General features: G+C 35.1%; 49 protein-coding genes (1 of these 49 cut by a window edge). 32 read left to right on the top strand and 17 right to left on the bottom strand.

Annotated features, from left to right (window positions below; all coding sequences use genetic code 11):
- Both EG344_RS18280 and EG344_RS18275 read left to right on the top strand, forming a co-directional pair.
- On the top strand, positions 1–1,257 hold the 3' portion of the coding sequence (locus EG344_RS18280; protein ID WP_123910802.1) for a type I restriction-modification system subunit M. It extends 312 nt beyond the left edge of the window; only the last 1,257 of its 1,569 coding nucleotides appear in the window; the start codon falls outside the window, past its left edge; it ends in the stop codon at positions 1,255–1,257.
- Positions 1,258–1,311: 54 nt separating this feature from the next.
- Positions 1,312–2,601, top strand: a complete 1,290-nt coding sequence (locus tag EG344_RS18275) for a restriction endonuclease subunit S (protein ID WP_228412759.1) — start codon at positions 1,312–1,314, stop codon at positions 2,599–2,601.
- 59 nt (positions 2,602–2,660) lie between these two features.
- Here the strand turns inward: EG344_RS18275 and EG344_RS18270 are convergent, their stop codons facing one another.
- Positions 2,661–3,299 carry a restriction endonuclease subunit S gene (locus EG344_RS18270; RefSeq protein WP_123910800.1) on the bottom strand — a complete coding sequence of 213 codons (639 nt, stop codon included), beginning with the start codon at positions 3,297–3,299 and terminating at the stop codon, positions 2,661–2,663.
- Positions 3,300–3,963: 664 nt separating this feature from the next.
- Here EG344_RS18270 and EG344_RS18265 point away from each other — a divergent pair.
- From EG344_RS18265 to EG344_RS18250, 4 genes are all read left to right on the top strand, one after another.
- A complete protein-coding gene (locus EG344_RS18265; RefSeq protein WP_123910799.1) occupies positions 3,964–4,890 on the top strand; it encodes a tyrosine-type recombinase/integrase in 927 nt (308 codons plus the stop codon).
- A gap of 102 nt (positions 4,891–4,992) precedes the next feature.
- On the top strand, positions 4,993–7,857 hold the full coding sequence (locus EG344_RS18260) for a type I restriction endonuclease subunit R (protein WP_123910798.1): 2,865 nt from the start codon (positions 4,993–4,995) through the stop codon (positions 7,855–7,857).
- A 193-nt stretch (positions 7,858–8,050) separates the two neighbouring features.
- Positions 8,051–10,543 (top strand): McrB family protein, encoded by a 2,493-nt coding sequence (locus tag EG344_RS18255; RefSeq protein ID WP_123910797.1) that lies wholly within the window; start codon positions 8,051–8,053, stop codon positions 10,541–10,543.
- A 75-nt stretch (positions 10,544–10,618) separates the two neighbouring features.
- Positions 10,619–11,791 (top strand): McrC family protein, encoded by a 1,173-nt coding sequence (locus tag EG344_RS18250; RefSeq protein WP_164464465.1) that lies wholly within the window; start codon positions 10,619–10,621, stop codon positions 11,789–11,791.
- Between the two features lie 73 nt (positions 11,792–11,864).
- Here the strand turns inward: EG344_RS18250 and EG344_RS18245 are convergent, their stop codons facing one another.
- The gene (locus EG344_RS18245; protein WP_164464464.1) at positions 11,865–14,336 is read right to left on the bottom strand and encodes a TonB-dependent receptor; all 2,472 of its coding nucleotides are present in this window, start codon (positions 14,334–14,336) and stop codon (positions 11,865–11,867) included.
- Positions 14,337–14,748: 412 nt separating this feature from the next.
- Between EG344_RS18245 and EG344_RS18240 the strand changes: the two genes are divergently transcribed.
- The 10 genes from EG344_RS18240 (at position 14,749) to EG344_RS18195 (ending at position 30,129) form a co-directional block, all read left to right on the top strand.
- On the top strand, positions 14,749–15,882 hold the full coding sequence (locus EG344_RS18240; RefSeq protein WP_123856921.1) for a 1-acyl-sn-glycerol-3-phosphate acyltransferase: 1,134 nt from the start codon (positions 14,749–14,751) through the stop codon (positions 15,880–15,882).
- Positions 15,883–16,624: 742 nt separating this feature from the next.
- The gene (locus tag EG344_RS18235; RefSeq protein WP_123910794.1) at positions 16,625–19,003 is read left to right on the top strand and encodes an outer membrane beta-barrel family protein; all 2,379 of its coding nucleotides are present in this window, start codon (positions 16,625–16,627) and stop codon (positions 19,001–19,003) included.
- A gap of 83 nt (positions 19,004–19,086) precedes the next feature.
- Positions 19,087–19,275, top strand: coding sequence for a class I lanthipeptide (locus EG344_RS18230; RefSeq protein ID WP_123910793.1), 189 nt, complete (start codon positions 19,087–19,089; stop codon positions 19,273–19,275).
- 140 nt (positions 19,276–19,415) lie between these two features.
- A complete protein-coding gene (locus EG344_RS18225; RefSeq protein WP_123910792.1) occupies positions 19,416–22,511 on the top strand; it encodes a lantibiotic dehydratase in 3,096 nt (1,031 codons plus the stop codon).
- Positions 22,498–23,724: a lanthionine synthetase LanC family protein gene (locus EG344_RS18220; RefSeq protein WP_123910791.1), complete on the top strand. Its 1,227-nt coding sequence runs from the start codon at positions 22,498–22,500 to the stop codon at positions 23,722–23,724. Before EG344_RS18225 ends, EG344_RS18220 begins: the two co-directional genes overlap by 14 nt.
- A 4-nt stretch (positions 23,725–23,728) precedes the next feature.
- Positions 23,729–25,936, top strand: a complete 2,208-nt coding sequence (locus EG344_RS18215; protein WP_123910790.1) for a peptidase domain-containing ABC transporter — start codon at positions 23,729–23,731, stop codon at positions 25,934–25,936.
- 271 nt (positions 25,937–26,207) lie between these two features.
- On the top strand, positions 26,208–27,236 hold the full coding sequence (locus EG344_RS18210) for a hypothetical protein (protein WP_123910789.1): 1,029 nt from the start codon (positions 26,208–26,210) through the stop codon (positions 27,234–27,236).
- A gap of 3 nt (positions 27,237–27,239) precedes the next feature.
- Positions 27,240–28,166: a hypothetical protein gene (locus EG344_RS18205; protein WP_123910788.1), complete on the top strand. Its 927-nt coding sequence runs from the start codon at positions 27,240–27,242 to the stop codon at positions 28,164–28,166.
- Complete coding sequence (locus EG344_RS18200; RefSeq protein WP_123910787.1) at positions 28,166–29,401, top strand: hypothetical protein; 1,236 nt, start codon at positions 28,166–28,168, stop codon at positions 29,399–29,401. Before EG344_RS18205 ends, EG344_RS18200 begins: the two co-directional genes overlap by 1 nt.
- 182 nt (positions 29,402–29,583) lie before the next feature.
- Positions 29,584–30,129: a hypothetical protein gene (locus EG344_RS18195; RefSeq protein ID WP_123910786.1), complete on the top strand. Its 546-nt coding sequence runs from the start codon at positions 29,584–29,586 to the stop codon at positions 30,127–30,129.
- A gap of 92 nt (positions 30,130–30,221) precedes the next feature.
- Here EG344_RS18195 and EG344_RS18190 read toward each other — a convergent pair whose 3' ends face one another.
- The 4 genes from EG344_RS18190 to EG344_RS18175 form a co-directional block, all read right to left on the bottom strand.
- Positions 30,222–31,709 (bottom strand): serine hydrolase, encoded by a 1,488-nt coding sequence (locus tag EG344_RS18190; protein WP_123910785.1) that lies wholly within the window; start codon positions 31,707–31,709, stop codon positions 30,222–30,224.
- A gap of 87 nt (positions 31,710–31,796) precedes the next feature.
- Positions 31,797–32,381: a helix-turn-helix domain-containing protein gene (locus EG344_RS18185; protein ID WP_123910784.1), complete on the bottom strand. Its 585-nt coding sequence runs from the start codon at positions 32,379–32,381 to the stop codon at positions 31,797–31,799.
- A 162-nt stretch (positions 32,382–32,543) separates the two neighbouring features.
- Entirely contained in the window at positions 32,544–34,283 is a 1,740-nt protein-coding gene (locus tag EG344_RS18180; protein WP_228412758.1) for an amidohydrolase, read from the bottom strand.
- Positions 34,284–34,518: 235 nt separating this feature from the next.
- Entirely contained in the window at positions 34,519–36,027 is a 1,509-nt protein-coding gene (locus EG344_RS18175; protein ID WP_123910783.1) for a hypothetical protein, read from the bottom strand.
- A 411-nt stretch (positions 36,028–36,438) separates the two neighbouring features.
- On the opposite strand from EG344_RS18175, the gene EG344_RS18170 reads away from it, so the two are divergent.
- The 11 genes from EG344_RS18170 (at position 36,439) to EG344_RS18120 (ending at position 41,408) form a co-directional block, all read left to right on the top strand.
- On the top strand, positions 36,439–36,654 hold the full coding sequence (locus EG344_RS18170; protein WP_047400697.1) for a RebB family R body protein: 216 nt from the start codon (positions 36,439–36,441) through the stop codon (positions 36,652–36,654).
- A gap of 17 nt (positions 36,655–36,671) precedes the next feature.
- Positions 36,672–37,190 (top strand): hypothetical protein, encoded by a 519-nt coding sequence (locus tag EG344_RS18165; RefSeq protein WP_123910782.1) that lies wholly within the window; start codon positions 36,672–36,674, stop codon positions 37,188–37,190.
- A 211-nt stretch (positions 37,191–37,401) separates the two neighbouring features.
- On the top strand, positions 37,402–38,226 hold the full coding sequence (locus tag EG344_RS18160) for a hypothetical protein (protein ID WP_123910781.1): 825 nt from the start codon (positions 37,402–37,404) through the stop codon (positions 38,224–38,226).
- A 28-nt stretch (positions 38,227–38,254) separates the two neighbouring features.
- The gene (locus EG344_RS18155; protein ID WP_123910780.1) at positions 38,255–38,635 is read left to right on the top strand and encodes a hypothetical protein; all 381 of its coding nucleotides are present in this window, start codon (positions 38,255–38,257) and stop codon (positions 38,633–38,635) included.
- 23 nt (positions 38,636–38,658) lie between these two features.
- Positions 38,659–38,886, top strand: coding sequence for a RebB family R body protein (locus EG344_RS18150; protein ID WP_123910779.1), 228 nt, complete (start codon positions 38,659–38,661; stop codon positions 38,884–38,886).
- Between the two features lie 479 nt (positions 38,887–39,365).
- Complete coding sequence (locus EG344_RS18145; RefSeq protein ID WP_123910778.1) at positions 39,366–39,626, top strand: RebB family R body protein; 261 nt, start codon at positions 39,366–39,368, stop codon at positions 39,624–39,626.
- A 72-nt stretch (positions 39,627–39,698) separates the two neighbouring features.
- Positions 39,699–39,956: a RebB family R body protein gene (locus EG344_RS18140; protein ID WP_164464463.1), complete on the top strand. Its 258-nt coding sequence runs from the start codon at positions 39,699–39,701 to the stop codon at positions 39,954–39,956.
- An 82-nt stretch (positions 39,957–40,038) separates the two neighbouring features.
- Positions 40,039–40,317 (top strand): RebB family R body protein, encoded by a 279-nt coding sequence (locus tag EG344_RS18135; protein WP_123910776.1) that lies wholly within the window; start codon positions 40,039–40,041, stop codon positions 40,315–40,317.
- 85 nt (positions 40,318–40,402) lie between these two features.
- Positions 40,403–40,681 carry a RebB family R body protein gene (locus tag EG344_RS18130; protein ID WP_123856959.1) on the top strand — a complete coding sequence of 93 codons (279 nt, stop codon included), beginning with the start codon at positions 40,403–40,405 and terminating at the stop codon, positions 40,679–40,681.
- A gap of 85 nt (positions 40,682–40,766) precedes the next feature.
- Complete coding sequence (locus tag EG344_RS18125) at positions 40,767–41,045, top strand: RebB family R body protein (protein WP_123910775.1); 279 nt, start codon at positions 40,767–40,769, stop codon at positions 41,043–41,045.
- 84 nt (positions 41,046–41,129) lie between these two features.
- Positions 41,130–41,408, top strand: a complete 279-nt coding sequence (locus EG344_RS18120; protein WP_123910774.1) for a RebB family R body protein — start codon at positions 41,130–41,132, stop codon at positions 41,406–41,408.
- Positions 41,409–41,475: 67 nt separating this feature from the next.
- Here the strand turns inward: EG344_RS18120 and EG344_RS18115 are convergent, their stop codons facing one another.
- Genes EG344_RS18115 through EG344_RS18100 form a run of 4 tightly spaced genes read right to left on the bottom strand, consistent with a single transcriptional unit; the run spans position 41,476 to position 44,224 of the window.
- Positions 41,476–42,153 (bottom strand): response regulator, encoded by a 678-nt coding sequence (locus EG344_RS18115; protein ID WP_123910773.1) that lies wholly within the window; start codon positions 42,151–42,153, stop codon positions 41,476–41,478.
- A 7-nt stretch (positions 42,154–42,160) separates the two neighbouring features.
- A complete protein-coding gene (locus tag EG344_RS18110) occupies positions 42,161–42,910 on the bottom strand; it encodes a sensor histidine kinase (RefSeq protein WP_123910772.1) in 750 nt (249 codons plus the stop codon).
- A complete protein-coding gene (locus EG344_RS18105) occupies positions 42,880–43,500 on the bottom strand; it encodes a hypothetical protein (RefSeq protein WP_123910771.1) in 621 nt (206 codons plus the stop codon). Before EG344_RS18105 ends, EG344_RS18110 begins: the two co-directional genes overlap by 31 nt.
- Positions 43,501–43,510: 10 nt before the next feature.
- Entirely contained in the window at positions 43,511–44,224 is a 714-nt protein-coding gene (locus EG344_RS18100) for a hypothetical protein (protein WP_123910770.1), read from the bottom strand.
- Positions 44,225–44,414: 190 nt separating this feature from the next.
- Here EG344_RS18100 and EG344_RS18095 point away from each other — a divergent pair, with 190 nt between their 5' ends.
- Entirely contained in the window at positions 44,415–45,278 is an 864-nt protein-coding gene (locus EG344_RS18095; protein WP_123910769.1) for a helix-turn-helix domain-containing protein, read from the top strand.
- Between the two features lie 157 nt (positions 45,279–45,435).
- Positions 45,436–46,158 (top strand): FAD-binding oxidoreductase, encoded by a 723-nt coding sequence (locus EG344_RS18090; protein ID WP_123910768.1) that lies wholly within the window; start codon positions 45,436–45,438, stop codon positions 46,156–46,158.
- A 64-nt stretch (positions 46,159–46,222) separates the two neighbouring features.
- Here EG344_RS18090 and EG344_RS18085 read toward each other — a convergent pair whose 3' ends face one another.
- The 4 genes from EG344_RS18085 to EG344_RS18070 all read right to left on the bottom strand — a co-directional run bounded on the left by EG344_RS18085 (position 46,223) and on the right by EG344_RS18070 (position 50,723).
- Positions 46,223–46,801 carry an NAD(P)H-dependent oxidoreductase gene (locus tag EG344_RS18085; RefSeq protein WP_123910767.1) on the bottom strand — a complete coding sequence of 193 codons (579 nt, stop codon included), beginning with the start codon at positions 46,799–46,801 and terminating at the stop codon, positions 46,223–46,225.
- Positions 46,798–47,823, bottom strand: coding sequence for a saccharopine dehydrogenase (locus tag EG344_RS18080; protein ID WP_123910766.1), 1,026 nt, complete (start codon positions 47,821–47,823; stop codon positions 46,798–46,800). Before EG344_RS18080 ends, EG344_RS18085 begins: the two co-directional genes overlap by 4 nt.
- 54 nt (positions 47,824–47,877) lie before the next feature.
- On the bottom strand, positions 47,878–48,444 hold the full coding sequence (locus tag EG344_RS18075) for a Crp/Fnr family transcriptional regulator (RefSeq protein WP_123910765.1): 567 nt from the start codon (positions 48,442–48,444) through the stop codon (positions 47,878–47,880).
- 509 nt (positions 48,445–48,953) lie between these two features.
- On the bottom strand, positions 48,954–50,723 hold the full coding sequence (locus tag EG344_RS18070; RefSeq protein ID WP_123910764.1) for an aminopeptidase P family protein: 1,770 nt from the start codon (positions 50,721–50,723) through the stop codon (positions 48,954–48,956).
- Positions 50,724–51,174: 451 nt separating this feature from the next.
- On the opposite strand from EG344_RS18070, the gene EG344_RS18065 reads away from it, so the two are divergent.
- From EG344_RS18065 to EG344_RS18055, 3 genes are read left to right on the top strand one after another with little or no spacing between them, the layout of a single operon-like run.
- Positions 51,175–51,612 (top strand): DUF6526 family protein, encoded by a 438-nt coding sequence (locus EG344_RS18065; protein ID WP_123910763.1) that lies wholly within the window; start codon positions 51,175–51,177, stop codon positions 51,610–51,612.
- A 21-nt stretch (positions 51,613–51,633) separates the two neighbouring features.
- A complete protein-coding gene (locus tag EG344_RS18060; protein WP_123910762.1) occupies positions 51,634–51,801 on the top strand; it encodes a phosphatidate cytidylyltransferase in 168 nt (55 codons plus the stop codon).
- 9 nt (positions 51,802–51,810) lie between these two features.
- Entirely contained in the window at positions 51,811–52,917 is a 1,107-nt protein-coding gene (locus EG344_RS18055) for a DNA topoisomerase IB (RefSeq protein WP_123910761.1), read from the top strand.
- 295 nt (positions 52,918–53,212) lie between these two features.
- Here EG344_RS18055 and EG344_RS18050 read toward each other — a convergent pair whose 3' ends face one another.
- The 3 genes from EG344_RS18050 to EG344_RS18040 form a co-directional block, all read right to left on the bottom strand.
- The gene (locus tag EG344_RS18050) at positions 53,213–54,100 is read right to left on the bottom strand and encodes a helix-turn-helix domain-containing protein (protein WP_123910760.1); all 888 of its coding nucleotides are present in this window, start codon (positions 54,098–54,100) and stop codon (positions 53,213–53,215) included.
- 157 nt (positions 54,101–54,257) lie between these two features.
- The gene (locus EG344_RS18045) at positions 54,258–56,504 is read right to left on the bottom strand and encodes a TonB-dependent receptor (protein WP_123910759.1); all 2,247 of its coding nucleotides are present in this window, start codon (positions 56,502–56,504) and stop codon (positions 54,258–54,260) included.
- Positions 56,505–56,672: 168 nt separating this feature from the next.
- The gene (locus EG344_RS18040; protein WP_123910758.1) at positions 56,673–57,560 is read right to left on the bottom strand and encodes an urea transporter; all 888 of its coding nucleotides are present in this window, start codon (positions 57,558–57,560) and stop codon (positions 56,673–56,675) included.
- Positions 57,561–57,671 lie beyond the last annotated feature (111 nt).

Genomic DNA, 57,671 nt, shown 5'->3' with positions numbered 1-57,671 from the left:
GGACATCAGAAGCAGGAAGGAAAATCTAACTTCATCTTAGCTGAGCTTTCCAAAATCCTTAATAATATTGAGCAATCTACTCTGGGAACTAATAGTGAAGATGACTTTGAAGGATTGTTTGATGATTTAGATCTTACTTCAGCAAAGTTAGGTAGAACAGAAGACGAAAAGAACACATTGATTTCAAAAGTCTTATATCATCTTGATGATATTGATTTCAATTTATCTGATACTAATGCAGATGTTCTGGGAGATGCCTATGAATATTTAATTGCACAGTTTGCCAGCGGTGCCGGAAAAAAAGCTGGTGAGTTCTATACCCCGCAGCAAGTTTCTACTATCTTGGCAAGAATAGTTACCAGTAGAAAATCACAATTAAAATCTGTTTACGATCCTACCTGTGGTAGTGGATCCTTACTTTTACGTGTTGCTCGCGAGGCAAAAGTAAGTGACTTTTATGGTCAGGAAATGAACCGTACTACCTACAACCTTGCAAGAATGAACATGATTCTTCATGGTGTCAATTATAGTAACTTTGATATCAGACAGGAAGATACCCTGGAAAAGCCTCAACATCTTGATAAAACGTTTGATGCTATTGTTGCTAACCCTCCTTTCTCTGCTAAATGGAGCGCTAATGAGTTACATCTTTTAGATGAAAGATTTTCGCAATACGGAAAATTAGCCCCATCTTCAAAAGCAGATTTCGCTTTTATACAACACATGATCCATCATTTAGATGAGAATGGAATTATGGCAGTTGTCATGCCTCATGGAGTTCTGTTCCGAGGAGCAGCAGAATTAGTTATCCGAAAATACCTTATCAAAGAAAAAAATTATTTAGATGCTGTTATTGGCCTACCTGCCAATATTTTCTTTGGCACAAGTATTCCAACTTGTATTTTAATTTTTAAGAAATGTCGTGAAGCCGATGAAGATATTCTGTTTGTGGATGCCAGTAAAGAATTTGAAAAACAGAAAAATCAGAATGTGCTTCTCAATGAACATATTGACAAAATTGTTGACACCTATCAAAATCGTACAGTAATTGAAAAATTCAGTCATAAAGCTACCTTACAAGAAGTTGCTGATAATGATTACAACTTGAATATTCCAAGGTATGTTGATACTTTTGAAGAGGAAGAAGAAATTGATATTCAAGCAGTAATGGCTGAAATTAAACAGCTTGAAGCAAAACGTTCTCAATTGGATACCGAAATTGAAGTCTATTTAAAAGAATTAGGCTTAGTAAGCTAATTTTTATTTTTATTAAATCCTTAATGTTTATAGCTATAACAATAGATGACTGAGATGACAAAAGAAAATAAAAGTGTGAAGAATTTTCCTAATTTGAGAAATATACCCAAATTAAGGTTTTTTAAATTCACTGACCCATGGGAAAACCAGAAACTTGGAGAGCTAATGACCTTCAAAGTAACTAATTCTTATTCAAGAGATAACCTCAATTATGGATCAGGAACCGTAAAAAATATTCACTATGGAGATATTCATACTAAATTTCAAACTCTATTTGATTTAGAAAAAGAAAATGTACCTTATATAAATGAAGATATTCCTCTAAGTAGAATTTCAGAAGATTTTTATTGTCAAGAAGGAGATATTATTTTTGCAGATGCATCTGAAGATTTAAACGATGTTGGGAAAAGTATTGAAGTTACAAATCTTAATGGTGAAAAATTACTTTCAGGCTTACACACCCTTTTAGCAAGACCACAAAAAAATATTTTTTTTAAAGGCTTTCTTGGATATTTATTAAAATCTGATAGTGTAAGAAATCAAATAAAAAGAGAAGCCCAAGGTTCTAAGGTGTTAAGCATTAATGCGGGTAGAATTTCTAATATTTATTTATCATTTCCTTCATTTTCAGAGCAACACAAGATTTCCGAATGTCTATCTCTTATGGACAAGCGCATACAAACCCAAAAGAAAATAATTGGAGATTTGAAATTATTAAAAAAAGAAATAACCAAAAAATTTTTTAACCAAAAGATAAAATTCAAAACTTGCAATCAAGAAGAATTTCCAATTTGGAAATTAACAAAATTGGAAAATATATTAATCAAATTTGAAGAAAAATCAACTTGTAGTAATCAATATCCAATTTTAACTTCCGCAAGAACTGGGATATACTTTCAAAAAGATTATTTTGATGATAACGAAGTAGCCAGTAAGGATAACACGGGTTATAACATTGTTCCTAGAGGATATTTTACATACAGACATATGAGTGATGATATTGTATTTAAGTTCAATATAAATAATCTATGTGATAAAGGTATTGTTAGTACACTTTATCCGGTATTTACAACTAAAGGGGTAAATGATTATTTTCTAAAAGAGTATTTAAATGAAGGACAAGAATTTAAAAATTATGCTCTCCTACAAAAGCAAGGTGGATCAAGAACTTATATGTACTTTAACAAACTGAATAAGCTAGCATTATATTTCCCTTGCTTTGAGGAACAAACGAAAATAGCTGAGTTTTTATCAAAATTAGATGCAAAGATAAATTTAGAAAATAAGTTACTAACTCAATACGAAAATCAGAAAAAATATTTATTACAAAATCTTTTTGTTTAATAGAGCTTTATTTTCTGGAGAGCCTTGTCAATATTTAAAATCTTGACAAGGCTCTGTTTTCAAACAAACAAATTAGCCAAAAGAAACTTCTTCTGAAGTTCTAATTTTTCTAAAATTTGTTTTTCTGTTTCTAATTTTTCTTGAATAGAAGAAAGAAAATTAGCTATTTTAGTTTGTTCTTCTCTACTTGGTAAACTTATTTTGATATCAAAAAAATCAGTTATACTTATATTTAAAAGTCCGTGATTTCTTGCTCCTTCTTGGGCTATCTTTTCTATTTCTACATTGTGATATCCTGAGTCAAAATAATGTTTCATATACTCAGAGTTTATATAGTCGTGGAATCTAAAGCAAATGTATAATGTTGAAACGACACCCTTTTTATAATTTATAAGCTGTTTAATTGCTCCCATCGGATAGCCATTTGAATAACTCTTATTATAAGCAAAATCATTTTTTTCTAATAAATAATAATTATCTATGTTTTTAGCTGACACTGATTTACTGAAAAAATCTAATTGGCTAATTAAACCGTATTGTGCTGAAATTGTTAAAACATTTTTATTACTTTCTATGTTTTTTGTTGTTATTCTTATTGATATATCTTTTAATTTTTTTATCTCCCAACTAGAAAAGTTATTTCCTTCATTCTTGAATCTAACTTTTTGAGAAAATATTCTTTCACGCCATCCTTGCATTAAGGATTCTAATTTTCCAATTATTTTCTTTTGGGTTTGGAGTCTACTCTCAATAAGTGATAAAAAACTGAAACTTTATTTTGTTCCTCAATGGAAGGAAGCGGAAGAATAATATCGGAAAAATATGAATAACTAATCATTTTACCATCTCTTATTCCCTCCAATTTTCTATTAAGATGTGTTATGTATTTGGGAGTTTTAAGATAATATTTAAAGAAAATTCTATCTATTGATATACTAGGTCTCAGTATAATATATGCTGGGCTACATATACCTTTGTACTCAGAATATTCAATACCTCCTTGAAAACTTCTAAGACTAATTATAAAATCTCCAACTTCTACAACTTTATAACTCTCCACACTTTTACTGGTGACGGTTATATTAAAATCAATTAAATCTCTAGGAATTGCGCCATAATCCTGAGTTATAGCTAAAATTGGTAAATCAGAATTATGTTTTTTGTTTGAAATATTTTCAAATACTTCATTACCAAATTTAAAACTCCAGTCTGGAAAATCATTTCCGTTTTTATCACTGAATCGTAAATTAGGAAAGGCAAAGATTGATTAAAACTTGTGTTAAAGCTCAATAACTATAAATCCCCAATCTTAATTCATAACTTTTGAGATTAGTTAGAAAATCATTAAAAATCAAAAAATTTATGACAAGAAAGAAAACATTAGCAGAAATCGCTGAACTTTGGAAGAATGACAAAAAGTTGTATGTAAAAAAATCAACCTTTTCGGCTTATGTATTGTTGCTGGAAAACCATCTACTCCCTGTGTTTAAAGAGCATTCTGAAATTGAGGATCAGGATGTACAAAAATTTGTGTTTCAAAAACTGGATCAGGGATTAAGCCAGAAAAGTATCAAAGACATTCTTATTGTACTGAAAATGGTATTGAAATTTGGAGCAAAGAATAAATGGATTGAGTTCATCAATTTTGATGTACAATATCCTACGGTTCGGGAAACGCATACCATTGAAGTCCTAACCAGAACACATCAGAAAAAAGTAATGAGTTATATCCAGGAGCATTTTACCTTTAGAAATCTGGGAGTTTATATTTGTCTTTGCTCAGGAATGCGAATCGGTGAAATATGTGCGCTTACATGGGAGGATATTGATACAGATAATGGTATTATCAATATCCGTAAAACAATTCAAAGGATCTACGTTATTGAAGAGGGAGAGCGTAGAACTGAACTTCTTATTGATACTCCAAAAACAAAAAACTCAATTCGTGAAATTCCAATCACAAGAGATCTTTTGAGAATGCTGAAACCTTTTAAAAAAATTGTTAATCCTGCATTTTATGTTTTAACTAATGATTCTAAACCTACAGAGCCAAGAACCTACCGAAGCTACTATAAAAATCTGATGCGATATTTGGAAATTCCGGATATTAAATTTCACGGATTACGACACAGTTTCGCAACAAGGTGTATTGAAAGTAAGTGTGATTATAAAACAGTAAGTGTTTTGTTGGGGCATTCTAATATCAGTACTACATTGAATCTTTATGTTCATCCTAATCTGGAACAGAAGAAAAAAGCAATTGATCAGATGTTTAAAGCACTTAAATAATTTCAATTATCATACAATATTTCTTACATTTGGGAAAACTATTAACAGCCTTGTCAGAGTTTAAAGCTCTGACAAAGCTTTAACTAAACTCATAACCCCAAAATGTCAAGTCAGCCAGAATATATTTTAGAACAAAAATTAGTTGAACAACTACAGCAACTGGGCCACAAAAAAGTCAAAATCTGCAATGAGGTTGATCTAATTAAAAATCTAAAAACTCAACTCGAAATTCATAATAAAAAGACATTTTCTGATAAAGAGTTTGAAAAAATACTAAATCATCTTTCTAAAGGAAATGTTTTCGAGAAAGCAAAAATTCTTCGGGATAAATTTCACTTTACAAAGGATGACGGAAGTTCAGAATGGATTGAGTTTATCAGTCAGGATCACTGGTGCCAGAATCAGTTTCAGGTAACCAATCAAATTGCTCAGGAAGGAAATTATAAGAATAGATATGATGTAACAATTCTAATTAACGGGTTGCCTTTGGTTCAAATTGAACTAAAACGACGTGGTCTCGAATTAAAAGAAGCTTTTAATCAAATCAACCGTTATCATCATCAATCTTTTAATTCTGGAAACGGACTGTTTAATTATGTTCAGTTATTCATTATCAGCAACGGAGTTAACACAAAATATTATTCCAATAATGCTAAACAGACTTTTAAACAAACCTTTTATTGGTCAGATGATCAAAACAACAATATAACCCAACTGGATCATTTTGCACCGGCATTTTTAGAGCCTTGTCACATTGCTAAAATGATCACTAAGTATATCGTTTTAAATGAAACGAACAAGATATTAATGATTCTAAGACCCTACCAATATTATGCAGTTGAAAAAATTGTTGACAGAGTAAGAAATACGGACAAGAATGGTTTCATTTGGCATACTACAGGTTCAGGAAAAACATTAACTTCTTTTAAAGCTAGCCAGATTCTGAAAGAAATTCCGAAAGTGGAAAAAGTAATATTTGTAGTGGACAGAAAAGATCTGGATTATCAGACACAAAAAGAATTTGATGCTTTTGAAAAAGGAAGCGTTGATGCAACTGAAAATACGGTCCATTTAGTGAAACAACTTTCTAACAATACCAAACTCATTGTTACGACTTTACAAAAACTCAACACTGCTATTACCAAAGAAAAACATGGTAACAAAATTGAAAAACTAAAAGACAAAAAAATTGTTTTTATTTTTGATGAGTGCCACAGAAGTCAGTTTGGAGATACGCATCAGAATATCAAAAAGTACTTTAAGAATGCCCAAATGATAGGGTTTACTGGAACTCCGATTTCTGAAGTTAATTCAATTGGGAAAATAGATGGAGCTCCGGCAACCACTAATAGACTATTCGAAGACTGTCTACATAAATATGTGATTACAGATGCAATTCGAGATGATAATGTTTTAAAGTTTTCTGTAGAATATGTTGGTAGGTATAAAGAAAAAGAAGGAAGTAACACTTATATTGATACTGATGTTGAAGCAATAGATACTCAGGAGCTTCTTGAAAGCCCGAAAAGACTTGAAAAAATTGCAGATTATCTCATTACAGAATACGGAAGAAAAACACATAACAGTGCTTTTAATGCAATGTTTTGTGTAAGCAGTATTGACGTTTTGCAAAAGTATTATGACCTTTTCCAAAAGAAAAAAGAAGAGGGTAAACATCAATTGAAAATTGCAACAATTTTCAGCTATGGAACTAATGAAGAATCCAAAGATGCAAATGGAATCTATGAAGAACCTGATTTTGCAATGGTTGCGGAGCCGCAGGCACAATATGGAAATTCTCATAGCAGAAACATATTGGAAAGATATATCGGTCATTATAATGAAATGTTCGATACAAATTTTTCTACAAAAGACTCCCAGACTTTTTACAATTATTACAATGATATTGCCAAAAGAGTTCGTAGCAAAGAGGTTGATTTAATTATTGTCGTTAATATGTTCTTAACAGGATTCGATAGCCCTCAACTAAATACTTTATTTGTCGATAAGAATCTAAAATATCATGGATTAATCCAGGCTTTTTCCCGAACCAACAGGCTTTTGGGTGATAAGAAATCGCAAGGAAATATAGTCTGCTTCCGTAATTTAAAATCTGCAACAGATGATGCAGTGACTTTATTTTCAAACAAAGAAGCTATTCAGGAAATCATTATTCAGCCCATCGAAAGTTACATTGAGCTTTTTAATTCTGCCTTAGAGACATTGAAGCTAGTTGCTCCAGAAATTGACAGTGTGAATGGTTATCAAACGGAACAGGAAAAGTTTGAATTTATAACTTCTTTCCGTGAAGTAATGAGAGTTCTAAACATTTTAAAATCATTTGCTGATTTTAACTTTGATAAACTTGAAATGAATGAAAGTGAGTTTAATGATTATAAAAGCAAATACCTTGATTTATGGACTGAAATTAAAGGGCATCGTGAAGGTGGAGAAGGAAAAGTAAGTATTCTAGATGATGTTGATTTTGAACTGGAATTAATCCATCGTGATGAAATAAATGTAAGCTATATTCTTTCATTGTTAGCTAATCTTGCTGATTCAAATCTAAAAGGGGATAAATTAGAACAAAAGAAAAAAGAAATCAGAGATATTCTTTCCGGAGATGCTAAATTAAGAAGCAAAAAAGAATTAATAGAAAAATTTATAGAAGAGAATTTGCCTCATATTTCCGACGGTAATGATATGAATGATGAATTTGAAAAATTTTGGAACAAGGAAAAAAACTCGGCATTTGACAAAATTGCTGATGAGGAATTTTTAAATAAAGATAGATTCAGATATGCCATTGATGATTTTCTTTTCACTTCCAAAACACCAAAAATTAGTGATACTTTAAAACTTCTTGAAGTAAAACCAAAACTTACAGAAAGAAATAATATAGGGAGAAGAATTATTCAAAAGGTGCAAAATTTTGTTGATGTTTTCATTGATGGAGTTAATGCCTAAATAAAAGAAAATTTTCCCTTCTCAATCAACTTTTCCAGCATCACCATCATATCATTTCTAAAAAAGTTATTGAAAAATATCTGATTTCTTTTTTAATAATAATTTTCGACGTATTTTATGCTTTCCCGTAAGTAAAAACTAAAGATTTTTATTATCATTGTGTCTGAAACTAAAAAGGAGAATCAATTAAAAAATGAATTACCATGAACTTCAGATAAAAGCCTATAACTGGCTAACACACTTGCATAATATAAATCCCCAATTTACTTTTTCAGTAAGACAAAAAGCAAGCAAAGGCGCTGAGCAAAATTATTTTATTGGAACTGAAAAATCCAGATACTTTTCTACTACATTCTGGAATATTCCAGTGTCTTATCCCGGCTCATCAACAGATTTGATTAATCTTGTTTTTGCACTGAAAAAAAATAACAAATTATCTCTATATATTCAGTTTTTCCAGACAAAAGAACCTAATAGTGATCAGAACAAATATGCTCTGGAATTAATTAGAAAGATAAAACCAAGATTAAAAACATTAGAACCATTAGTATTCGGTGAAGGTAAGGCAACCTTGAAAATGGAATACTTTGCTATTTATCTTCCGGATCATTACGACACCTTTGAAGCATCTATTCATGATCTCAATATAATGTTGGAAAAAGTGATCCCAATAGTGAATGAAGAAATAGTAAGCATGAAGGAAATCTATCCTACATTTAAAGCCAATAGCTTTCTGTCAGAAGAACAGGAAAGGATGATTGCTAAAATGTATGAAAGATTTGATAAATATTCCAGTCATGGAAACAAAACTTCAGATAATGTAGAAAGCTGGAAAATCCTGGATGATTTTAATGAGTGGTTTATAGAAAACTATAATCAATCTCCGGAAATATTCAGTGGAATGATTTTAGGTTTTCTCCACCAACTTGAAAACAAAGGTATTATCCCCAAAGAGGAGAAAACCACTTATGATTGCAATGTTATTGAAGTTTTACTAAAGGAAATCCCCAATTTTGATTATGAAGGATTAGATCATTTTGAAGAATTTCTACATCATACTATAAAAAAAATTATTTCTCTCCCTATGGCAAAACAACCTATTAACCAAATTCTCTATGGGCCTCCCGGAACAGGCAAAACCTATAATACTATCAATAAAGCTGTTCAGATCATTGATCCGTATTTTATGTCATCTCATCCCACAAGAGCTGCAATTAGGGAAAAATATGAAGAACTGGTTCTTAAAGGACAAATTGTCTTTACTACTTTCCACCAGAGTATGACCTATGAGGATTTTATTGAAGGAATAAAACCTAAGATTGAAGAAGGAAAAGAAGGAATAAAAAAGGTAATTTATGACATAGAAGATGGCATTTTCAAAAGAATTGCGGATGCGGCCCAAAAACCAGTATTGAATGATCTAAATAAAATAAAGGAATACACGTTTGATGATGCATGGAGTGATCTTGTGCAGGATGCCACTATCCACATGGAAACAAAAACACTACTTACATTAACGATACAAACTCCAAATTTAGGGTTAAAAATAGTTGATATTTCTGACCAAGGGAATTTAAATTTAAAGCCTATTTATTCTGAAGAATCTAAAGTTTATACAGTATCCTACTCTAGAGCAAAAAAATTACAACAGGCTTTTTCGGATCTGTCTGTCATCAAAAATGTAAATAAAGAATTCAGAGAAGTAATTGGTGGTTCTAATTCCACAGCGTATTGGGCGGTTTTAAACTATATCAATAATAGAATTAAAGAAGAAGCAGAGTTTGACATCAAAAAAGAAATATCATCTACCCTGCCTTATGTCCTTATCATTGATGAAATTAACCGTGGAAATATCTCCCAAATTTTTGGAGAGCTCATTACCCTTATTGAAGAAGATAAACGTCTGGGCAATGATGAAGCTTTAGAAATCACGCTCCCTTACAGTAAAAATAAATTTGGAGTTCCTTCCAATTTATACATTGTTGGAACTATGAATACTGCCGACAGAAGTGTGGAAGCACTGGATACAGCTTTAAGAAGAAGATTTTCTTTTGAAGAGATGCCACCTAAACCTTATTTACTGAACCCATCCTATATGATAGAAGACCTGTTTTGGGAATATAAAGATTATGATTGGAATCACATAGAATATAAGCCACAAGAAGATAAATTATTTAAACTTTTGGAAATTCCTGAAAAATTAAAAGACAAGAAAGTAAAGGAAGAAATATGGAAAAAAATGAAAGATGATGGCAGAGGAAAAAAAGCAGGATATTTCCAAGATTTAGGTGATTACGGTAGAATAGATTTTGAAAGATTATTAATAGTTATCAATCAGAGAATAGAAAGACTTATAGATAAAGACCACGCCATTGGCCACGCTTACTTTATTGGAAAAGATAATGAAACTATTATTGATTCTTTTTATAAAAATATAATTCCATTACTACAGGAATATTTCTTTGGAGATTATGGTAAAATAGGATTGGTATTAGGACGTGGATTTGTAAATAAAAAGTCTGATGATTTCATATTTGCAGACTTTGATTATGAAAATAGTTATTCTGAAAGAGAATCTTATGAAATAATAGATTACAGAAATCCCAACCTTAATTATGTACTTTCACTTGAAGAAGGTGATGTTACAATGACTTTCAAGAGCGCCATTAAGTTATTAATGAATTAATTTCATATGAAACCCAGGAAGTCTATTGTTGTTTTTGAACATGAAACATTTCATTTCAAAGAAGAACATAAAAAAATGAAGCTTGATATAGCTTTGGAAAATTATCATGGAGATGGTACTCCATTTTTCAGCCTAATAAGAAATGGCGTGCAATTTAATCAGCATGTTGGTGTTCTGAAAGTAGGTCATACGACGATTGAAGTACTTCCAAAAGCGGATCGCAACAATGAAAAAGGAGTATGGAGACAGTTATTAATTGATATGATTAAAACTGTTTGGGGGTTTGATGTTAAAGTATCCAGTAATGCAAACTTAAAGCTTAAAAACACTACAGTATTAGATCTTTACTTTGAATTATATATAAAAGAACTGGAACAGTTACTTCATAGAGGACTTATCAAAAGATATAACAAGAAAGAAGGAAACCTATATGCTTTGAAAGGTGCTTTACAATTTTCAAAACATATCTCACAGAATCTGGTTCATAAAGAAAAGTTCTATGTGAAATATTTTAATTATGATGTATATCACAAGATCCATTACATCCTATACAAAGCATTAAAGCTAGTTGAGCAGCATTATAATCAAACTGATCTGGGTAGCAGAATAGGAACGTTGTTATTAAACTTTCCGGAAATGCCTGACATAAAGGTCACTGAATCTACTTTTGAGTCCATCAATTTTGACAGGAAAAATCTGCATTATGAAAATGCTCTGCAAATAGCAAAGCTGCTTTTACTCAATTATCATCCTGATGTTTCCAGAGGAAAGAATAATGTACTGGCACTTATGTTTGATATGAACCACCTTTGGGAACAGTTTGTATATATTGTTTTAAAAAAGGATTTAAAACACAAAGCTGTTAGAATAAAATCGCAACAAATAAAAGAGTTTTGGAGGTCAGAAAATACATCCAGTAGAATGAAACCCGATATTATTATTGAAACCAATAATACTGTAATTGTTCTGGATACTAAATGGAAAAACCTTAATAATAAAGCTAAACCATCACCTAAAGACCTTCGACAGATGTATGCTTACCACAGATACTTCAAAGCTTCCAGAACAGCTTTAGTGTATCCTGGAGAAGAAAGCAGGCTCATTAATGGAAACTATACTCTTATATATAATGATGAATCTAAACTGACATGTGGAATAGCATTTATTTCTACGCATAAGGATATAGATCAGTGGAAAGAGAATATTGTATCATTTGTAAATGATCATTTTCTGATCGCCGAAGACTAGATAAAAAAACACTTCTTTATAGTTTAAAAAAGTGTTTTTTATTTTAAATCAATTATTGGATTGTCAATTAATTCTAACTCCCCGATCCCGGCCCATTCAAATACTCATTACTAATATCCTTCTCCTTTTTAAAATCCATCTTCCCAAACTTATAACTGAAGCTTATCCCGAAAGAACGGTAAGGTAACTCTCTTACAGAATAAGAATCATAATCTCCGGTACTTACGGTGGTTACCTGTTTGATGTATTTATTAAACGGATTGGTAATCGTAAATCCTAAGCTTGCCTTTTTATTCCAGAATTCTTTTCTTCCGGCAATGGTATAGGTGATGGATTGTGGATTTTTCCCCTGGATATTTTTAGCTGCTGAATTATAATTTCCGAATACTTCCAGCACAAAGTTCTTTGGAAACTGATAATTAAGATTAAGATTCGCACGGTAGCGCATTCCCATGTCTAAGTTGCCTACGTAGATATGACTTACAATATATCGGTGAAATACCATGATATTACTTCTCAGATTCATTTTGTTCTGGAAAAACGGAAGGGAAAGAGAGACAATTCCGCCGGAGTTGTATTCTTTACCAATATTATCTCTTGCCGTAACCGATACATTGGTGTACTCTGTTCCATTGGCTGTAAATGTTGGATAAAAGGTCGTAATCTGTTTTAAATCCTGACTGTTGATTCGCTCCACAAGAGATAAGGAGATATTCCCACCATTCGTAAAGTTTTTCGTGTACCCTAGTTCCATATTATCCCCTATTTCAGGCTTCAAAGCCGGATTTCCTGTGGTAATATTGTGTGGATCACTGAAATTAAGGAAAGGATTAAGCTCTGTATATTCCGGGCGTTCCAATCTTCTGGTATAGGATAATTTCACTGTTTCACCACTATCAAATTTGTGAGATAAGATGAAGGATGGAACTAATAAACCATACGATGGGATATTCGTATTTGGGAAATCTATTTTAAGGGTTGTGTATTCATATCTCAGTCCTGCTCTTACATCCAGCCAGTTCCAAACCTTAAGCTTGGAGGAAAAATAAGCAGCATAAACTCCCATGTCATAATTTAAATGATAGGATTGCAAAGGATCTGTTTCATACTGACCTGATGAAGTATTCAGAACATGAACATCCGTGGCATTGGTAATATGTTGCTGGACTGTTTTAAGCCCCATTTCAAAAGTAACATTATCATTCAAAGGATGCACATAATCTATCGAAATATTGTGACTGTTATCTGTTCCGGGATTACTTCCTGAAATACCACTGTAAGGCGAAGCTGCTCCTGATAAGCTTTGAGTCTGAAAATAACTGCTCTTCGGAGAACCATAACTGAAGACATAATCTGCCGTAAGCTCCTGCCCTTCTTTGGCAAAGGTTTTTCTAAAACTCAGACTTCCATCTATAGAACGAACGGAAGACTGGTTATCCGAAGTTCTGGATCCGATGATTGAAGAAACATTGGAGGTATTATAATCGGTGATATACTGTTGCTGATTGATTAATCCGGTACTTTTATTAGAGAAACTGTTGAAAGAAACGGAACCGCTTAATGAACTGGTTTTATTCAAATTCCAATCGAAACCTAAACCTGTTCGGTAGCCATGTCTTTCAAAATCAGTATAGCCATCCTGTACTAAATGCGTACTGGTATTGGAAGAAGCATCTCTAGAAGTTCTGTCTTGTGAAAAAGGTGTTTTGGCCTTCAACTGAGCATTCCCACTAAAGAAAGCATTCATGCTGAAGTTATTATTTTTATAATTCAGATTCAGAGATCCTGTTTCAAATAAGGTTCCTCCGGTAGCATTGATACTTCCGTTGATTCCCCTTACTTTATTATCTTTTAAAACAATATTGATAATTCCTCCTGTCCCTTGTGCATCATATTTTGCTCCCGGGCTGGAAACCACTTCAATACTTTTGATCTGACTCGCCGGAATGGAAGCCAGTGCATCAGCCAGACTATTTCCAAATATACTGGAAGGCTTTCCATTAATCAAAAACCGGATATTAGCATTTCCCTGAAGTTCTACATTTCCATCCGCATCTACCGTCACCTGAGGTACTTTTCTCAATACATCAATAGCTGCTCCATTCTGAGAAGTCACATCATTAGCTGCATTAAAAACAATTTTATCCACCTTATTTTCAATAACCGCTTTTTTACCAACGATGGTTACGCCTTCTATAGAAGTTTCTCCATTCGCTAACTGAATATCACCAAGGACAACATTCGCACTATTCTCCCCCAGTTGAATATCTGCCGTCGTTTTATTTTTATAGCCTGCATAAAAAACAGCTACCTTATAAGTTCCGGAGGCAATATGATCCATAGAAAACTCTCCTTTTTCATTGGAAGTCGTTCCATTGATTTCTTTATTGTCCTGATTTAGTAATCCGATACTGGCATGATCGATTGATTTTCCCGTATTGGAATCTACAATTCTTCCGCTTATTTTCCCCTGCCCAGCTCCCTGCTGAGCATTAACCAAACCTATCGAAAAAAGCATGGCTGCTAAAATTGTTACTTGCTTCACCGTGATATTAGAATTAATACGGAGCAAAAGTGAGAAGCAATTTGGTAGAAATTCTGAATTTTCTACTGAAATAGGTTTAATAACCACAAAAGGCACAAAAGTTTTTGAACATTTTAGTTATTTTTAAATGACAAGCTTTACGGATGAAAAGAACACTTAAGCTTTTGAAAATCTTTGATTTTCTTTTTATGTGATCTTATTATAGAGTATCCTTCTCAACTAACTTAAGTGCAAAAACAAAATCTTTTGTGACTTTTGTGGTTAAACATATTCGGATAAATAATAAAGTTTCGTCGATTCAACAGATGATTTCTCTAACTTCTACGCCATTCATAATACTTTAACAACCTTTATACCCTATCCCCAGATAAATTTTCGTTCTTTTGCAAAAAGTTTTAATTTTTACCATAACATGTCGAAGTTTGATGAAATCCGGTATTTTCATGATCAGGAAGTGAATGAAAGATTACAAAGCATAGCCCGTGATCCGATGATGAAAGCCCTGATGAACTTTACTTTTCCCGGTGAGGATGAGCAGGTTTGGCTGGAACAGTTTAAAGATGTTCATTCTATAAGTGATTTTCAGCATCAGTTTGTAGCGTATGCTGTTCGTCAGATTCTTGCCAAAAGCTCTGAAGGATTAACTACTTCAGGTTTCGATAAACTTGATAAAAATACCTCTTATCTTTACATTTCGAATCATAGGGATATTGTATTGGATACTTCCCTGCTTAACCTTGTTTTGTTGGAAAGCGGCCACATTATGACGGCTTCAGCCATTGGGGATAATCTGGTGAAAAGAAACTTTTTGAATGTATTGGCTAAACTGAACCGCAACTTTTTAGTTCAAAGAGGGTTGTCACTTCGTGACCAGCTTACCAGTTCACAGGTGATGTCTGAATATATTAAAGAACAACTGCTTCAGGAAAACCGTTCTGTTTGGATTGCGCAGCGTGAAGGTCGTGCAAAAGATGGGAATGATGCTACTCAGCAAGGGGTTTTAAAAATGCTGGCCATGGCAGCCGGGGATCAATCACTGATAGAATATTTTAAAACATTAAAAATTGTTCCTATCTCTATTTCCTATGAATATGATCCTACAGATTCCTTAAAAATGCCTCAATTATTGGCACAACACAGAGAGGAAGAATACATTAAAGGGAAAAACGAAGACTTCAACACCATACTCAGCGGAATTTTAGGTCAAAAGAAACGAATTCATCTGCATGCCGGTGATGTTATTGATACAGAACTGGATGGCATTGCAGCTACCATTGAAAATAAAAACAAACAATTGCAGGCCATTGCGCAATTGATTGATGATTCCATCATTCAAAATTATAAACTTTGGCCCACGAAATATATCGCCTACGATCTGAAAAACAATACGGATACCTATGCTTCACAGTATACAGAACAGGAAAAACAATTGTTTATCCGAAGATTGGAGATGCGAATTGACCCATCTGATCCTGTTTCTAAAGAATATTTCCTGGCCATGTATGCCAATCCATTGATTAACAAGTTAAAGACTGAACATAAATAAATTATTTATCTACAAATTCAGATAGATATTCTCCTGTATTTTAGAAATATCACGGAATATTAAAAGATTTTTTTGGCCACGGATGCACGAATGAATAAAAAGTTGGTGCATTCGTGGCTAAATTATACATCCGCTTGCAAAGAATCAATGAAATGGATTCCAGTCTTTGCTACTTTAAAAATAGAGCAACCAAAACTTAAAATTCTTTACGCCTAAAAACAGAAGGATCATAACCTATTAAGAAAAATAAAGGTTTAATAGGAGTTAAGCTTTATTAAAAAATATGAATAATTTCTAACAACAGATTTTCTCATATCTACAAAGAGAGCCTCTATCATTTTTAATAGATTCACCACACGATATTTTAAGCTTTGATAAATAGATATTCTTTTTATCCCTAAAATTGATTTACAAACCATCTAAAAACCACAGGTTCTTTTTCATCATTTTTTCATACAATAACCTCAATTAAGAAATAATTTACAAAATTAGAACCCATTCATTTAACATAATATCCCAAAATAGAGAAATAATTACGTTTTTTTTAATACAAATTCAATAAAAAGCAAATTTTTTAAAAAAATTATGCCAGTCATAATATATTGAAAATCAAAAATTTACAATAAAATATTTTCCAGAAAAATTAAAAATATTTTTTTTATTTACTTTAAGATTTGGTCAGTTAATAAAATTTTATTTCCTTTGGAAGGGAATAATAACCATATAAAACTGACCTAATAACATGATACTAAGTAAATTTACTACTCCTTTAACTGTATTTACACTTTTAAGTAGTGGAGTTGTATTTGCTCAGGAATTCTCTGTTACAGGTAAAATTACAGACTCTCATAAGCAGTCGCTTCAATTTGTTCAAATCAAGTTACAAAAGACTGATAAAACATTAGTAGTAAACGGATTAACTGATAGTGATGGTAATTTTTCTCTTAAAAGTGAAAAAGGTGATTATATTCTTATTACTGAATATCAAGGTAAAAAATATTTTGAAAAGAAAATTAGCCTCCAATCCAATATAGATTTAGGTCAGTTGCAAATTGCAGAAGATCAATCCATAAAAATTGAGGCCGTCAATATCAAATCGTCAAAAAAACTTATTGAACGAAAAGTGGATCGTTTAGTGTATAACGTAGAAAATTCTATTGCTTCTCAAGGGATGACAGGACTAGATGCTTTACGAAATACACCGCTCATCAGACTTCAGAATGAAAGTATTTCTATCGTAGGAAAAGGAAATGTAGTAGTGATGATCAATGACCGGTTGATTAATCTTTCACAGAATGAGTTAGCAGGTTATCTACAATCTCTGAGATCAGATGATATCTCTAAAATTGAAGTGATTACCACTCCACCTTCAAAATATGAAGCTCAGGGGAATAGCGGAATGATCAATATCATCTTGAAGAAAAATCCGAATCTGGGCTGGAGCGGAAATGCCAGTGCTTCTTATCAGAAAACCAGTTATTATGGGTTTGGATCAGGGTTGACATTAAATTATCAGTCAAAGAAAATCAGTTCATCTCTGAAGCTTCGCCAGTATAATAACTCAACAAGACCTAAAGGTACGAGAAGTCTTATAGGATCTGACAATGGGATCTATACTAATGAAGTAAGAAAAGATGAAGTAAAAATATTGGGCTTTAACTATAGCTTAGATTATAAGATTAATGCGAAACAAAATGTAGGAATCATTTACGATTTTAACAGGCAGCGTAGCACCATGAATGCGGATGGAGCCAGCAGGTATGAACAACTAGGGATTACTGACTCTACTTTAAGCACAGTACAAAAGCAAGTTTGGAAAACACCTACCCATACTTTAAATGCGTACTATGATCTTAAATTAGATACTTTAGGAAAAAAATTGAGCATAACAGCCAATTACCTCAGCAATGCACCTGATAAAGTAAATGATTTTAATACATTAAATAATTTTTCAGCACAGGAAACTACCATTCGGAATAGCAGCGCTATGGATTATAGCATTTATTCGGGACAGGCAGATCTTACCCTTCCTTACCAATGGGGAAATATTGAAACAGGGGTAAAATATACATCATTTGATAATAAATCCAATGTTGAATATTACAATCTTATAGGTCCGGATTATATTATAAATCCAGCGAATAGTAATCGTTTTCATTATAAAGAACATAATTATGCAGCTTATGTAAGCTATCAGAAAGATTTCAGTGAAAAATGGTCTGCAAAGGCAGGTTTAAGGTATGAGTATACTCAATTTAACGGGACCAATCCGGGAGTACAAGGGTATGTAACAGAAGGTAAATATGGAAGATTATTCCCTACCGCTTATGTACGATATAAACCAAGTGATGATCATGTATTTTCCCTTAGCTATTCCAAAAGAATAGAAAGGCCAAGTTTTCAAACGCTTAATCCCTTCAGATGGTATACCAATCCTTATATGTATTTTACCGGGACCCCTACCCTGTCTCCTTCATATAATGATAATGTTGAGCTAACCTATACGCTTAAAAGTAAGTTCAGTGCAACGCTATATACCCAGTATAATAAAAACGGATTATCAAATATAGCCCGCCTTGTAGATGGTATTTATACCAACGTTTTTGAAAATGCATATAATGAAAATAAAGTAGGTTTACAATTAACATATAATGATACTTTCTTTAATATATGGGAAACATCGCTAAGCGCAACCGGAACTTATGCGTCCACAAGACCGATCATCCCTGAAGCTGAAAAAATTAAATTGTCTTCATTTTCATATACCATATATAATACAATAAGCCTTAATAAAGCAAAGACCTGGTCCTTATTAGTGAATTTCTGGCATGATCTGCCTTATGTATATTCTAATATAAAGATCAAAACTCAGATGAATTTCTCTCCGGGAATTAAAGCATCATTTCTTGATAAAAGACTTAATGTCAGCGCAGTAGTAAGTGATGTGTTCAGAACATTAACAAGTGAGGGATATTCTTACAATGCAGGTTATCGCAATGAGTTTTACAACTACTTTGACCAAAGAAGACTTAACCTGAGTGTCAATTATTCTTTTGGAAATAGAAAAGTAAAAGGGGCCGGAAAAAATATAAGATTCGAAGAAAAATCAAGAGCTAACTAAAGCAAAAATACACACGCGCGTGCAGGAGGAACTCGAAAATCCTTTAAAAGAGTAGAGACTAAAAATTATAAAATTTTAATATCATGAACAACAAATTCAGCCAACTGCAATTAAACAAAAAAACAATTGCTAAACTAAACGAAAGACAACTAAGCACTGTAAAAGGAGGTAACAAAGTAATTGCACCAGTAAGAGATGGTGACTGTACTACTACTTCAGTGACTAACAATTGCACCACTACATCAACAACTGGAGCAACAACTAACTTATAAATTCCTGAAACCTTCCCAATTGAAGAAATTGGGAGGGTTTCTTCTATTTTCTAAGCTAAAAATCCAACATATTTATTGGCAATTTATAGCATCTTGATCTTATCTTTTATCGTAAGAAGTCTCATTTATAATATAAAAATTTGAAACCAAACTTCCTTATTCCTACAAATTTTTTTGTGGTCAGAATTTCGACCCTTTCATTTGCCAACATGCAGCACCTGAATGATGCCATGATGGCAAAAGATATTCATGCGGTTAAAAGATATTTTGGGGAAACAATCTTCCTTAATGCCGTATATCTTGCTAGTAGAACTTTTTATTATACCGCTTTGGACTGGCTGAATGACGAGAAAACAGCATTTGATCCTTCAGACCGTATTCTTCAAAGTTTATACAAATATTATTCCAGAATGTGTACCCGATGTACACCTTATGGGCTATTTGCAGGTTTTAATTCAGGAAAAACACACCAAGGAGAAACAAATATTCTATTAAAAAGTAATGATTATACTTTAAAGGTACGAACCGATGTCCTTTTTCTCAGAAAATTAAAAGATCTTATCATTGCAGAGGATAACGAAAAAATCCCTTACTTTTTAAATAACACCCTTTATACCAGTGGGGATAACTGGAGATACATCAGCTGGAGTAAACGGTACGATTATGAAATAGCTGAAGTTCCCATCAATCCTATATTGAGTTCTATTATTGATCAGGCTCAAAACGGAACTACGATTTCCGAAATAAAAAATCTTATTTCAAAACAGATATCAGGTATTGATGACCAAGAAATTATAGAGTACATCAACTCCCTGATAGAAAGTAAAATATTAGTGGATAAACTTCCACCTTATATGACAAGTCTGGAAGATCCATTATCAGAACTCCAAAAATACCTTTCACAGTATGGGTATAAAACGGATTCATTGCAATCCATTGCAAAAATACAGAACAAAACATACGATGTCTTTACATCAGACCGTATCGTAGAAGAAATTGAAAACAAGGCTGAGGAATTTGCTGATATTATTGAAGAAAACAGGCAAATTGTTCAAATTGATTCTATTATCCCTCTAAGAGAACAATCCATAAACCAAAAGGTAATTTCTTTATTATCCAAAAGAACTGAAGAACTAATTCCGTTGGTTAAAAGTAAACCTCATCACAGGTTAACAAACTTCACCAAAAGGTTTATCAGGAAGTTCGAATCAATGGAGGTTCCATTGGTTAAAGCTCTTGACCCCGACTTTGGTGTAGGATATGATTATCACATCAGTGGCAATCTTGAAGAGACCCCATTACTGGATGAGCTTTATTTTACTTTTGAAAGTCCTGAGAACCATGAAAGCGTACCCCCTATTGTCAGATTGGTTCTTGATAAATATATTCACTGTTTTTCCCCTGAAAACTTCACGCCTATCATCCTAACAGAACAGGATGTAAAAGCAGTAGGCAAAAAACAGGATCCCCCTCTTTATTTTGGCTATAACAACCATATTTTTGGTTCATTTATATGCAAATCTCAGCAGGATGTTGATAGTGGAAATTTTAAATTCCTTACCGTCTCTCCTATTCCTACTCCATTGGCTAATATTATATTATCAAGATTTGCCTATCATGATCCGGAATTGGCAGAGAACTTAAAAACAATTTCGGAAAAAGATTCCGAAGACTGCATTTATGTAGAACTCCTTCATCATAGAGAAGATAGGCTGGGTAATGTTTTACAACGTCCCAACTTTCATACCTATGAACTTCCTTATGCTTCGGAGAGTAAAAATAATGATGACTCCGTTATATTGATTAATGATATTTATATCCGTTTTGAAAACGGAAGATTAAAACTAAGATCAAAAAGACTAAACAAGGAAATAAAACCTAAATATACTAATGCCTATAACTATGGCGAAAACCAGCTGCCGGTTATTAAATTTTTAGGCGATTATCAATTCAGTGGGATTGATTTAGGATTTCTTTGGAATTGGGGATTCCTTGAAAAAAACAGTTTCCTTCCACGAGTAGAATATAAAGAATTTATCCTGTCTGAAGCCTGCTGGCGAATTGATATGGACAAAGAGATGACCGCTGAAAAATTGAAAAAGCTTGTCATCAACAAATGTATTCCTCAGTTCTGCACCATCAAAGAGAGAGATAATGTCCTGGTTTTGGACACTACTAACGAAACCTGTCTCCACATTTTAGCCAGAAATATTACAAAGGAGGACATCTTCTTGTATGAGTATTTTGAACCTTTACAATTACCTGACGAAAATGGAAAAGCATTTGCTTCTGAATTTATCTTCCCTTTTACAGTAAAAGAAGAAAAAACTTCACCTGCCAATCATTTTTCCCATCACACTGAAACGAAGAAAAGAAAATATATACCGGGTGATGAGTGGAGTTTCTATAAGATCTACACCAGTCATAAATATGCAGATACCATCATCACAGAAGTTCTTGCAGACTATGTAGAACATTTTGAGCAGGATGACTCTGAACACCCTTGGTTTTTTCTAAGATTTCAAGATCCTGAATATCATGTCCGTTTCCGTATTAAGAGGAAGATCAATGAAGAAAGCCTTCAGTATCTGAATAATAGACTTTCTGTGCTTTTGGAAAATGACATGATCAGCTCTTTTGAAATTGACACCTACAAACAAGAAATCGAAAGATATGGTGCTGAAAATATAGAGCTTTCAGAGAAATTCTTTTATTATGACAGCTTAGCGGTAATGAACTTTCTTAAAATTGAAGATCTTAACGAAGAGATCAGATGGAAAACAGGTGTTTTTTCACTCAATCAGCTGATGAATGATTTCCAGGTTTCATTGGATGATAGAATTCATCTATTTGAACAGCTCTATCAAACCTTTCTTCCTGAGCATGTGGATCATTCCAATCCGGAATATGTACAAAAATTTAAAAAATCAATCGATAAAAAATACAGAGATAACAGAGATTACCTGGAGGCTGTTCTCCGTCAGCATGATTACAGTGAAATAGAAGACTTCATTCAACCATTTATAACAAGGTCAGAGAATATTAGAGAACTAACCTCTCTAATAAAAAATACAAAATCAGGATCTTCCTACATTACCTTATTGCAGGACTATGTTCATATGAATATGAACCGTATTTTTTTAACAAAAGCAAGAATGCATGAATTCGTTATTTACTTTTTCATGTTTAAAACCTACAATTCGATAAAACACAGAAAGCAAAATGCAGAAGCTTGAAATTCAAAATATTATCAATAACATTATAACGCAGATTGATCAAAACATCTCTATTTTTTCAGATGCTTCGATAGAATATGGAAAAATGGGAGCTGCATTATTGTATTATTACGGTTACAAACATTTTGATAATAAAGAATTTCTGGATAAAGGAGAACTGATGATTGAGGAATCTATTCAACTTATTTCTAAAATTTCTAATGATGATGAATATATTCCCAAATACAAGGGAGACTCTGTTGCTCAAACGCTGGCAAGTTTTGGCAAAGGGCTGATGTTTATTCAAAATCATTTTGATCTTGACTATGATTTTTCCGAATATTATGAATACCTCAATGATACGCTGCACGAAACGGTAAAGCAGGATCTGGCCAGGAAAGATTATGATTATTTCAGTGGAAGCCTTGCCAGTGGTTATTATTTTCTTAACCGATATATTCATGATAAAGATCCTTATGCCCAAAAGGTTTTAAATGAAATTGCAGCTTCTATCATTAAGAATGCGGTTATTCTTAATCAGGAAGAAGTGTATTGGCCTTCGCCAAGCTATAACAATCAGGTTTATCTGGGACTTTCCCATGGCTCAGCGATGATTCTCAATTTCCTGACTAAGATTTACGAACATGGAATTCTGGAAGCAGAAGAACAGAGATTCAAAGAAATCATCTATAAGGCTGTTTATTTTTTAATGAAGCAAAAAAGAAATCAAACCAACGGTTTTTTCCCTTATAGATACCCTAACGCTGAAACGGTAAATGAAACTCAGCTATCGATGTGCTATGGAGATCTTGGGATACTCTATGCATTATATAATGCTGTAAAAAGATTCCAACTGCAGGAATTTGAAGATGAGATTGTACAAATGTTACATGAAAGCTCACAACGAAAACTAAAAAACAGTCATACCCAGGATTCAAGTATTCTTTATGGCTGTTCCGGCCTTTATTATATGTTTGCTGATCTTTGCAACAGAACTTCCGAAAAAATCTATGGCGAATCATCCCAGTATTGGTATGACCAGATCATTTCGTACTGGAATTCCGATAAAGAAACACTGGCAGGTTTTCAATTTGATTATGAAGACGATCAGCAAATTCACCCCTCAGCAAAGTATTCTTTCTTTTGGGGAATCGCCGGAATTGGAATTACCTTGATGCAAGGCAGCCAGAAAAAGCTCCCTTTTCCTCACGAATTATTATTAACTGGAATCTAAGCTTATGAAATTCATTCCTCAACATGATCAGATGGATTGCGGACCGGCTTGTCTTTCCATGATTGCCTCTCATTACGGACGAGATATAAGCCTCCAATATATACGGGACAGATCTTATCTTACCCGTGAAGGAGTTTCGTTGCTTGGTTTGCAGGAAGCGGCTACAGAAATAGGATTTGAAACCATGGGCGTTCAGTTACAGGTTGAAGATTTGGAAGCCCTTCCACTCCCTTGTATCATCCATTGGAATCAAAATCATTTTGTTGTTTTACAAGGGATAAAAAAAAGGATATTCAGTAAGAAAAAAAGGTACAAAATTGTTGATCCCGGTCATGGGTTCATCTCTTTTAATGAAGATAAATTTAAAAAAAGTTGGGTAGATGATGCAGAATCCGGCATCGCATTACTTCTGGAACCTGAGGAGAAGTTTTATAAAAACACCAATCAGAATACCCAGGACCCTATTTCCTATAAAGAATTGGTTTCTTACCTCATGCCTTATAAAAAGCAATTGGTTTTACTATTCTTTTTACTGATATTGGGAGCTTCAACAACACTTATTTTCCCTATTCTTACTCAAAAACTTATAGATAATGGAGTCAATAAAAAGAATATCAACCTGATTGGGATCATCCTGTTGGCCCAATTAGCTTTTTTTTCAGGAAACATCATATTCGAAATTATCAGAAACTGGATTACGCTGAAGATTGGAACCAAAATCAGCATCCAAATTATATCAGATTTCCTCAAAAGGCTTTTACGTCTTCCAATAAAATTTTTTGACACCCGTCTCTTAGGAGATTTTAGTCAGCGTATTCAGGATCATGAAAGAATAGAACAGTTCTTAACATCGCAAAGTATTCTGACCTTATTTTCTTTAATCACGTTTTCTGTCTTCTTCGGAGTCTTATGTTACTACGATTACAGAATTATGCTCGTGTATATTGTTTTAACCTCTATTTCTGTAGTGTGGTCACTTTTCTGGCTGAAAAAGAGAGAGATTATAGATTATTTTAAATTTCATCAGCGTGGAGAAAATCAAGAAACCATTTATGAAATCATCAATGGTGTTTCTGAAATGAAATTAAATAATTATGAAGAACTGAAAAGAAAAGAATGGGAAAATATACAACAGAAACTCTTTAAAACGAATTTGAGAATCCTGAAAATCAATCAAATTCAGCTGTCTGGTTTTGAAATTCTTAACCAGTCTAAAAATATTCTTGTTACGTTTCTTGCAGCCTATTTTGTGGTGATTGATTCGATGTCTTTGGGAACCTTATTAAGTATCTCTTACATTATAGGACAGATGAATAGCCCTGTTAATCAGTTAGTCAATTTTTTCCGCTCTTTACAGGAAGCTAAACTGAGTCTTACCAGGCTTAATGAAGTTCAGAACCATCCTCAGGAAGAGCAGATTGGACTAGAGGACTTGCGTATTCATCATTCTGTTTTTACAGAAAACGGAACTCCATACGGAATTCGTTTTGATAAGGTATCCTTTCAGTATGAAGGCCCCAAATCACCATTTGTACTAAAAGATATTGATCTCTTTATTCCTCAGGGTAAAATAACGGCTATCGTAGGTGCAAGTGGCAGTGGCAAAACAACACTGATGAAACTTCTCTTAAAATTCTATGATCCTACAGCTGGAAAAATATATTACAATGATCAAAACGTACACGACCTATCTCCTAAAAGCATAAGGGAAAACAGCGGAACCGTAATGCAGGACGGATTCATTTTTTCTGACACCATCGAACGTAATATTGCTACCGGAGATGAAGTTATTGATGATAACCGAATGCAGCATGCTATTAATGTAGCAAATATCAAAAGCTTTATAGATGAACTTCCCCTAGGTCTCCGTACAAAGATTGGTGCTGCCGGTAATGGAATATCCGGGGGACAGAAGCAGCGTATTTTAATTGCAAGAGCTGTATACAAAAATCCACATTATATCTTTTTTGATGAAGCTACATCAGCTCTGGATGCTGATAATGAAAGAATTATTCACAACAACCTTCAATCATTTTTTATGGGAAAAACGGTAGTTATTATTGCTCACCGCCTGTCTACCGTTAAAAATGCAGACCAGATCATTGTTCTTAAAAACGGTCATATTGTGGAGCATGGAAATCACAGACAATTGGTAGATACAAAAAAGGAATACTACAATCTGGTTAAAAATCAATTGGAATTGGGAAATTAAACCTTACTTTCCTTTATTTCGATTTCGAATAATTCCAATTTCATTTTTCTTTTACTTGATCATTATATTCAGAAAATTACATTATTTACTTTTAAAAATCTTCTTTATCTCCAAAATCTACGTGAGATAACTCTTCAAATCACCATTCAGATCAAATCATAAGCGTTGTCCTTTACGGGTTCCCGTAATGTTCCTCAGCCTGTTGTTCGTAGTTTCGGGCATTATAAAACAAAGTGTTTTTTATAACCTCATTCAAAACAACAGATACATTATGAATAAAAAAACAACTCCTGCAGATCTCTTTTTGGGAATTCTTGCCTTATTACTCATCAGCGTAAGTTTTTATCAGACCTGGCTTGGATTACAACAGATCTTTGGCCCCGCATCATTTGTCATTGCTTTGGTATTATCACTGCTGCTCCTCTTCCTATGCTGGATGCTGAGAAATGCCAAAATGGAAGGTAAACCTACCGGAAGCCTGGTGGGGATTTACATTTTCATTGCTTCTTTCTGTTTCATAGCCAATTTTAATGCCCTTTATACCAGGTTTATGAAAACAGATATTTATACGGATGAACTTCGTGACATCAATAAAAATTTCACGACTCTTGAAAATGATGTAGAATCGAAATTAAGCTATAAGTATAATAAAGCGACTACCCAGAATATTGAGATCAAGAAAAAACAGATGATGGAACAGATCAAAGATCCCGGTAATAAAGGAATTGGAACCCGTGCTCAATTATTGATTAAAGATATTGAAAGGTTAACGGGGCAAAAGGTAGATTTACTGACTCCTGTTGGGGAAGACTACGAAGATCTTGCAGAAAGAATGGGAAAACAGATCGACAATATTGTATCTGATCTTTCGCCTGAAGAAAAGGCTCTAAAAACGGACATCAATAATACAGCTTTTAAGTGGAATAAAAATATTCAGGAACTGCTTCTTTTGTCTAAAAAGGATAAAGACGGATTGTCTCAGGGGCTCATTGATGAATCTCTTTCTGATTATAATAAACTGGGAAGCAGAGCACAGACTGTTCTTGGAAATGATAAAATACATTTTGAACCTGCTGTTTCAAAAACCCAACAGGTAGGAAAAATCGGTTTTGCGTTTGAACATGCCATCAAAAATTTTGGAATGTACCAGTTTGTAGTACTGGCGGGCTGTATCTTACTTGATTTTGTGATTGTGATTATCATTTTACTGGTTACAGATTCAGGAAACTACAATGGAAATAATAATAGAAGCGTCTTCACCAATAAAAGAAGCGGTAAAACCATCATCCCTAACAACTAAGCCATGGAAACTAAAGATCATTTAAAACCTCTTTCTTTTGAGACAGAGGAAGCATTGAAACCGTTATCATTTGATTTTCAAAATGATACAAAAACAGACTTTGTCCCGATTGCCAAAACCATTTCCAATGACATCAGGAATAAAGACAGTAATTTTGTCTTTTTCTTCGGAACAGCAGAGTCCGGAAAATCTGTGATTCTCTCCTCAATGCTTTACTATCTCAGATCGTATGCTGGCGTTCTGAGACCCAAACTGGGAACTCCCAACTCTAAAGAAGCTAATGTTTTACTCTCAGATTTTTTTGAAAATATCAGACAAGGTGTGCTTCCCAACAGAACAACGAGGGATCAGGTGACCCGTCTGGATCTTGTTTTTGAACCGAATAACCGATCTAAAAGAGTGGTTCCTATAGATCTTACGTTTCTGGAAACTTCCGGGGAAAACCACAACGATATCCGAAGAGGCGGAAGCTACCACAGCAGTATAGAAACCTTTCTGAATGCCAATATTCCGCTTACTTTTATCATTGTAACCAGTTATGAAACTGCGTATAAAGATGATTCTTTAATCAATGAATTTCTGGATGAGCTGGAAAGAAAAGGTAAGAATTTAAAATCGGTGAATGCTATTCTGGTTATTTCCAAGTGGGACAAATCGGGAAGAATGGATGTGGAAAGTGCTGAAGCTCTTGATGCTTTTATTTCTGAACATCTTCCCATGACCTCACAACGTATTGATACGTATGGATTAAGCAAAAGCTATTATACCATCGGAAGTATTCAGAATACCACCGGAAGTGAAAAAATTGACCTGTTGAATCTTTCTACGGCTGAAGTACTTGCAAAATGGCTCTACAGAAGTATTGTAGGTTATGATCTTGATTATGAAGGAACATTCTGGGAACGTATCAAATTTAGCTTTACAAATTAATGGATAGTACTTATTTTTTTTCGGCATTCGGGACTTTTGGTAACCCGAACGGCTTCAGGCAATCCTTTTTTTTGGGTGGAAATCAGAATATTGCTAAGGAAATCAGAACATTTGATCTTAAAACCGATGCCATCAAACTGTTTCCTCAAAGCAATATTTACTCAATACGAAAAGATTATTCCGCAGGATACAATCTCATCTCCTACTCTGTTTACACGTTCGCAAAAGAACAAAATTCAGACAGAGGCGGAACATTTATAGGTTCAAGCTTACTTTTTGTAAATAAAATTGCTTCGGAAGGGCTTATCATCAGTACATTAAATGACTTCCAGCATATTCTTGAAAAAAATAATTTGTCAGAAGGCATTATTACAGTTAATCATTCCGATCAGTTTTCCATCCAAAAACCCAAGGATTTTGATAAAATAGGATTCAATGTCCGGGAAGTGGATGAGCTGGACTTTACCCAATCCGGTGGTAACTATCTCGTCGTTTACTGCGAGACGAATGCCGCTCAATTGCAGACCTTTTTTAAAAAATCTATTGAACTGTTGAATGTTTTTGACACTATTTACTTTACTCAAAGTCATGAAATTGGAGAATTTGTAAAACAAAAAGGAATCTTTAAAATTGTAGATGCTGATGGTTTTAAAAAGGAACTGGATAATCTTGAAGAAGAAAAACGCATAATTCTCCAAAACGCGATCATTGATCTTAAAAAGGAAAAAGAAGATTTAAAAGAGGTGAAAACAAAACTGCTTGAAGACCTTAACATACAGATCTCACAAAATGAAAAACGACATCAGGACAATGAAACCAAAATAAAGGAATCTAAAAAGGGAATTGAAATCATCAGTAAAGAATACGACCAATATTCAGAAAAAATTGAAGAAGTGATCCGTCATCTTACTGCCGATGGAAAGATAGAAACAGCTAAAAAAAGACATCAGGAAAATAAACGTGCATTTACCAATACTGTAGATCAGAACAGAAATGTAGAGTCACTTTCTCCTCTATCCTCTTCCTCGAATGGAAGAATACAGCCACAAAAAGACAATCAACCTTATCCTCAAGGACTCTCCGGCTTTCACAGTTCCGGCAGAAATCAGGAAAAAGAGTTCAGGCTGGACGGTTTCAAAGTCGCTACACTGATTTTATCATTGCTGTTAATCGGAACTTTCGTCCTATGCTTCATGTGGATGCCGGAGAAATATTTGGAAATATTCTCTAAATAATATGGTGATTCACGATCAGAATAATATTGACAAAAAACTGTATGCCTTTTTCTTTGAAACGGTAAAGAGCTGGGTACAGTAAAATCTAAACTAATAATCCGACTTATATAACCTCCAGCTCCCATCATTGATCTTCTGCCTTATTAAACTTAAAGCCTTATCTTCGTAAAAAATTTGACAATATGAAAAAAATGATATTTCTGGCTTCGGCTGTTCTGGTATTAAATTCATGCGTGGTAAGAACTGCAACTAAAGTAGTGTCGGGAGCTGTAAATATTGGTTATAAAGCGGTAAAAGGGACTGTGAATGGTATTAGCTGGGCGGTAAGCAAAGCAAAGGGAAAAATAGATGAAGACCGTTTAGATGGAACCTGGAAAGTAGTAGGTGTATACAAAGGTTCTTTCGAAGATTTCACCAAAGATCAGAATCCGGAAAGCACATTTTCTTCGGATTGTACAGAAGGTTTTGACCAAATGATCTTTAAAGCTAAAAAATCTAAGTTTAAACCGGTACATTGCAGTTCTGATAAGGAAGACTGGGTAAAATACTCATTAGAATTTGGGAAAAACCCTATTACTAAGGAAAAGGAAAATTATATTGAATACAATTCCAATAATTATATATCCGTGATTGATGTCAACAACAAAACAATGGTTTTAGAAGGCAACCTGATGCCTAAACTGGCATTTTCCGGTGCCAAATTATATCTTTTGGAAAAGGTAAAATAAAAATAACAAAGCCTGTCTTCACAATGAAAGACAGGCTTTTCATCAATAAAAAGTTTATTGGTTTTTTCTAAGATATTATCTGCCTAAATTCTTTATTTGGTTTCTATATCAACAATTTTTCTTCCCTGTTCTCCCAGATAATGAACAACCAGTTTTTCATAAACTTTATAACCATCATCAATATTGGTAAAAATGATAATTCCTTTCCCAGAATCAGGAAGTACAATGGCAATACATCTTGTGCCCTGATCAGCACCACCGTGGGATAACGCATATTCGCCACCACCCAGATCATAGATTTCAAGACCTAGCCCAAAATACTTATTTTCTTTAATCTTCACCTGTTTTCTTATCATATCTCTAAATATTTCAGGTTTCAGATTTTTTCCCTTCATGATGCTGACCATAAAGTTTCCATAGTCTTCTATCGTTGTATGCAGATCATCGGCAGCATTAGCCTTTTTAATTTTTTCTATTGGGTATGTCTCTCCTTTTTCATTGTATCCTGTCACAAATCTTGACTCATCTGTATTTTGGTCCCAAATATAATTGGTATCTTTCATTTTAAGAGGCTGAAAGATCAGTTCTTTTGCAAGTTGTTCCAACGGCTTTCCAAACTTCTTTTCGAGAGCTTTCCGAAGGTATTCAAAACCTTCCCCGGAATATTGATATTGGGTACCGGGATCAAACTGAAAACTTAGCTTCTTATCATTATTCATCCATCTCCAGTTTGGAAAACCGCTCTGATGGCTCAGAATCATCCTGGTTGTAAGCTTATTATGTCTAGGATCATTGATAACATCCGGATCTATCCAATAAGCATCCAGAGGTTCGTCCAGATTCCAAAGTCCTGAACCGGCCAGGCATAAAGCTACCATTGCGGTAACCGGCTTGGTGAGAGATGCTACATTAAAATAGGCATTACGGGGAGCGGGAACTCCTTTTTTAAGCTGGCCGAAAACTTTTACCTCCTGAAGTTTTCCTTCATTAATAATTCCCAATCCAAGGGCAGGGATTCTATTTTCTTTCAGCCAGTTGGCCATAGACTGGTCATTATCAAACATCATTTCACTATCGGTGATTGGTTTTGGATGATGATTGAAGCTTAATGAATTCTTAAGTTTCCACTCATTATTTTCCAGCACCCAAAGATGAGTAAATCTGGCTTCTCCTACCAGTTTCTCAGGCTGACTTCCCACCCTTTCATAAAACAGATGGTCTGCATTCTGAATGGCTGCATATATTTTTCCATCTTTATACATAGGATAAATCTCATTGCTTTTCTCAACCAGGACTCTCTTCACCTGATAGGTTTCGGGAGATTTACATAATCCGTTTTTAAAATGGGTTATAAATACCTTCCTGTCTTCAAATCCGCCTTTATCGTGATAGAATTCAAACCCGTCACTCAACAGACTTTCCATCTGCCCCGTGTTGCAGGTATTATAACCTACGGAAAAAAGCAGACTGTCTTTTGACATAATAATTTTATAAAGAGAATCTGTTTTTGGTAATTGGGCTTGAATACTATTAAAAACCAAAGTAAAAAAAAGAAGACCCAATGAAGCTGTCTTTGTCATGATTAAATTTTTGCCAAAGATTAGATTTTCGTCTGTTTTATGACGAAAAAAGAACCCGACAAAAACCCGACAAAGCCCTGACAGGTTTTATATCATACTGAAACTCAATCTAAAATACAATTTTCTCTTCTTATCAATCTCTGCAGCGTTGCGAAGGATAATAAAAACATTGGAGAGGACAATGGCAATCATAAGAACCAGAGTAAACTGTCTTCCGAACTTTAAAAAGATCCCCAACATGAAAACAATAGGTGCCATCACCGTCCATATCATCTGAACAGAAATGATTTCCTTCACCAGACTGTTTCTCTGCTTCATCGTAAACATCAGGAGAAGTGGAACAAGGATGTTTAGTGGTGGCAACAGCGTGAAGAGCAATGAGGAAAGATTGATAATTTTAACGAGAGAATAATTGACATCCGATTGCTCTTTTTCCTTCACCTCCGGAATACTTTCCTCAGATACCTCATCATTGATCTCAGGAATTACAATAGTATCTTGTAATAAATTTCCCTCTATTTCCAATGCCCGAGCCAGTGCTCTTAGCGTATGTCCTTTCGGTTCTGTACCTGCTTCAATCCGTTGAATTGTTCTGACAGAAATTTTCGATTTTTCTGAAAGTTCTTCCTGGGTCAGGTTTTTCTGTTCTCTTACAGTTTTTAGTTTAGACATAGAATAGATTACGAAGGATGTGTTTTCAATTCATCTTCACCGGCTAATTTACAGTTTTTTTCAGTCTTCTTTGCATTTAGATTTCCCAGTGTTGTAAAATAAAAGAGCGTTCTGAAAATTTCAGAACGCTCTTTCTCCGGAATATTTTGTATTTGAAATCTATTATTTTTTATATACCTGCACGCCGTCTTTATAAGTTTCCATAACGCTTATTTCCTTAATGGTAAAAGGATCTACTTTAACAGGATTTTTATCCAGAATAACAAGATCTGCTCTTTTATTTTTCTCCAGCGTTCCTTTCTCTTTTTCTTCTCCCCATTGCCATGCAGCATTGATAGTGATTGCTTTAAGAGCTTCATAAGGACTGATCCGAAACTCCGGCCCCAGTATATATCCGGAACGTGTTTTTCTGTTTACTGCAGCATATACCGCAGTAATCAAATCGGGAGGAGTGACCGGCGAATCATGATGAATGGTAAATGGTATTTTCTGATCCAACCCCTCTTTCAAAGGGCTTATCCTTCTTGCTCTTTCTTCCCCAAGCACATTGGAACGGTGCCAGTCTCCCCATAGGTAAACATGTGTAGGAAACCAGCTTGGCATTATTCCTATCTGTTTATAACGGGGAACCTGGTCTTTGCGGCATACCTGACTATGGATAAGAACACAGCGCATATCTTTTGTAAGCAGCTTTTCTTTTTTAAGACGTTCCAGTAAGTTAAGGCCTTCATCTATCGCTGCATCTCCATTACAGTGAATATGAACCTGCATTCCCTGCTGAAAGATCGCTTTTAGTCCTTTATAAGCTGCTTCTGTTGAATAGATTGGCTGTCCCCGGAATCCTTGCTTTTCTCCTTCCGGCGCCACCAGATAAGGTTTTGTAAGCCAGGCTGATTTACCTTGTGGAGAGCCATCAAAAGTCATTTTTATACCTCCTATCTTAATATGCCCATTGTACTTTTTATAGAATTGTTTCCAATGTGTCAGTTTATCGGCATTCAAGTCATAATCCGGCATAATGATATAATCACCTTTCAACAATCCTTTCTTGTCTGCATCCATAATATGATCAATATTATCCGGCGCAGCACGTCCTTCACATATGGTAGTCTGTCCACCGGCAAACCAGGCTTTTTCTGCGGCAAGTAAAGATTTGTACTTATCGCTTTCTGCAGGTTTCGGAAGCTGTGTTATTACATATTGTAAGCTATTGATATTGGCATTCTCCTGCATTTTTCCTGTAAGCTGCTTGGTAGCCGGATCTTTGCCAATGATTCCTCCGACAGGATTCGGAGTATCATATGTGATATTCATATTTTTCAGCAATAAAGAATTAGCAACTCCCATATGCCCTGAAGTATGTTCTATATAAATTGGATTAACAGACGAGACTTCATCCAACTCCTGAGCTGTCGGGTGACGGTGTTCTTCCATTATGGCATCATCGTAACCATTTCCAACAATCATAGTTCCGGCAGGAATTTTATTTTCGGCTATATAATCTTTGAGAACCTTCTGTAGCTGCGGAATTGACATTACCTTTCCGTAAGGCTCAGGCTGCAGATCGATCATCTGTAAAGCAAATCCATATTGCGAAATATGACCGTGGGCATCTATAAAACCTGGCATCAGCGTACGGCCTGCAAGATCGGTTACCTGTGTTTTATTTCCTTTAAGGGCCATAGCCTTATCTTTTTCTCCTGCAAAGACAATTTTTCCGTCTTTTACGACAAGAGCTTCTACATAGGCAGCTTCTTTACCTGCCATTGTGAGGATATCACCGTTGTAAAAGATCTGATCTGCATCATTCTTTGCATTGCATCCAGTAAGCATAAATGAGGATACTGATGCTAAGACAAAAAAGAGCCATAATTTCATGATTGAATGAGGGGTTTTCAACATAATTTATTGGTTTTAAAGTTTAATTAGATCATTTATTATAATTCTAAATATAGTGATTTTTAACCGTTATTACCTTAAAATCCGGAACAGATTATATCTGCCCGGATTTCGGTGTATAGTCATATAAATTTAGGTACCTGATTATCGTGCTGCAAAACAGAGAATAAAATCCCCATAGGAAAACTGTGGAAATACGAATTTTAATCTGTTAGTATTGTCTTTGATTTTAAAAATATCAGGAAGGCTGAGTTGCTAATTCTTCAAATAGTTTATTTCTTTCATTCTGATCCAAACCTTCGGTATGCTCCTTTGAATAATGTTTCTCTTGTCGTATAATTCTATCTTCAATTCCATTCCAATCTGCAGGGCGTAAATATTGATTAAAGAGAATATCCAAATCTGTATCATTAAATCCTCTTAAGTACTTATCACGAATCTCATCAGGTTTTTGGGCTCCACCTTTATTACCAGGAGTAAAATCTGGCCGTCTCCATTTTTCTACTTCATCTTTCCCCCATTTAATTCTCTCTCTTTTTACTTCTTTTAATTCTTTGTTATAGGTGTTTTTAAAATTTTTCCTAGCTTTTTCATCCATGACACTTATTCTCCTTCTGACTTCTTCATCTATTGCATCTTTATCAATTGCATTGCTATTGATTTCCAACTTTTTATCCTGAAGAAACTTCCCTGTTCTTGTAGGAAGGTCAATCAACTGGATCCGTTCATATCCAATTGTCAATCTCTCATCTTCGGGAATACTTTTATCCATAAGGCTTTCACGGCGGTCATTCCATGCAGTCATTCTATATCCACCTTTACTTTCATCTCCTACTCTTTTACCTTCTTCCATATATCTGACCTGATATCCTAACATTGCCATCACTTCAAGGTTTCCACTTCTGAATCCCAGATGCTTTACATCCTTAAAATTGTTCTGAAAATATTCATACAGCTTAAATTGTCCCACGCGGGTATTCCCGTCCCATTTTGGAAGATCATTTGAATTTTCATCATTCCAGAATTCAGTGATGTTAAAAACTTTGGAAGCGTTGACCTCATTGGCAATTTCGTCAAACTGATGCCCTCTTTTTTTAGAATCTCTTTTGCTTCTCAGGTCTTTTTCTCTTCTTTCTTCCTGATATCCTTTATCACCCGTAATAATTATGGCATCATACATATTCACTGCTCTCTTTACAATTTGTCTAGTCCCGAAATAACTCGTGTCATGTTCTATATGAATATCACCGTTTTTGCCACTGAACCGTGACCATAAAATAAGTAAGCGGCCTCCAGTAATGGGTATCCCTTTTTCTGTCAACCATTTTTCTATAGCTTTATCTTCACCGTTACAGCTATTAACTTTCCATGCGTTTCTTACCTTTCTCTTCATGCTTTTTGAAAATTTTCTTGCAACGTAATCAGTTCCATAATCAATCCTTCCTATTACTTGAAATCTAGCAACTTTCTCATTTAACTCTTCTTCGTTTTCTCTTAACTTACTTACTTCCACAAGATGTATTCTCTTTTCAGCAATTCTGGAATCTTCATAAAATTTTTTAATAGAATCTGCCTTATCTGTAGGATCATTACAATTCTCATCACCTTTTGAAATGACTACATGAAGTTCATCATCATCAATTAAAGCTGCGGCAATCGCAAACATATCTCCAGTTGCATATCCAGGCTGAATGAGTACTTTAGGTTTTATTATTGATTCTCCACTTTGATTATTTGTTCTTTCCATACTGTTGATTAATAAATAGGTTATCGCACAAATTTCAAGGTAAAGCTCATGGCAGAATAGAGGGGATCTCCCCATTTTTAGAAATTCAGGGTTTACTCTTAGTACCAGATCGTTTTAGTATATATAGCTATTAACTTATGGAGTACCAGTCCTATAAAGATCACAACATATTATAAGGATGTTTCATTTTTTATTAAAAAAATCACTCATGGGAGAATTCCCTTATTTTTAAAAATTCAGTCTTTTCCCTTAATGAAGATTTATTTTTATTAATGAAATTTGTATCAGACAAAAGAGGTCAACAATCTCATTCTGAATACTCAGCCGAAAAAAGAATGGTTGGATTGAAAGAATAATCTTTGAAAAAAGATCGTGAAAGTTAAAATAATAATAACCATTTAAACCCAAAATATGGCAGACACCGTAAACAATCAGACTACAGACGCCGTAACGCAGACGAATGTTACCGTGCTGGGTGAGTCTCCCGCACAGGCCATGAGTATGCTTTACCAGATGGCTACCCATGCCAGTGGAATTTCCATTCAGAATTCGGTAACCAATCAGCAGAACTTGAATCAGCTCAACCCTGCAATTGTTGCTGATGCCATTAAAATCTTAAAAGGATAATCTAAAACCTTTCCATCATGAATGAACTTAACAGTGAAAAAACACAATCTCAGGCAGTGGAAGCCATTACTCCGGCAGAGAAAGCTGTAGTATTTGTGAACAGTGAGGTACTTGCACCTCCTAAAGCTTCCCCGATGACCGGAGTTACCAAAGTAATGATTGAACAGTCTACAGGAATGATGGTTCAGGATTTACAGTCTTTTTTAAAAGGATTTGAGCAGGTAGGTCTTATCGCATTAAGCAGACTTGCCAATAATTTACTCACCTATGGAACCACTTTCGGGCCGGCACCGGGGAGTAAAGAGGCATCAACCCACCCAACAGAACAGTTGCAGGGCCAGGATGCGGGAAAAGGAAATGAAATGATGAAAGACTTATTTAAAATGGTAAGTGATTATGCGGAAGTAAAAGCTAAAGTTTCCAATACTATTTATAATGTCAACACCCTTCCTGTTTCCAACGAAGCCCCTTCCACTCCTACTTCTTTTACAGAAGTTCCTAACAGGACTGAGGAGAGCGAAAAAAAAAACGAATAACTCATTCGGTTCAGGAAAAAACCTCATCAGAAAAAGAAAATATGAAAAAAAACTTTATCACGGCTGCACATGAGGGAAAATTAGTATTGAAGTCAGTAAAACTGACACAGCCACTCGTAAAACCAGTAATTACTTCGGGAGAACCTGAAGAACAAACAGACAAAAAAACAATAATAACCCAACTCATTAACAAATTCAAAAATAATAAGACATGAATTATTCCTCAGTAACCAAACCTGCTAAAATTTTAAATCTAGCCAGTTTAAGTGATTTAAATGAACGTCTTTATCTGACCAGGGCTCATGATAATTCTTATCTGGATACAAAAAGTACAGATCACAAAAGAACTGAAAATAATGCAGATCGTTTTGTATTCAATCTCCAGACATCAGACATCAACATTCAGCCCACGGTAAGATTGGTGAATTGTAAAAGCCTCAGGAAGTATACTAACTATCAATGTTTTGTAGTAGAGCCCAAAGAAAAATCTACAGGGATAGCTGTTGTCATGATAAAACTGGATGATCCCAAATCTTTTTACTGTAATGTAAGAATCCTCCCTCTTACTGCGCTCAGTGATATTGCAGCTCCGGAATCTGATTCAAAATTACTTACCATCAATCTTGAAAAAGCAAAATGGATCCTCAAAACGGATATTACGATTACTCCCTCTGATACAGGAGAAGCCTTATATTCTGTACATGATGTGGATGTATCAGCGGTTTCAGATTTAATTACTCCCGAGCAAACTGTAGAATTGAAAAGGGAACTGGAATTTCAGGTTTCGAGGCTGATTGCCCACTATTTTCAGCAAATTCTAAGTATTATAGCGAACGAAGCGACTGAGAACCATCCTAAAAATTCTTACTTTCAGAGTGATTATATTCTAACGCTTCCTCAAAATCAGTTAAAAGAAATGCTTTCAGCTAATGCTATTTCGGCGTGTATTGCACTGGAAGCAGTTGGATATACTGTTATTCAGGATCTCAATCGGGATTGGAGAGCGGCGGCAGCATTCATTAATTATTTACTGTAATTCTCTTTCAATCATAAAAGACACTCTTATGAATAGAAAAGTTCCCAAAAAGACTCCTGTGCCTCAACGGCCCGCAGCAGTAACTGAACCTGAGATGGTTCAGGAAGAGATTATGCCTTTTGTTTTGAGGCATGAAGACGAAATCGTTAATTATATTAAAGAAAAAGCGATCAAAGAGACCATGAAATCACTGGCCCCTTTGCTTGGAAAGCTCGAAGAAGCTGTTAAACAGCAGGAAGCGGCTCCTGCTCCGGTAGCAACAACTCCTACTGAAGTACCTTCCATGAATTATGAAGAACAATTGAAAAAGCTTCAGGAAGCCTCAACAGCAAAATTAAGACAGAAAGAGATAAAAATCGTGGACAGGATGAATAAACTGAATGCAAGGTTTGGTAATATCCGTCCATAAATCTTCAAACATCAATAGTAATTATGAACGAAATCAATACAATAATCACAGGAATGTCCACCGCTGTACCTCAGGCTATTTCTGCACAGGTAAGTGCCCATTCTACAGGATTAATGCAGATCAATTCTGTATTGAACCAGCAAAGGGACTCTATGATGGGAATGACCAATTATGTCATGGGAATGAAAAAAATGAGTTCCGGAAAACTGAAATACAGAGAATTGGAAATTTTAAAAAAAGGAAAATTGTAATCCCAATTTTTTAATACTACGGATGCGGTTTATTTTCCTGTAATCATAAGATCCGGTGCTATCCATATATACAATCAGGTCAACGTCAATTTTTGCACCGTCTTCAGATGCTGTCAATCTCAAAAGCAATCATTCAGAATCCATTTTCCAGCCCAAAGGAAACTAACATTGCCAGCAAATGTATCACAGGAATTCATTTTTAAGACAGATATTAAAAATGGCAGCCGCATCCTTTTTTCAACATGACTCTTTGCATGTTGAGCTTAAAAAAATATGCTTTAAACCCCACAGATTTTACAGGTAATGGTTTCAACCATTGTAATGAGAATCACCCTTCAGATCTAATCATCAATTAACAGTCTATATCAATGCCTTTGAAATCTATTTCATCTGCAGGATCTGTTGTGGGTTTAAAAATATAATAGAAAACCTTAATAATTATTAACCGAGATCAAATCTCAAAAAAAACAATCACAACTATGGCAACAGTCAATGAACAAATCACAGACGCAGTAACGCAGTCCAACGTAAAAGTAGTGGGAGAATCTCCTGCAATGGCTTTAAGCAATGTATATCAATCTGCCGCACATTCAACAGGTATTATGTTTGAAAATGCGGTGACAAATCAGAACCAACAAAATATCTTAGGTCAGGCAGCAACCACTCAGGGAATTCTGCAGATCTATAGCCTGGATACGGTAGCAGATGCGGTTTCTATTGCTAAGATTCTAAGACCTTAATGTTTTTAGATCAAAAATTTATTCTCTCAGCCGGAAAATCCGGTTGTCTCTAACCCATAAACAATAATCATTATGTCAGTAAACGGACAAATCACAGACGCAGTAACGCAATCCAATGTAAAAGTAGTCGCAGAATCTCCTGCAATCGCTTTAAGTAACGTGTATCAAACAGCTGCCCATTCTACAGGAATTATGTTTGAAAATGCAATTAATGCTCAAAATCAGCATAATATCTTAACCCAGGCAGCAACAACGCAGGGGGTCACTCAAATTTACAGCAAAGACACCATCGCTGATGCGATTTCTATTGCTAAAATCCTCAACCCGTAATTCATTTTTGCAAAAAGCAGAATATCATTCTAACCACCGGAAAAGCCGGTTGTTTTTTAAACTCAAATAAACAATAATCATTATGGCAAACGAAAAAGCTGGAACAACAGTAAACGAACAAATCACAGATGCAGTAACACAATCTAACGTAAAAGTAGTCGCAGAATCTCCTGCTGTAGCTTTAAGTAACGTGTATCAATCTGCAGCGCATTCTACAGGAATCATGTTTGAAAATGCGGTGAATTCACAAAACCAACAAAATATTTTAACGCAAGCTGCAACTACCCAAGGAATTTCTCAGATCTACAGTCTGGATACCATTGCAGATGCGGTTTCTATCGCTAAAGTCCTTAATCCGTAATCCATTTTTTGCAATCAGCAAATATCATTTATCCGAACAACCGGAAAAGCCGGTTGTTTTTAAACCCCAATAAACAATAATTATCATGGCAAACGAAAAAGCTGGAACAACAGTAAACGAACAAATCACAGACGCAGTAACGCAATCCAACGTAAAAGTAGTCGCAGAATCACCTGCAATGGCATTAAGTAATGTGTATCAATCTGCTGCACACTCTACAGGAATCATGTTTGAAAATGCAGTCAATTCACAAAACCAACAAAATATTTTAACGCAAGCTGCAACTACCCAAGGAATTTCTCAGATCTATAGTCTGGATACCATTGCAGATGCGGTTTCTATCGCTAGAGTCCTTAATCCGTAATCCATTTTTTGCAATCAGCAAATATCATTTATCCGAACAGCCGGAAAAGCCGGCTGTTTTTAAACCCCAATAAACAATAATCATCATGGCAAACGAAAAAGCTGGAACAACAGTAAACGAACAAATCACAGACGCAGTAACGCAATCTAACGTAAAAGTAGTCGCAGAATCACCTGCAATGGCATTAAGTAACGTGTATCAATCTGCTGCACACTCTACAGGAATTATGTTTGAAAATGCAGTGAATTCTCAGAACCAACAAAACATAGTTACCCAGGCAGCTACCACCCAGGGAATTTCTCAGATCTACAGTCTGGACACTATCGCTGATGCGGTTTCAATGGCTAAGATCCTTAATCCGTAATTCATTTTTGTTAAAAGCAAAATTTCATTATCCAAACAACCGGAAAATCCGGTTGTTTTTAACCCCAAATAAACAATCATTATTATGGCTAACGAAAAAACCGGAACAACAGTAAACGAGCAAATCACAGACGCAGTAACGCAGTCTAACGTAAAAGTAGTCGCAGAATCTCCTGCAATGGCACTCAGTAATGTGTATCAATCCGCAGCACATTCTACTGGAATTATGTTTGAAAATGCGGTGAATGCACAAAACCAGCAGAATATTTTAGGTCAGGCAGCCACTACACAAGGGGTAATTCAGATCTACAGCCTGGATACTTTAGCCGACGCAGTCTCTATTGCTAAAGTATTAAATCCTTAATTATAGTGTGTTTTTTAGATTTCTTGTGATCAGGGAGTGCATTAATGTGCTCCCTGATTCTTTATGGTTATTTATCAAACAATACGATTTCATTGGCATCAATGATGTTATTCTGTATGGCATATATTACCAATCCGGCCATATTTTTCACTCCTGTTTTAATCATGAGATTGGTCTTATGGGTTTCGACCGTTTTTGGGGAAATAAAAAGGGAATCTGCAATTTCCTTAGTGCTTAGCTGCTGGCAAACCAATCGTAAAACATCAATTTCCCTATCGGTTAGTTCATTTTTCGAAAAAGCATGAAACTCCGGAAGTTTATTGGAAAACTGATTCCGCATGACATCAATCTGTTCGTTGGAGAAATAATGTCCGGTATTGTAAACAGTGTTGATAACCACTAACAGTTCCTCCAGTTCAATTTCTTTGGATAAAAAAGCATGAGCTCCCATTTTAAGCATCTGTCCCATAAAAGAACGTCTGTAGAAGCTGGAAAGCACTATAATCCTGGTTTCAATCTCTTTTTTTGACAAGGCGGCCATCACTTCAAGCCCATCCCCGTTGGCCATCTTTAAATCCAGAATCAAGATATCCGGGACAGCCTCCTCCTCAGTGAGATACTGATTTCCACCGGTTGATGTAAGGATAACTTGATAATCCCCATTAGTTTCAATATAATTTTTTAAAAGCTGTACAAACAGCAGGTCATCATCTACAATGCCAATTTTAATTTTTGAGTGTTCCATGTTTATTTTATTGGATGGCCATACAGGCTATAAATTTTGTTCCTTTTTCAGGCTGTGTTTTAAGTTTATAATTGATTTTAATTTTTTGTGCCCGCGACTTAATATTCCTCAGGCCAATACCTCCGGATTGATTTCCTATGATGAAACCTCTCCCATTGTCTTCAATGGTAAGCATCAGATAATTCAGAGAGATTCTCAATGAAACCTCGATCCTGGTTGCTTCAGCGTGTTTCAGAATATTAGTAACAAGCTCCTGAACAATTCGGAAAAGGTTTAATTTTACCAGGTTACTTATAGGTATCCCTATCGTAATAGCATGAAAAATTACTTCTATATTTTTATTAATCTGTTCAAGGTAATCTTCAAGCAAATTTGCCAGATCAATCTCATTAAGATCCGGAGGCGTAAGATTATGTGACAGTTCACGAATCAGCTGCATGGACCTTTTTAAATCCCGGCTGAGTTCTTCCGGCTTTTTTTCATTAAGATTCAAGCGAATAAGGTTCAGCTGAGAAATAATATTATCATGAAGTTCTTCCGCCAGACGTTCCCGATCCTGTTCCTGTAGAAGCAGCATATTCTCCAAGTATTCTTTTTGGGTATTACGGACCAGCTGAGAAACTTTCTTCTTATTTCTTTTTATGCTTTTTAAATAGTTAATAACCAATAGCGTAATTAATAACGTTGTTAAAAAAAACAGTCCAATACCGATCCATATCCATATAACTATCTGATCCTGATTCTCCCAACGCCACATCCCAGATTAATAAAAGCAATATAAAAAGACAATAATAAAACGCCTCTAAAAAGCCAAATGGGCGCTACCCAGTTCAGATGGTTGCTGATTAAAAAATTAAACGCAGTGGATATGAGGCATTCGACAGAAAAAAATAAAAAAACAATGACATTAACAATGAACATGTTCTTTTCTACCCGTCCTTCTCTGATGATCTTCATAAAATAGCAGGCTGCATAGCTGCAAATAATAATACTGGTTATAATATTGGAATAAAAAGTAACCCGTATATCATTTTGTACATACAGTAGATTCCCCATCAAAACCAATCCAGCATACCCATAGATAATCCATCTTACTTCACGGGAAAGCTGAATGTAATAATTGTTATAGATCACTGTAAGAATCATCAAACCAAAAAACTGGCTCAATGCATAATTATAAGTGTTGAGGGTATTGAACTTCATCATCCGGTCAATCAAGTCCGTCAGTTCCAGAATCAGCTCTCCTGAAAGAAGTATCATCACAGGAAGTTTTGTTTTTACCCATTCTTTTATCAACATGGTCAATCCTACCAGCAGGACCAGATTAATAATAATTTGAAGATACAAGGACAGGCTGTTATACGAGAACACTATTGATTTGCTTCAAAAGTTGATAATCATTGAGAGTATCAACGCTGAACGGAGGTCTTGGAGTAGAATAATTTTCCGCTGTTTCACTCATATGACTAATCGCAAGGCTCTTTACGGTAATAATTTCTATATGGTAAGGAAAATCCGAATCTTTCTTTTCCATATCTTCAGTAAGCCCAAAAAAGCTGGTACAGGTTTGCGCCCCTTCAATCCCCATTCTTTCATAATCTGAAAAAGGAATTGAGACCAACTGGAAAAAATCTTCCTCTTTCTGAGACTGCAGCCAGGCTGTACCGAACATATTCCATCTGAAGTTACGGTTAATGGCAGACTCAGCAGTAATCGGAGGGAGAGGATTCACCACCATATCAGTGCTGCTTTCAATCTTCGCTTCTGTAAAATCACGTAAAAAATCTTTCATGATAATGGTACTAAAATCGGCGTCTTTATCACTTTTAGAATCAATCAGAAAAAACTTCAGTTGCTTTTCATGTATACCCATGTAAGCATGAATTCTTTTCAGATCTTCCTTTTCAAGATTCATTCTCCATTGTTCAATTTCTTTTCCCGAAACGCTGAAATGAGTCCCTTGATTTAAATAATTCAAAATTTCGGCTCCATTCGCATCATTGTCGATTGTATAAGAATCGACTAGGTTTTTCCAGGTTCTCAAGGCTTCAAAGATGTTTTCCGTGGTCATGATAATAAATATTTTTGAATGATAATTATTTTATGAGTTGAAATTTACAAAAAAAATGCACTGATATCTATTTTAAATCACATTTGAGTGTAAAATACTATATAATTGAATGAAAGTTAATATTCTTTTGTTTTTTATAAAACAAGATCAAATCACCTGGTATTTCGTAGCTTTGTGAAACCCTTAAAAGATGAAGCATTCCATTCCAACTTACGATTTAAGTGATATTTCCAAGCACCGTTTCCATATAAAAAGGATGGACCGGAATACCTATCATGCAGAGGATATTCTTATAGATAAAGGAATACATCGCGACAGCCATTACATTTTTACTTTCATGGAGAGTGGGCATGTAAAGATGATGGTTGATTTCAATATCATTGAAGCTAAAAATGCTACTATTTTCTGCGTGTTACCTGGGCAGGTGCATCAAGGTCTTTTAATGGACAAAGTAAACGGTTGGTTTGTAGCGATAAAGTCTGATTTGGTTCCGGATACCGTACGCTCCGTTTTTGAGGAGTCTCTGGAAGAAATACAACCTCTGACAGTGGACAAAATATGGGTAGAAAAGCTTAGTAGTACTGCTGCTATACTTCATACTTTTTATAAGGATGAGATGCAGGCCTCCAAAGAAGGTTCTTTGGTCATTCAATCCTTATTGCATTCTTTTATAGGGATATTCGCCTTAATTTACTCAAAAGAAAACTCTTCTCAGATTGGTAATGAAAATCGTTCTTTACAATTGACACGGGAGTTTAAAATCATGGTTCGACAAAGCTACAAATCCATGAAAAGTCCATCTGAATATGCAGAAAAATTAAATATCTCCAGGGGATATCTCACAGAAGCAATCCGTGAAGTGACGGGTAAACCCGCTCAGCATTGGATCCATCAGGAAATTATAATTGAAGCCAAGCGTCTACTTGCGTTTACCCACCTTACCGTAAAGGAAATTGCTTACGAATTGGGATACAACGACCATACCTATTTTAGCCGTTTGTTTTCAAAATTGGAAGATCAATCTCCTTCAGAGTTCAGGAATGCCAATAGATAACTAAACTTCGTTTTCTTCATTGCACCCCAAAATCTTCCAATTCTATTTTCTCTACTTCTTTTCTTTCTCAGCATCAACCACGAATAGTCCAACTATTCCCCTGAAACAGCTATCGGATGATTTTCTTTTTGATGCTTCCTTTGCAATAAAAAATATTATGCCCAGCTTGCCAAAATGGATCAATGATACTGTAGAAAATGTATTGTCCTCAAAGTTTAAAGAATGTACTGTTATTTCCATAGAACCGGTGGCCCAGAACCTTCGTCACATCCGTTTTTCTGCAGATTTACAAGACGTAGAATTTGAACCGGCTTATGCCATAGGAATCAGAATCAATGAAAGGGATTACCGCAATTATTCACCTTTCAATTTTAACAAAGATTCAGGAACTTTTGATGTCATCTTCCACATGCATGATCCGACTGCTGCAGGAAGTCATTTTATAAACAGTCTTATCATTGGAGATTCTTTAAAAATATTAATGCCTAGAGGAAAGCGCTTCTTTGAACCTAATGCCAAAATTCATTTTTCTATTGGAGATGAAACTTCATTGGGAAGTTCTCTTTCCATCAAAGAGGCTGTTGAAGAAAATGGTTGTCAATTCATTTGTCTCCATGAACTGGAAGAAGCTTCTATGCTTGAAAACCTTAATTTATACGGATACCACAATCCTAAAAACAATACCATGAGACTCATAGAAGCCTTAAACGATTTTCTGATAGAAGAAAGGGAAACAATCTATAATGATGATGCTATTTTTTATCTTACAGGAAATGGTGAGCGTATGTCATTGATTAAAAAATTTCTTAAAGCCAAAGGAGTTTCTCCAAGATGTATCAGATCACAAGCGTATTGGATTGAAGGAAAAAAAGGATTGTAAAAGAAAGGAAACTGGAAATTATACAGTATTTATACGAATTTCCAGCTTCCATTTTTATTCGATTCTATTTCATTTTCTGGCCCAATGATTTTACGCTCTTCAGCCATGTTTTCCGCTGCCCTTCATTAGAAGTCCTGATAATGCCCAGATAGGTTACTTTAACCGGTTTTATTCCGCAGAATTCCAGCGTTGACTTTTTAAGTTGATTCACACTTGGTCTTCCATACATCAAACGGTAATACCAACCCGGTTGGTCAATTGTTGTAATAATATGGGCAGTTTTCCCTGTTAAAAGCTTATCCCACCATAAAGAATTTTCCCTGTATTTATAAGCCAATCCAGGTAGGAAAAGTCGATCTATAAAACCTTTCATAACTGCTGGTAGCCCTCCCCACCAGATAGGATGTATCCAAATCAGATGGTCAGCCCATTGAATACTCTCCCAGGCTTTCAGCAAGTCCGGCTCCAGCTCTATCCTCTTTTGATAGCCAAACTGTAGATTTGGATTAAAATTAAGATTTGCGATGATAATTTCTCTGATTTCTGCTCCTGCTTCTATCGCTCCGTTTTTATAGGCCTCTGCAACACCAAAATTGAAAGACTCTTTATTGGGATGCCCGTTAATAATGGTTATTTTTTTCATGGTATTATACGGGTATTAATGGTTTCATATGCATTAAGCTGAGCCAGTAATGATAAAGGCTCATGCAGTTGGTGACTGAAATACACATTATTTTCATGAGGGTTTCTCAGTAATTCCTCGGTATGTAAAACCGCAGATAATGCTGTTAACTCTGCCTGTCCCTTTGTACTTTGCAGGCTTAACTTTTTTTGCCCGTTTTTACTTTCTACAACAACTTCAAATACAGCCTGGTCTCCATTTCCGCTTGATCCAAAAATCATTTTTCTTTCTTTTAAAGACAAGATATTAAAGATTCTTAGGTATTGAAAGCCCCCCAATAACCAGGTAATAAACTTAGAATTATAGGTCATTTTTACACTTACATTGGGAATTCTTTCAATCCTATTCAGGATATACAGATCGGGAACATCAAAATTATACGCATTTCTTTTTCCGATTCCGAAAGAAAAATCAAAAGTTTCGGTATCTAAAAAATGTCTGATAGAATTAGGTTGATCATTTTTATAATCATGAAAAGGAACTGCCACATTTTCTGCCATAAAATGGGCCGAGCTTTCCCCTGCCAGATCCTTGACAGAATAATATACAAAGAGTTTTACTCCCTTAATATCATTTGTCTCTTTTGAAAGGACGCCCGCTAGCCCGGGTACAATTCCCCCCATCCATCCGGAACTGAAAACAATCCGACTGTTGATATCTGATTTTCCGGCAATATCATAAGCTCTTACCAATGCTGGAGTAGGTTTTGTGATATCCAGATAATCAATATGGTTTGTTATAGCATATTTCAAAACGTTATCTGATCTATCATTCACGGAAAGAATGATAAGTTTTATTTTTTTATCAGTGATAACCTGAAAAGAACCAGGATCAGTAACATCAATTGTAAGATGTTTATCTGTACTTCCGCCTTTACGTCCTCCAATAAAAATATTGAAATGAGGGTTTCTCTTTTGTAAAATACGGGCAATCGTTTTGCCTACCAATCCATTTCCTCCGATAATCAGAATATTGTGCTCCATTTATTTTTTTTGACAAAATTATAGAGCTGGCAAGTCAATAAACAGGACAAATGTCTAAAAAGAAATCTCCTTTCTGATACGGCTTAAATGCCGCTGTGTAATTCCAAGGTAGGAAGAAAGGTACTGTAACGGAATTTTCTGAACATAATCAGGATAATTTTTAAGAAGGGCTGCATACCGTTGACTGGCACTGTCTCTCTGAAGCTGAAAAAACCTATTTTCCAGCTCGAGATACTCCTGTTCAGCAATCATCTTTAAAAATTTGGTCCAGTTGAGATTGTCCTGGATAAGAGCATCCATTTTTTCTTTCTTCAGGATAAGCAGTTCTGCATCTGTAATCGCCTGCATACTTTCTTTGCTTAAACTTCCGGAAATAAATGATGAATAAGCAGCCATCATCGTATTGGGAAACCTGAAACAATAGGTCATATCTTTTCCGTCATCAGAAAGATAGAAGGAACGGAAAATCCCTGATTGTATAAATGCCACTTCTCTGCACTTCTCACCTTCCTGAATAAAATACTCGTTCTTGCTGACTTTCCTGATTTCAAAAAGCTTTAAAAATGCTTCAATTTCTTTTTCTGAAAACAGTTCAAAACTTCTAAAAAAATCATGTACCATTGATTGGGTTTTTCTTGATACCGCGAAAATAAATAAAACTTATTAGAAAACTAAGCTTGGAGGAAGGAAGTTAAAGGTAAATAGCTGGAAGATGGAGGCTGGGAGTTACTGCTAATGATGTAATTACTCTTAACCAGTATAAATGAATTGAAAAGAAAAAAGAATATCTCTTCTTTTAATCTTCATAACTTTCATCTTCCAGTTCTCTATTCCATACTCAAGAAAAAAATCATCCCAGGATGGGATGATCTACCGTTTTGAATAACTAAGTTATTATATGAAGATATGAATGATGTTTTGTTGTTACAAAGATAAATAGAGTGGTAATTCCCATCATCAGGAGAATCCCTACAATTTTATCCGTAAAAATACGGTTGTATAAACAAAAAAGCCCTGCAAGAAAACTCACAGGACTTTTACGGATCTAACAATTATTTTGTTTAATATTTTTAAGGTTGAAAGTTCAATGTTTGAGGTGCTCTCTTTTTTTCAACATTGACTTTATTTTCTTACAACGGGCTTACCAGCTGTAAGAACCATTCTTTCACTTCTCCCTCCAAATGAGGAGCAAGCTTTTCTTCACATGTTTTATGATAAGCATTCAGCCATGCAATTTCACTTTCTGAAAGAATTTCTTTTACCACTGTATCTTTAAAGAACGGGCAGAACGTTAATGTTTCAAATTCATAAAATGTTCCGTGAATTGTTTTCTCTGCTTCTTTCACTGCAATAAGATTCTCATGACGGATTCCGTAGTGTCCTTCAAGATAATATCCAGGTTCGTTGGAACAAACCATTCCCGGAAGAAGATCCTGAGGGTTTAAATCTTTTCTGATGTTTTGTGGCCCTTCGTGAACGTTCATAAAGCTTCCTACCCCATGCCCTGTTCCGTGGTTAAAGTCTTTACCTTCCATCCATAACGGAAGTCTTGCAATGGCGTCAAGATGTACTCCTTTTGTTCCTTTAGGGAATTTCACCATAGATAAACGGATCAGGCCCTGTAAAACCAATGTAGAATTTCTTTTGAACTCTTCGGAAGGTGTTCCTAACGCAAAAGTTCTGGTAATATCTGTAGTTCCTTCAAGATACTGACCTCCTGAATCTACAAGGATTGTATCTTCATTGGTGACTTCTTTACTTCCTTCTTTCTTAGCAGAATAGTGCATGATCGCTCCATTATCTTTGTATCCAACAATAGAACCGAAGCTTTCTCCCACAAAGTTTTCACCAGCTGCACGGAATCCTCTCAGTTTTTCACCGATAGAATATTCGTTCATCTCTTCTTTTCCTGCATTGTGAGTTAACCAATAAAGGAATTTTACCATTGCTACTCCGTCTCTTACCATTACTTTTCTGAAACCTTCCAACTCAGTTTCGTTTTTCTGAGCTTTCATCAGGTTTCCTGGTACCGGAGCTTTGATAAATTGATTGTCTGTCTTTAATGTTTCAAAAATCTGCTGGTTGCTGTTTGGAGAAACCAGTACTTTTTCATTTTTGAATGCTTTCAGATAGTTGTAAAACTCTTCGTAAGGCATCATTTTTACGAAAGAATCATCCATTTGTTTTCTGGCTTCTACTTCAAGTTTTTCCAAACCAGTAAATAGCACTGCATCATTTTTCGTGATAACAATATATCCTAAAAATACAGGATTGCTCTGCACATCACTTCCTCTCAGGTTGGATGTCCATGCCACATCATCAAGACTTGAAATAATATGAACGGTTGCTTCCTGTTCTTCCATTTTCTGACGGATGGCAGACAATTTATCTGTTACAGATTTCCCAGCTCTTTCTACAGGATGTACGAAGATTGGGTTAGCAGATGGAGTTCCTCTTTCTTTCCAAACCTCCTTTAAAAGAGGAATATCGGCGAGGGTAATATTTTTTGAATTAAATTTTTGAGAAAGTAGTTCCCAGTTGGCATTGGAAGCAGCTAAAGCATTGACAGCCACTTTACCTCCTGCTGGAATTTCAGAAATAATCCAATCTATATAATTAGGAGTTCCTTCTATTCCGTCTTTGAAAAGTTCGATTCCTGAACCGTCCAGTTCAATAGCAGCTTGTGTAAAGTATCTTCCGTCTGTCCAAAGCCCTGCTTTGTCCTTAGTCACAACCACAAAACCGGCAGAACCTAAGAATCCTGACAGCCAAGCTCTTTCCTGCCATTCTTCAGGAAGGTACTCACTCATGTGCGGATCTGCAGAATATACTATAAATGCATCAACATTATTTTTCTGCATTTCTTCGCGAAGCGCAGCAACTTTTTCCTTTGAAGTCATTCTTTTCATTTTTAAACACCGAAAGTTACGAAAAATTTAAAGTCGAAGGATCAAATCAATAGCCTATTTTCCTTAATAAACTGTTATTTTTCCATGAATGTTGATTGGGAATACGAAGAACCTATTTTTTAATAGCCACAGATCCATAAATGACCTTTATTTGCGCATTAGTAGTTATACAATTATCAATGTCATAAGGTAAGCAAAAACATCTGTGTAATCTGTAGTTAAACCTTATGTACAAAAACTTTACATCCTTTTTCTCCTCCATTGTAACCTATGCAACGATGTACTTCAAATACAATGGTTCTATTTTTAACCACAAAAATCTATAGATAATAAGGTTAGGCTCAATACATATATTTCTTTAAAAAATAAAATCCATACCATAAAATGTGATTTTTTATTAAAATAATAATGTTTTGGAAAGGTTATTGCTGCATTACATCCTATGAAACAGCAAAACTACAATAACCACAGAAAATTTTATCCACCTCATCATTTTATTTATCTCCCTTTATTAATTATCCTGGAGATCTTAGGAATCTATAAAATCTGGGACGATCCCAGTAATAAACTGGTCTGGATCTTATTTTCAATTGTCATTTTTCTGCTTTTTTATCTGGCTTTTATGACCAGACAGCATTATGCCTTAGGACTTCAGAACCGTATGGTGATTCTTGAATTTAGACAGCGATATTTTGAGATTTTTAGTAAAAGGTCTGATGAAACAGTTGAAAAATTAAAATTTGACCAGATTGCAGCCCTGAGATTTACGTATGATGATGAATTTAAAGAGCTTTTGTATAGAGCTCTGCATGAAAATATTTCCGGAGATGAGATCAAAAGATCGATCAAAAACTGGAAAGCGGATAGACTCAGAATTTAATAAACACCAAAAATATTACTTATGAAAAAGTGGAGCTTTTACAGTATTACGATATTAAGTTTGTTAACACTAACAAGTTGTGAAGCAGTAGGAACAATTTTTAAGGCCGGAATGTGGTGGGGAATTTTCTTAGTCTGTATAATAGTAGTGATTCTTTTACTGATTTTTTCAAAGGGTAAAAACTCTTAACCATTTTCTATGGAGAAGAATACAGATTTAGAGATCATTTCTCACCTTAAGCCATCAAAGATTGTTAAAATCATGAAGGATCCGGAAGCTTCTGCAAAGGCGGTACATCTCATTTATACCACCGATGCAGAAACTGACGGAATCAGTCGTAAAAAAACAGGAAAGAAGTACTCTTATTATAAGGATGGAGAAAAAATCCGTGATGGGGAAGAAATAACAAGAATCAATAAACTTGTTATCCCTCCGGCATGGGAGAATGTATGGATTTGTGCTTTGGAAAATGGCCATCTTCAGGCAACAGGCTTTGATGTTAAAAAAAGAAAACAGTACCGGTATCATCCTTTATGGAGTGCTTTAAGAAATCATACAAAATTTTACAGAATGCTTCAGTTCGGGTATGCATTACCGGGCATCAGACTTCATATTGAGCAGGATCTGGCGTTAAGAAATTTTGAAAAACGAAAAATACTTGCCCTGATTGTCAGTCTTATGCAGAAAACGAATATCCGAATCGGCAATACTATTTATGAAAAGTTGTATGGGTCGTTTGGACTCACCACTTTGAAGGGTAAGCATGTTGAAATCAAAGGACAAAAAATAACTTTTTCATTCAAAGGGAAGAAAGGCATTATGCACAATGTTGATCTCAGAAGTAAAAAATTGGCAAAACTTGTGCAAAAATGCAAGGATATTCCCGGCAGGGAGCTTTTTCAGTATCTGGATGATGAAGGAAACAGGCATTCTATTGATTCCGGAATGGTGAATGAATATATTAAGGAAATAAGCGGCGATGATTTTACAGCCAAGGATTTCAGAACATGGTCCGGAACGGTGAATGCTTTGATTGCTTTCAAAGAAATCGGATATGCTGAAAATGATACTCAGTATAAAAAAAATGTAAAGGAAGCCCTGGATATTGTTGCTGAGCATCTCGGAAATACCAATACCGTCTGCAGAAAATATTATGTTCATCCTCTAGTAATCAATCTTTACGAAAACAATACGATCAAAAAATATCTTGACGAACTGGAAGTTATTGAAGAAAATGACGGAAAAGCCGATCTGACGAAGGAAGAGAAGCTGGTGATTAAGATGTTGGAGAATGAAAAACTGTAAAGGGTTTGGCTGGGAGAGGGAAGCTTGAGGCTGGAAGTACTATCAGACGATGTTGTTCTAAACGGCATTTTAATTAAATTATTTGAGTTTTTTATTAGCATCCTGACAAAGGAAGAGTTTAAAAATGTGGATGAGATTCTTCCTTCGTCAGAAGGGCAGGGCATAATAACTAAATAATTGATGTAGTTTACAAAACTGTAATACTTATGTTATTTTAAAAATAAACCTGTTAAAGAACCAACAGTCGATTCTTCAGGCTACAAGAACTCCTATATTCCAGTACCCAGCATCCATCCTATCCTGAAACTCTATTGCTCAAAAACTGAGTTCTGTATTCCTTCGGTGTAATTCCTGCAATTTTTTTGAAAAGCTGGGTAAAGTGGGAAGCTGTATGAAAATTCAGTTCGTAGGCAATTTCCGCAATGTCTTTACTGGAATGCAGGAGTGCCTTACTGTAATTGATATCAATCTCGTTGATCCACTGTTTAGGCGATTTTTGGGTCACGCTTTTCACACATTTATTCAGGTAACTTTCTGTTACGGATAATTTGTATGCATAGAAGGCCACGCGCTTTTCTCCCACATGATATTTGAATAAAAGATCCCGAAACTGAAGAGACAGCTCCATCGGACGTGTAGCAGATTTATGATGCGTATCTGAATCTGTGCTCAGCATTTTGATCAGAATAAGATGAAGCATCGTGACTACAACATCATTAATGTTCAGATTATTCAGCCATAACTCTTGTTCCATGATAGGAAGAAGTTGTGTAATCGTTCCGTAGGTCAGACTATCCAGATTCAGGAAAGGGGTCATAAAGAAAATACTGCTCTTATGTTTGGGTAATTCCTGCTCAGAGAGGATATTATTTTCGTAGGCAAGAAAGAATCCTTCAATATCATCGGAAAGTTCTACCGTAGCAGTAATCGTTCCTTGCTTAATAAAGATTACGCCGCCTTTTTCAGCATGATATTCTTTATTTTCAAGATATTGCTTGATATGTCCGTTGGTCACGAAAATAATAAAGTTAAATGTAGTGCGGTATGGGATCACCGGCATCAAAATTCCTTTAAGATAATTTTCTATCCGGTAAAGCTGTATATCTGCATTATTAGCTAGTATTTTCTCCGTGATATTAGGCAGAAAAAGTTTTTTATACTGAAAATTGGATAATACTTCCATATCCGATATTATGATAAATTAAAGTTAAACAAAATTTATAAAGCAGCACTAAAAGGGGTTGAAAATTTGAGAATGAGTTCATTTGAAAATCATTGGTTCTATCGCAAAAATCTCTCAGCTTTAAGACAATCAATCCTCACTCTCAAACGCTCCCACTCTAGAACTTGTAATACACCCCCACTCTAACCCCAAACGGACTTCCCGGTGTATAGGTAAGGTCTGTGATAGGTTCAGCCTCACCTTTCAATTGGGTTTCTGTAGCAAACTGGGCTTCATTCCATTTTACATTAAACAGGTTGTTAACCTGAATGTTTGCTCCCCACTTCTGACGGTTGTAAGACAGCATCAGATCATTAACGAAATAAGCTTTTGTTTTAATGCTATTGTCTTCTACTGCCGGTCTTTCTCCAAGATAACGGTATTGAAGACCTAAAGAAAATCCATTCAGGAAATCCCAGTTTACAGATCCTGTACTGGTCACTACGGGTGCCAATGGAATATAATCCTGTCCTTTTTCTTCTTCAATAAACCTTGCATGAGAATAATTGATGTCTGCATTCAGATAAAAGTTTTCCAACGGCTGAAAACGGATTCCCAGATCAGCTCCGAAACGTCTCGACTTTCCGGATGGCTCTACTACGGCATCATCTCCAACATATACAAATTCCTGCTGCAGATCCATATACCACACGGCAGGAGTAATAATCAATGATTTGAACGGGTGTAATCTTACTCCGAAATCAGCTCCAATAGAATAAGGAAGAGTGTTCTCATTTTTATTGGTTACTACCACTCTCATATCATTAGAATGGAATCCCATCCCAGTCTTCAGGAACCACATGACGTTATCATTCTGGGCATACGAAAAGTTAAGCTTAGGACTTACTCTGGTTGCTTCTTTTGACTGTCCTGAAGGCAGTTGTTCAAGATCCAGCAGATTATGCATATTGAAGATAAAATGATCTACCCTTACCGCCGGATTAATCGTCCATTTTCCTGTTTTCCAAACCAACCCTGAATAGGCATGAAGATTCGTTTCTGTTCCGTTTACATCAGAAAGTCTGTCAAGCAGCATATCTCTGTGATAAACGTGATTGAGCTGTAAGGTATTGATATCATCATTTCTTAAGCCAATTCCTGAAGTCCAGTTTAATGAACTATTAGCAAGAGAAAAGCTTTTAGTATATTTTACTTCTGCTCCATAGATGTTTCTTCCGTCAGTCTGCTGGATTTCATCTCCGTGATCTTTATCTTTTAAGAAAAATGTAAAATCGGAATACAGATTGAAATTATATTTTGAATAAAAAGCCATAGCATCAATCTGTTCAGACGGAGAAATGATATGTTTAAAGTTCATCTGAAGGTTTGTTCTGGAAGTTTTCCCGCCTTCAGTAGGATCAATACTTCCCCATCTTCCAATGATCCCTTCATCCACTGCACGTTCCGGAATCTGCCCGGAAGCATTCCATGAGGAATTGAATGTTGAAAACTGAATATTGAAGTAATCGTTATCGGTAAGCCATTGGTTATACTTCCCGAAAATATTAACCCTGTTGAAATTTTGTTTTACATCGAAAGGTCCGTCTGTATAATTATATTCTGCTGCGATATAAGCATTCTTTCTTCCCAGATCATCATGCAGAATATTGAACATACCCAAAACTCTTTTTGAATTGAATGAACCACCTTCAAGCTTAATCATACTATTTTTTAAGCCATTATACGTTTGAAAATCTACATACCCAGCCGTATTGAAATCTCCCCGGTCCATATAATAAGCTCCTTTTCCAAAATCAATATTATTTACCGTTTCAGGAATTACAAAGTGTAGGTCGGAATATCCTTGTCCATGAGCATGAGAGACAATATTCACAGGCATTCCGTCTACATTCACGCTTACATCGGTTCCATGATCGGCATCAAATCCTCTTAAAAAAAGCTGCTCAGCCTTTCCTCCTCCAGCATGTTGTGCAATAAACAATCCTGGTACTTTTCTTAATAAATCCTGTGCTGAATTAACAGGAAATTTATTCAAATCGACCTTCGTAATTGCAGATAAAAAAGAACTATGATTAATAGCAACTTCAGAGATCTGAAATGGTTTATGCTGTAAAAAGATAACTTTGTTTTTATCATCATCATTGGCAACCACCCATTTTACCTCATCATATCCCTGACGGCTGATGATTAAAGTATCAGGAAGTGATTTGACAGGAACCGTAAAAGTACCGTCTGTTCCTGTATGGGTATGGCTGTTTCCGTGATCATATTTTACCAATGCATCTGCAATAGGAAATTTGTCATCTGCATCCTTAATTGACAACTGCTTTTCTGCTTCCTGTGCCATCATTTTTCCACTGAATACCATGACAAGAAAAGCGGCTGCTATTTTAGTTATTTTCATTTTTTTATTTTGTTACATTAAAATTAGAGGGGAGATAATAGATGTTTTAGTTTTAGATTTCAATGGTCAATTTTGCTATACAAATGAATAGTGAATTGAAAATCTCCAGTGAAAGAATAATAACCTCACACATTTCCTTTCTTCACTCTAAAACACTCAAAAACAAGTTTATAATTTTGCTTTAAGAAATGCCTTTTGAATTAAAAGCGTGATCCATGTTCCGGCTACGAATGGGAAAGTAAATACTCCGCCTACTGCATCCAGACAGTGATTATCGATGAGAAGATCATCAATGATAATTGTTAAAAGAACGGCGATCAGTACCCATAAACCATCTGTTTTTTTAACGCCTGAAAATACAATCGCTGAAAGGACCGCATTAAATCCGAATAATCCCATGTGGATTTCTTGAATAGGCTCTCCATTTAATTGTGATAATCCGGCCCCTAAAATAGAAGCTGCTAATCCATACAAGGCAGCAATGGGTGAGCTGATAAAAACCGCCAGAAAGAAAATCATTCCTGAAAGTATACCGCCCTGAAAGATCACTTCCCCAAAACCGTTGGTACAGGTAAGAAAATCATCGTATTTTGAAGGGATCACCTCAGCACTCAACATGGCAGATGGTGGAATATGGGTAAAATGATGTAAAGCAAATACCAATATCCAGGTAATCACAATAAAAGGAAAAGTAAACACCGGAATTTTCTTCTGAATAAAAAAATGCTGAATAACAGCTGCCAATGCACCACCCAATATTATAAGTATCCAAATCAAGGTTGTTGTTTCGAATAAAAAGGCCAATGCTACTCCTACAAGCGCTGCACTGAAACCATACAATCCGGCATTAATTTCAGATGGGTTATATTTAAGCTTCATGGCGGTAAAAGTTCCGGCTGCTGTTGATAGCAAAACTGCAACACCGCATTGCCAGCTTCCCATAAATATTCCTATCAAAAACAGAAGTCCGGTCCATCTGTTTTCCTGAAGCATAATTTGCCCGATTCCTTTTAAAACATTGTCTAAAAAGGGTATTTTTTTGAAAAATTCGTTCATAGTTTTTTTAATTGTATTATTGATTGCAGGTATTCAGACAAGAGATGTATAGATGAGAGACAGGGGCAGGCTTAAATATCAATATTCAATTTTGCTTCGCAAGTGAAGGGT

This window comes from Chryseobacterium sp. G0162 (genome assembly GCF_003815715.1).
Classification (GTDB): Bacteria; Bacteroidota; Bacteroidia; order Flavobacteriales; family Weeksellaceae; genus Chryseobacterium.
This window is presented reverse-complemented; position numbering and strand designations above follow the sequence as displayed.

Excerpts from the sequence above, each read along its gene's own strand:
- EG344_RS18275 (WP_228412759.1), top strand. The coding sequence starts at position 1,312 with ATGACAAAAGAAAATAAAAGTGTGAAGAATTTTCCTAATTTGAGAAAT.
- EG344_RS18270 (WP_123910800.1), bottom strand. The coding sequence starts at position 3,299 with ATGCAAGGATGGCGTGAAAGAATATTTTCTCAAAAAGTTAGATTCAAG.
- EG344_RS18265 (WP_123910799.1), top strand. The coding sequence starts at position 3,964 with ATGACAAGAAAGAAAACATTAGCAGAAATCGCTGAACTTTGGAAGAAT.
- EG344_RS18260 (WP_123910798.1), top strand. The coding sequence starts at position 4,993 with ATGTCAAGTCAGCCAGAATATATTTTAGAACAAAAATTAGTTGAACAA.
- EG344_RS18255 (WP_123910797.1), top strand. The coding sequence starts at position 8,051 with ATGAATTACCATGAACTTCAGATAAAAGCCTATAACTGGCTAACACAC.
- EG344_RS18250 (WP_164464465.1), top strand. The coding sequence starts at position 10,619 with ATGAAGCTTGATATAGCTTTGGAAAATTATCATGGAGATGGTACTCCA.
- EG344_RS18240 (WP_123856921.1), top strand. The coding sequence starts at position 14,749 with ATGTCGAAGTTTGATGAAATCCGGTATTTTCATGATCAGGAAGTGAAT.
- EG344_RS18235 (WP_123910794.1), top strand. The coding sequence starts at position 16,625 with ATGATACTAAGTAAATTTACTACTCCTTTAACTGTATTTACACTTTTA.
- EG344_RS18230 (WP_123910793.1), top strand. The coding sequence starts at position 19,087 with ATGAACAACAAATTCAGCCAACTGCAATTAAACAAAAAAACAATTGCT.
- EG344_RS18220 (WP_123910791.1), top strand. The coding sequence starts at position 22,498 with ATGCAGAAGCTTGAAATTCAAAATATTATCAATAACATTATAACGCAG.
- EG344_RS18215 (WP_123910790.1), top strand. The coding sequence starts at position 23,729 with ATGAAATTCATTCCTCAACATGATCAGATGGATTGCGGACCGGCTTGT.
- EG344_RS18210 (WP_123910789.1), top strand. The coding sequence starts at position 26,208 with ATGAATAAAAAAACAACTCCTGCAGATCTCTTTTTGGGAATTCTTGCC.
- EG344_RS18205 (WP_123910788.1), top strand. The coding sequence starts at position 27,240 with ATGGAAACTAAAGATCATTTAAAACCTCTTTCTTTTGAGACAGAGGAA.
- EG344_RS18200 (WP_123910787.1), top strand. The coding sequence starts at position 28,166 with ATGGATAGTACTTATTTTTTTTCGGCATTCGGGACTTTTGGTAACCCG.
- EG344_RS18195 (WP_123910786.1), top strand. The coding sequence starts at position 29,584 with ATGAAAAAAATGATATTTCTGGCTTCGGCTGTTCTGGTATTAAATTCA.
- EG344_RS18190 (WP_123910785.1), bottom strand. The coding sequence starts at position 31,709 with ATGACAAAGACAGCTTCATTGGGTCTTCTTTTTTTTACTTTGGTTTTT.
- EG344_RS18185 (WP_123910784.1), bottom strand. The coding sequence starts at position 32,381 with ATGTCTAAACTAAAAACTGTAAGAGAACAGAAAAACCTGACCCAGGAA.
- EG344_RS18180 (WP_228412758.1), bottom strand. The coding sequence starts at position 34,283 with ATGTTGAAAACCCCTCATTCAATCATGAAATTATGGCTCTTTTTTGTC.
- EG344_RS18175 (WP_123910783.1), bottom strand. The coding sequence starts at position 36,027 with ATGGAAAGAACAAATAATCAAAGTGGAGAATCAATAATAAAACCTAAA.
- EG344_RS18170 (WP_047400697.1), top strand. The coding sequence starts at position 36,439 with ATGGCAGACACCGTAAACAATCAGACTACAGACGCCGTAACGCAGACG.
- EG344_RS18165 (WP_123910782.1), top strand. The coding sequence starts at position 36,672 with ATGAATGAACTTAACAGTGAAAAAACACAATCTCAGGCAGTGGAAGCC.
- EG344_RS18160 (WP_123910781.1), top strand. The coding sequence starts at position 37,402 with ATGAATTATTCCTCAGTAACCAAACCTGCTAAAATTTTAAATCTAGCC.
- EG344_RS18155 (WP_123910780.1), top strand. The coding sequence starts at position 38,255 with ATGAATAGAAAAGTTCCCAAAAAGACTCCTGTGCCTCAACGGCCCGCA.
- EG344_RS18150 (WP_123910779.1), top strand. The coding sequence starts at position 38,659 with ATGAACGAAATCAATACAATAATCACAGGAATGTCCACCGCTGTACCT.
- EG344_RS18145 (WP_123910778.1), top strand. The coding sequence starts at position 39,366 with ATGGCAACAGTCAATGAACAAATCACAGACGCAGTAACGCAGTCCAAC.
- EG344_RS18140 (WP_164464463.1), top strand. The coding sequence starts at position 39,699 with ATGTCAGTAAACGGACAAATCACAGACGCAGTAACGCAATCCAATGTA.
- EG344_RS18135 (WP_123910776.1), top strand. The coding sequence starts at position 40,039 with ATGGCAAACGAAAAAGCTGGAACAACAGTAAACGAACAAATCACAGAT.
- EG344_RS18130 (WP_123856959.1), top strand. The coding sequence starts at position 40,403 with ATGGCAAACGAAAAAGCTGGAACAACAGTAAACGAACAAATCACAGAC.
- EG344_RS18125 (WP_123910775.1), top strand. The coding sequence starts at position 40,767 with ATGGCAAACGAAAAAGCTGGAACAACAGTAAACGAACAAATCACAGAC.
- EG344_RS18120 (WP_123910774.1), top strand. The coding sequence starts at position 41,130 with ATGGCTAACGAAAAAACCGGAACAACAGTAAACGAGCAAATCACAGAC.
- EG344_RS18115 (WP_123910773.1), bottom strand. The coding sequence starts at position 42,153 with ATGGAACACTCAAAAATTAAAATTGGCATTGTAGATGATGACCTGCTG.
- EG344_RS18110 (WP_123910772.1), bottom strand. The coding sequence starts at position 42,910 with ATGTGGCGTTGGGAGAATCAGGATCAGATAGTTATATGGATATGGATC.
- EG344_RS18100 (WP_123910770.1), bottom strand. The coding sequence starts at position 44,224 with ATGACCACGGAAAACATCTTTGAAGCCTTGAGAACCTGGAAAAACCTA.
- EG344_RS18095 (WP_123910769.1), top strand. The coding sequence starts at position 44,415 with ATGAAGCATTCCATTCCAACTTACGATTTAAGTGATATTTCCAAGCAC.
- EG344_RS18090 (WP_123910768.1), top strand. The coding sequence starts at position 45,436 with ATGCCCAGCTTGCCAAAATGGATCAATGATACTGTAGAAAATGTATTG.
- EG344_RS18085 (WP_123910767.1), bottom strand. The coding sequence starts at position 46,801 with ATGAAAAAAATAACCATTATTAACGGGCATCCCAATAAAGAGTCTTTC.
- EG344_RS18080 (WP_123910766.1), bottom strand. The coding sequence starts at position 47,823 with ATGGAGCACAATATTCTGATTATCGGAGGAAATGGATTGGTAGGCAAA.
- EG344_RS18075 (WP_123910765.1), bottom strand. The coding sequence starts at position 48,444 with ATGGTACATGATTTTTTTAGAAGTTTTGAACTGTTTTCAGAAAAAGAA.
- EG344_RS18070 (WP_123910764.1), bottom strand. The coding sequence starts at position 50,723 with ATGACTTCAAAGGAAAAAGTTGCTGCGCTTCGCGAAGAAATGCAGAAA.
- EG344_RS18065 (WP_123910763.1), top strand. The coding sequence starts at position 51,175 with ATGAAACAGCAAAACTACAATAACCACAGAAAATTTTATCCACCTCAT.
- EG344_RS18060 (WP_123910762.1), top strand. The coding sequence starts at position 51,634 with ATGAAAAAGTGGAGCTTTTACAGTATTACGATATTAAGTTTGTTAACA.
- EG344_RS18055 (WP_123910761.1), top strand. The coding sequence starts at position 51,811 with ATGGAGAAGAATACAGATTTAGAGATCATTTCTCACCTTAAGCCATCA.
- EG344_RS18050 (WP_123910760.1), bottom strand. The coding sequence starts at position 54,100 with ATGGAAGTATTATCCAATTTTCAGTATAAAAAACTTTTTCTGCCTAAT.
- EG344_RS18045 (WP_123910759.1), bottom strand. The coding sequence starts at position 56,504 with ATGAAAATAACTAAAATAGCAGCCGCTTTTCTTGTCATGGTATTCAGT.
- EG344_RS18040 (WP_123910758.1), bottom strand. The coding sequence starts at position 57,560 with ATGAACGAATTTTTCAAAAAAATACCCTTTTTAGACAATGTTTTAAAA.